Origin of the sequence: Bradyrhizobium sp. HKCCYLRH3097 (assembly GCF_051167875.1) — a bacterium.
GTDB lineage: Bacteria > Pseudomonadota > Alphaproteobacteria > Rhizobiales > Xanthobacteraceae > Bradyrhizobium.
Genome location: NZ_JBNPTX010000001.1, coordinates 111307 through 167248, shown reverse-complemented (window position 1 = coordinate 167248; position 55942 = coordinate 111307). Strand labels below are relative to the sequence as shown.

Genomic DNA, 55942 nt, shown 5'->3' with positions numbered 1-55942 from the left:
GTCGCTCTCGGATCGCCGCGCCGAGTCGGCCGCCACCTTGCTCACGCAGCAGTTCGGCGTGCCCGCCGAGAACCTGACCTCGCAGGGTTACGGCGCGCAGTACCTGAAGGAGCAGACGCAGGGGCCGAGCCGCATCAACCGCCGCGTCACGGTCCGCCGCATCACGCCGCTGCTCAATGGCGGCCAGGCCGCCCTGCCGCCGCCACCTCCGGGCGTCGCGCCGCCGCGGTGAGACGCGACTGAGCGAAAATGAAAATGGCCGGGAGCGATCCCGGCCATTTTTTGTTGGTGGCAATCTGTCGCGGCCAACTCGATCTCGTGCCCGCGAACGCGGGGACCCATACTCGCAGGATCGAGTTTTGCGCGAGCTGCAGGGACGACACCGGCGAATGCGGGTGCGCGTCTCGCCCAGAGACCTCGCTTCAGCCCTTGTCGTGGCCGAGCTGGAAGATCTGAGCGCCGTCCGCGCCCGACAGCAGCCCCGTGTCCGAATAGAGCTTCAGCTTGGAGCGGGTGTCGGTGATGTCGAGATTGCGCATCGTCAGCTGGCCGATGCGGTCGGCAGGCGTGAACGCGGCGTCCTCGACCTTCTCCATGCTCAGCCGCTCCGGCTGGTAGGTCAGATTGGGGCTCTCGGTGTTGAGGATCGAGTAGTCGTTGCCGCGGCGCAGCTCCAGGGTCACCTCACCGGTGACGGCGCGCGCCACCCAGCGCTGCGCGGTCTCGCGCAGCATCAGCGCCTGCGAATCGAACCACCGGCCCTGATAGAGCAGGCGACCGAGGCGCATGCCGCTGATGCGGTACTGCTCGATCGTATCCTCGTTGTGGATGCCAGTGACGAGCCGCTCATAGGCGATGTGCAGCAGCGCCATGCCCGGCGCCTCGTAGATGCCGCGGCTCTTGGCCTCGATGATGCGGTTCTCGATCTGGTCGCTCATGCCGAGACCATGACGGCCGCCGATCGCGTTGGCCTCCAGGAACAGCGCCACGGGATCGCTGAAGCTCTGGCCGTTCAGCGCGACCGGCTGACCCTCCTCGAAGCGGACCACGACGGTCTCCGGCTTCACGGAGCAATCCTCGCGCCAGAACGGCACGCCCATGATCGGATTGACGATGCGGATGCCGCTGCTCAGGCTCTCGAGATCCTTGGCCTCGTGGGTGGCGCCGAGCAGATTGCTGTCGGTCGAATACGCCTTCTCGGCGCTCATCTTGTAGTCGAAGCCGTTGGCCGTGAGGAAGGCCGACATCTCGGCGCGGCCGCCGAGCTCGTCGATGAACTGCTGGTCGAGCCAGGGCTTGTAGATCTTGAGGCTCGGATTGGTCAGCAGGCCGTAGCGGTAGAAGCGCTCGATGTCGTTGCCCTTGTAGGTCGAGCCGTCGCCCCAGATGTTGACGCCATCCTCCTTCATCGCGGCGACCAGCATGGTGCCGGTGACGGCGCGGCCGAGCGGGGTGGTGTTGAAATAGGTGATGCCGCCGGTCGAGATGTGGAAGGCGCCCGACTGAATCGCGGCGATGCCCTCATGCACCAGCTGAGTGCGGCAATCCACGAGGCGCGCCTTCTCGGCCCCGAAGCTCACCGCCTTGCGCGGGATCTCGTCGTAGTCGGACTCGTCAGGTTGCCCGAGATTTGCCGTGTAGGCAAAGCAACGCGCGCCCTTCTGCTTCATCCAAAGCAGCGCGGCGCTGGTGTCGAGACCGCCGGAAAAGGCGATGCCGACCTTCTCGCCCTTGGGCAGGCTTTTCAGGATCGTGGTCATGGGAGAGTCCAACCGTGTTTGTGGCTGCGCCGTTCAGAAATTCGGGCGCGAATAACAGATTTTGCGTTGCTGGGCACGCCTTTAATGGCGACTGAGGGTGACCGGCCCGCGCTCAGGCTGCGGGGCTGGTATCCGCGGTACGGCGGCCGAACAGCCGGCGCATCAGGCGGAAGCCCGGCCAGGCGAAGCGGGTCAGGGCGGCGTCGATGCCGGCGTCGGTGAGGCGGGTGGACGGCCAGCGGTAGATGTAGCCGTGCAGCAGCCAGATCACGATGAAGGTGACGAGGCCGGCCGCGGCGATGTCGGTGAAGAAATGTCCGCCAAACGCCATCCGCAACACCGAGGTGGCGATGCCGAACAGGACGGCGGCGCCGTAGGCGACGGGCCGGATCGCGGGCGGCGTCAGCGCGGCCGGCGCCAGGGTCCAGAATGCGGTGGCTCCCTCTCCGGAGAAGAACGAGCAGTTGCGGCCGCAGCCGCCGCGCGGATCCCACCACGGCACGAACTGCATGTCGCCGCCGAACTCGGCCACCACAACCGGGCGCGGCCGGCCCCAATAGGATTTGAAGGTGAAGTTGGTGAGCACGCCGGCCGAGAGCGACAAGGTCAGCAGCAGGAACGCCATGGTGCGGCCCTTCACCAGCAGCGGCCGGTCGGGACGGACGAGCTTCGAGACCAGCGCAACGATGGACGGCAGCGCGATGCCCCAGGCGACCCACATCGCGGCATCGCGCGCGAACGCAGCATAGCCGTCGAGCTTCACGGGGAAGCTGTGCGTGCGCGGATCGTAGAACAGCGCGGCCAGCTTGAGGTCGAGCTCGGGATAGACGCCGAACAGCACGCCGATGACGAGCGCGAGCGACAATGCGATGAAGAGGCCGGTCCGGTTCATGGCGCGCGGTTTAGCGAAAGCGGATGGCGATGGAAAGGCTGGCGGCTCAACGTGGCGATCCCAACGGCAATGGCGGTGGTGGCGGCAGGCGCGGCGACGGCTCGCGCCAGCAGCCGGCGTTGCGGCCGGCAATCAGCCAATAGACCAGTCCGCCGACGATGCCGGCCCCGGTCAGGATCTCGAGATGGCGACGCACGATGCCCTCGAACCGGAAGGTCTCGGGATCGAACGGGACCAGGCCGAGATAGCAGGCTGCGCCGACCACGCCGCCGCCGATCGCGTAGGCGAGCACGCTGCGGATCGAGAAAGCCTCGGTGATCAGTGCGATCAGCAGCGCCGGGATCAGCGCGAAGCCCGACACGAAGATGAAGCCGAAGCCGATGATGACCTCGAACGCGCCCTGATCGATCGGGCCGTTGCCGAGATCGGAGAACTCCGGAAACAGGACTGCGGTCACCACGATCAGCCCCGCGAGGAAGCACGCGGCAAGAAACGCGAACGCGATCACGACGAGACGGCCGATCAGCGCCATGGCTTTAGACCCGTATTACCCAAGCGAGGCCCCGCTTTCTTCGCTCGTCATGGCCCGGCATGAGCCGGCCATCCATCTCTCGGTCGATGAATCGATGGCTGCCCGGGTCAAGCCCGGGCATGACGATCTCGTTCGGAGATGCAGGCGCGATCAATCATCAATCCGTCATCGCCATCGCGCGCAGTGCCTGACGCTCCCGCGCGGACAGCTTCTCCGTCTCCGACTTCAACTGGCCGCAGGCGGCGAGGATGTCGCGGCCGCGCGGCGTGCGCACCGGCGACGAATAGCCCGCGTTGAAGACGTATTCCGAAAACTTCTCGATCTGCTCCCAGTCCGAGCACTCATACGCCGAGCCGGGCCAGGGATTGAACGGGATCAGGTTGATCTTGGCCGGAATGCCCTTCAGCAGCTTGACCAGCAGCCGGGCGTCGTCGAGCGAATCATTGACGCCCTTGAGCATCACATATTCGAAGGTGATGCGGCGCGCGTTGGATGCGCCGGGATAGTCGCGGCAGGCCTGCAGCAGCTCGGCGATCGGATATTTGCGGTTGAGCGGCACCAGCTCGTTGCGCAGTTCGTCGCGCACGGCGTGCAGTGAGATCGCCAGCATCACGCCGATCTCCTCGCCGGCGCGCTTGATGTTCGGCACCACGCCGGAGGTCGACAGCGTGATGCGGCGGCGGGAGATGCCGATGCCCTCGTTGTCCGAGACGATCAGCAGCGCGTCGCGCACCGCGTCGAAATTGTACAGCGGCTCGCCCATTCCCATCATGACGATGTTGGTGATGAGCCGGTTGCCGAGCGGGGTCTCGCGGTCGGCCCAGTCGTTCAGCCGGTCGCGCGCCACCATGACCTGGCCGACGATTTCGCCGGCCGTCAGGTTGCGCACCAGCCGCTGCGTGCCGGTGTGGCAGAACGAACAGTTGAGCGTGCAGCCGACCTGGGAGGAGACGCAGAGCGTGCCGCGATCGGTCTCGGGGATGTAGACGCACTCCACCTCGTGCGCCTTCTGCAGATTGTCGCCGCTCGGCAGCCGCAGCAGCCATTTGCGGGTGCCGTCGTTGGAGATCTGCTCGGCCACGACCTCGGGACGGTCGACCGTGAAATGTTCGGCCAGCGCGGTGCGTGTGTCCTTCGATACCGATGTCATCTCGTCGAACGACCTGGCGCCCCGGAAATAGATCCAGTGCCACAACTGCTGCACCCGCATCTTCTGCTGGCGCTCGGGCACTCCGACCTGGCCGAGCCTTGCTGCCAGCTCCGCGCGTGACAGGCCGATCAGCGAGGGCTTCGCCGGCGGGACGTAGGTTTCGAGCGGAGTCTTTTCGAGGGGCGCAGAGGAGTCGCGCAGCCCGGCAGTCGTTGCCATGTCGATGGGCCCAAAGTGCTGCCCGGCCGCGGCGGCCGAAGGCGTTCAGCGGCCTTATATAACGATCCGGCCGACAAATGCGACCCGCCTGACGAGCGGTACCGGCGGCCGCCGTCTACCGGCGGCAATCCTGCGCGATGCGGTCGAGCGCCTGGGCGAGGCCCTTCAGTGAGAACACGTCGGTGGTCTCCGTGCCCTTGGCCGAGACGCCCTTGACCACGGCCTCGGGCGCCTTGCGCATGGCATCGACCATCCGCTCTTCCTCGGCGGCGTTCTTGATCCAAAGTCCGTCGCCCTGGGTATACATGGCATAGGAGGCTCCGCCGACCTCTACCGTGGCGTCGGATCCCGGCTTCAGCGCATAGCCGATCATGATCGAGACCTCGTTGAAGACCTTCTCGGAGGGCCGGGTCGACACGAAGGCATAGGCGGGATCGCGCGGACGGTTGGGCGGATTGGTCTTGGAGGATGTCGGCTTGGCCAGCGCGAAGCAGACCTTCTTGCCGCCGGGCATCGCGGTATAGGCGCCCCAGCCGCCGAACTGTCCGATCAGCGTCGGTTCCGCGCCGCCGATGTTGGGAACGGCCGGCTTCGATTCCGATTTCGGTGCGGCCTTCGGATGCGGAGCTGCGGCCTTTGGCGCGGCGCTCTGTGCCGCTACGAGGCTCGGAGCTCCGAACAGCAGCACGCCGCCGACCAGCGTTGTCAACAATCGCCCGAACAACATGATACGTTGAGTTCCCCCGCGACTTCGTTCCACCAATATTGTGACTGGAAAATGGCCCGGAATCGCTGACCGTGGTCGCGATGGATAGCGGCTAAATGCACCGCTTGCAAAGGCCGCAGAGCTGGATTGTCCGGTGCTCCGCGTCCCTGGCCCGGCGCCGCGCAGCTGCCGCGGCCTGATGATGATTGTGGCGCGGCGGCAAATCCGGCATGACGTTCCCAAAGCCGGACCTCGATCCGGCGGCAACGACCAAGGAGCGCCCATGAAAGCCATTCTCTGCTCGCAATTCTGTCAGCCCGACGATCTCGTCCTCACCGAGGTGCCAGATCCGGTGGCCGGTCCCGGCGAGGCCGTGATTGCGATCAAGGCGGCGGCGCTGAACTTCTTCGACATCCTGATGATCCAAGGCAAGTACCAGATCAAGCCGCCGTTCCCGTTCTCACCGGGTGCGGAGGTCGCGGGTGTCATCGAGAGCGTCGGCGATGGTGTCACCGAACTGAAGGTCGGCGACCGTGTCGTTGCCTCCTGCGGCCACAACGGCGCGCGCGAAAAGATCGCGCTGCCGGCCGCGTCGATCGTCAAGATTCCGGACAATCTCGATTTCGATCGCGCCGCCGGCATCATCATCATCTACGGCACTGCGCTGCATGCGCTGGAGGATCGTGCCAGTCCGAAACCGGGCGAGACGCTGGCCGTGCTTGGCGCCGCCGGCGGCACCGGCCTGGCGGCTTGCGAGCTGGGCAAGCTGATGGGGTTGAAGGTCATCGCCTGCGCCTCTTCGGACGAGAAGCTCGAATTTGCCAGGCAGCACGGCGCGACGCTGACGTTGAACTACGCCAAGGAGGATCTCAAGGAGGGACTGCGGCGGCTCACCGACGGCAAGGGTGCCGACATCATCTTCGATCCGGTCGGAGGCGCCTACGCCGAGGCAGCGCTGCGCTCCATCGCATGGGAGGGCCGATTCCTGGTGATCGGCTTCGCCGCCGGCGACATCCCGAAGATGCCGCTGAACCTCGCGCTGCTGAAGGGCTGTGATATCCGCGGCGTGTTCTGGGGCGCCTGGACCCGACTCAACCCCGCCAAGAACCGCGCCAACCTCGAAAAGCTCGTGCAGTGGACCGCGGAGGGCAAGCTGTCGTCGCATGTCGACCGCACCTTCCCGCTGGCTCAGACCGCCGATGCCTTGAAGGTGCTGGCCGGCCGCCAGGCGATGGGCAAGGTGATCCTGCACCCCTGAGGACGTCGCGCATGAAGGCCCCGGGGGGCTGTACTCCCCGGGATAGCCTCGCCCTGATCCGCACAACCAAACCGAGCAGAGCCCTGGCTGTTCTGCCGACGGAATGCTCGAGCCGGCCCGGCGTCGCTGTGACATCCGCGCGCTGCACGGCGGTCGCAAATTTGTTCGGCGGGCTGCCGCGCCGGCGTCACGGATTCGCAACCGGAAGCAGAAAATCCGAAAACGAGCGTTTCTTGGTTAACACAACCACGCCACATTGTGGCATGGTTAATTTGAGGCTTGGCCGTTGTTATCACGACGTTTCTGGATTTGGTGCCGTGCGATGTCGCACGTGCGTTGCCACAATCAGATCAAAATGTTTCCAGAATCATGCCGGCTCTCGTCCACTTTTAGTCGGATTCAATTAGTCAATTAGTTGTCGGCAGTGGGGTGCCTCTGGCAATCGTGACGCGTCTCGAGCTTCTGACGGGCTTGGGACCAAAAGTATGTTGCGTGAAGTTGAGATGGGGATGAAGGCCATGGCTGAGCGGACGACGCGCGGGCGTTTCAACAACAGAACTCCTTCGGAGCCTGACTTCAGGCCTTTCGCCGACGAACTCCCTCAGGAGCGCCCACCGAGCTATCGTTTCGGCCGGTCGACCCAGGATAACTATCCAAACGACGAATCGATGCCGATGTTCCTCTCTGAGTATGAGAGCGGCAACCAGATCGACAGCACGCATTTCGAGGACCAGTGGCCGGAGCGGACCCGCCGCGTCTCGGTCTCGTCCCGGATTCTTCTCGCCGTGGTGGCTGCGGCCGGCGTCGCGGTGCTCTTCGCGCTTGTCACCTCGGATGCGACGCGCGACCTGATCGCCAGTGCCAAGGCTTCCATCATCGGCGCCACGCCGGACCCGACGGCCCCGCCGCAGGCCACCAACACGCAGCTCACCGCGCGCGACATGCAGCTGAACGAGCCGGCGCGACTGCCGCCCGCCGAGCCGCCGGCTGCGGCGGCGCCGGTGCAGACGGCAGCCGTGGCCCCGACGCGTGACGACATCGCCAACGCCTACCAGACAGCGCTGCAGAATCGCAGTGTGACGCAGCCCGCGCCGGTTGCAGCACCACCGAGCTTCGCCACGGCACCGTCCGCGCCGGCCCCGAGCGCGATGGAGCCATCCTCGATCAATTCGCCGGGCGCCGGATCGGCAATCGTCGCACCCGGCCTCGGCGCCGTGACCGCCGCTCCGCCGCCCGCGCAGGTCCGCCGGCTCGATCCCGACGAACTCGCGGGCATCATGAAACGCGCCAAGAGCCTGCTGGCCGCGGGCGACATCCCGCCGGCCCGACTGCTGCTGGAGCGCGCGGCCGAGGCGCAAGAACCGGCCGCGGCGCTGATGCTTGCCCAGACCTACGATCCCCACGTGCTGGGGACGAAGGACATCCGCAACATCAATGCCGATCCGGCTGCGGCTCGCAACTGGTACCGCCGCGCCGCCCAGCTCGGCTCGGCTGAAGCGCAGCGCAGGCTCGATCAACTGCAGAACTGAACGCTCGTGACGGCAGCGATGCCGCCTCGTTTCATTTTTTTGTTTCACGCGTGATTTTCGAGTCTGTTCATGGGCGATGCCAGGCGAGACCTGGTGCTGCCCGCGTTCCGGCTCGCAAACATGTGCCAGCCTTAGATCAAGGGGGACAGATGCGACGTCTTGTTGGAGCGGCCCTGGCCGCAATGATGATTGCGTGCGGTTTCGCTGCCCACGCCGAGGAAGGCGAGTTCGACCCCGCCAAGGTGAGCGACAGCCTCAAGGCGATCTTCCAGTTCGGCTCGGTGCAGACCAAGCAGGCGCTGAACGCCAACACGGTGACGCTCATCACCGGCACCATTGGCGGCACCTATGTGCAGTTCGGCGCCGATCTGGCCTCGCTGCTCGACGACGGCAACAATCTGCGCGTCCTGCCGATCGTCGGCCGCGGCTCGGTGCAGAGCGTGGCCGACATCCTGTTCCTGCAGGGCGTCGATCTCGGCGTCGTCCGCGCCGATACGCTCGACTACCTCGAGCGCAAGGGTTTCGCCAAGGACATCAAGCGGCAGTTCACCTACGTCACCAAGCTCTACAATGAAGAGATGCAGGTGATCGCGCCGCGCGCGGTGCGCAACCTGCGTGACCTCGAGGGCCGCCGGGTCAGCGTCGACCTGCCGAATGGCGGCACCTTCGTCACGGCGCTGACGGTGTTCGAGCGGCTTGGCCTGCGCGCCAACTTCGCCTACATCGAGCAGCGCATCGCGATGGAGAAGTTGAAGCGCGGCGAGCTCGATGCCGTCATCGTGGTCGGCGGCAAGCCCTACAAGTCGGTCTCGACCTTCGTGAACGACGGCCGCTTCCATCTCGTCAACGTCGACTACGATCGACCGCTGCAGACCGACTATCTGCCGGCGACCCTGACGGCGAAGGACTACCCGAACCTGATCGCCGAGGGCGAGAAGGTCGACACGATCGCGGTGCCGGCCGTGCTCGCCGCCTATAATTGGGCGCCGAACACCGACCGCTATCGCAAGCTCGCGACCTTCGTCGACGCCTTCTTCACCAAATTCCCGGCATTCCAGAATCCGCCGTTCCATCCGAAGTGGAAGGAGGTCTCGCTGTCGGCGCCGCTGGCCGGCTGGCAGCGGCTGCCGTCCGCGAGCAAATGGCTGGAGAGCCATGCGATGGAAGGCGCACAGCGCGACCGCTTCGATGACTTCCTGAAGCAGAGCAGCGCCGGCAGGGCGATGCCGAGCGAGGCCGACCGCGAGGCGCTGTTCAAGCAGTACCAGGCCTGGGAGGCCGAGAAGACCGGCAGCGCCCGCGCCCAGGCGCGGGGCCAGCGCTGAGCTCGTAGCGTTCGACGAAGTCCCATCAGGAGAAAAGCCCCGCGGATGCGGGGCTTTTTGCTGTTCTGCCCTTCCGAGGCGCTGACTGCGGGCGCCCGGCTTGCCGGCCGGAGCCGCCGTCAGCCGATATTCTCGCCGTCCTTCGCGACGTCAGCGTTCTTGTCTGCCGCCAGCCGCGCGAGTACGGCGCGGGCTGCCGCATGATGGTCGGGCGTGATGTTCGAGGCGACCATGCGGATGGCGGTGGCGAGCACCGCCGCGTCGTCGGTGAAGCCGAGGATGGGCAACACGTCAGGCATGAAGTCGAACGGCACGACGAAGTAGGCGATGGCGCCGAGCAGGGCGACCTGTACGTGCCGGGGTGTCTCCTTGTCGAAGGCGCAGTAATACGCTGCAAGCAGCTCCTCGGCGAATGGCAGCCGCGCGACAACCTTCTTGAACTTGATCCAGAAACGACGGCGAAGGGTCTCGCGATCCCGGGCCAGCCGCTCCGCGGGCTCGAAGCCAACGCTGTAGTCGGTCGCATCCGACATGATGTCCGATCTCCGGTTCCAGACGGCGCTGGGGGCGCGGTCCTCGCCCTCGGATGTGGTGATGGCGACGCCGGCCGCAAGGCGCGTGCCGTCGTCGCCAAGATCTCAGCCGCGCATCGTCGCGGCGATCGCATTCATCGCCTTGGCGAGCGCGATGTCGCGCATGGTCACGCCGCCTGCGTCATGGGTCGTGAGGACCACCTCGACGGTGCGGTAGACGTTGCGCCACTCGGGATGATGGTCAGCCTTTTCAGCGACCAGGGCGACGCGGGTCATGAAGCCGAAGGCTTCGTTGAAGTCTGTGAATGTGAACGTGCGGGCGATGGCCTCACGGCCCTGTGCCTCGGACCAGCCGGGAAGCTCCCGCAAGGCGGTGGCGCGTGCCTCCGTCGACAATGGTTGCGGCATCTCGATCTCCTCTCGTGGTGCAATCGACCGGACACGTGGCAGCATCCGGGCGACTGCGGGGCTACCTCCGGCTGGATCGCGCCGGTGTCCGGTTGCCAAGACTAACCGAAAACGCATCCCGATCAGAGCCTTGTCACAGGCGCGATGCCGGAGGCGCTTGGAACTGCCCCGATCCTCCGGCGACTGGTGCGATGGTAACCATGACGCAGATGTCACTCCGGGCGGACAAGAAATTTGCTACAGTTCGGCTCTATTGAAGGACGACGTGGCCAGACGAAGCCGCCTGTGGCATCGCCCGGGCCTGGACCACCGGAGGACGGGATCTGGTAGATACTCAGACCACGCCAGCGCAGCGCTCACGGATGCGCCCTGCCGTGTTCATCGTCATCGCCGGGATCCTCGCGGTCGTCGGCGCTTTGACGGGTGCCTACTATTTCGCGATGCGTCCCGTGGTGCTCAAGATCGCGGTCGGTCCGCCCAACAGCGACGACCTGAAGGTCGTCCAGGCCCTGACCCAGGCCTTTTCCCAGTCGCACGCCTCCGTCAGGCTGCGGCCGGTTCCGACGGAGGGCGCCGCACAGAGCGCGCAGGCGCTGGCCGCAGGCAAGGTTGATCTCGCGATCGTCCGGGGTGACCTCGAGGTCCCAAAGAACGCGCAGGCCGTGGCGACGCTGCGCAAGAACGTCGCCGTGCTCTGGGTGCCTCCGGGCGGCAAGGGCAAGGGTCGCAAGGGCGCCAAGATTACCAAGATCTCCCAGCTCGCGGGCCACAAGGTCGGCATCATCGGTCGGACCCCGGCGAACGCCAATTTGCTGAAGGTGATCCTGCATCAGTACGGCGTCGACGCCGGCAAGGTCGAGATCGTCCAAGTCCCGATCACCGAGGCCGCCGAAGCCGTGCGCAACCAGCGGGCGGACGTCTATCTTGCGGCCGGACCGATCAATAGCAAGATCACGGCGGATGCGATCGCCGCTGCCACCAAGGACGGCGGCACGCCGACCTTCCTGGCGATCGATTCGGCCGAAGCGATCGCGCAGAACCACCCCGAATATGAATCGACCGAAATTCCCGCCGGCGCGTTTGGCGGCTCGCCCGATCGTCCCGAGGACGAGGTGAAGACCATCAGCTTCAACCACCACATCGTGGCGCGCAAAGGCCTGTCGGATTCGACCGTGTCCGCGTTCACCCATCAGCTGTTTTCGGTGCGCCAGCAATTGCTGTCGGAGTTCCCGCTGGCTGCCAAGATCGAGACCCCCGACACCGACAAGGACGCCGCGATTCCGGCGCATCCCGGCGCGGCGGCGTTCATCAACGGCGAGGAGAAGACATTCCTCGACCGCTACAGCGACTACATCTGGTGGGGCCTGATGGCGCTTTCGGCGATGGGTTCGGCCGGTGCCTGGTTCGCCGGCTATCTCAAGCGCGACGAACGCACCATCAACACCTCGCTGCGCGATCGTCTGCTGGAGATGATCACGATCGCGCGCAAGAGCGATTCGACCGAGGAGCTCGACCAGCTGCAGAGCGAGGCCGACGAGATCCTGCGCAACACGCTGACCTGCTTCGAGGATGGTGCAATCGAGCACGGGGCGTTGACCGCGTTCAACATCGCGCTCGAGCAGTTCCACAACGCGGTGGCCGATCGCAAGCTCATCCTGATGAGCATGCCCGCCAATCTGCAGCGAACCGGCGCGCAGCTGCGTGCCGCCGGCACCTGAGGTCGGACCACGCTTGCCCTGCGGCCGTGTCACGCGCTGTCCACGGCGCGATTGTAATTCCAGCGTCATCAATCTTTTCTAGGTCTGCCGGGCCGTGGCTCGCGCCGGCTCCCGCGCGCGATCCGACCAGGAGATCCGCATGACGCTTCGCATTCCTCGACCGCACACCGCCCTGTCCCGCCGCCGCTTCCTGTCGACGGCCGCCGCAGCCGGCGTCACGACGCTGGCGATGCCCTATCTGAGCCGCGCCGCCGACCGGCCGCAGATCACGCATGGCGTGCAGTCCGGCGACGTCGGCATGGATGGTGGCGTGGTCTGGGCGCGCGCGGACCGGCCGTCGCAGATGCTGGTCGAGGTGGCGACCACCGAGTCGTTCAAGGACGCACGGGCGCTGCCACCGATCGCCGCGCTTCCGGAAAGCGACTTCACGGCCAAGATGCTGATCGACGGCCTTCCGAGCGGCCAGGACATCTTCTACCGTGTCAAGTTCCGGGACCTGTCGCATACCGCCGTCGAAAGCGAGGCCGTGGCCGGCCGCTTCCGCACCGCGCCAGGCAACAAGCGCGACGTCTCGTTCGTCTGGGGCGGCGACGTGGCGGGGCAGGGCTGGGGCATCAATCCCGATGATGGCGGCATGTTCACCTTCTCGACGATGAGGAAGCACCGCCCGGACTTCTTCCTGCACTCCGGCGACACCATCTACGCCGACGGTCCGATCAAGTCCGAGGTGAAGCTGCCGGACAACAAGGTGTGGAAGAACCTCACCGTGGAAGAGAAGGCCAAGGTCGCCGAGACGCTCGACGAATTCCGTGCCGCCCACAAATACAATTTCCTCGACGAGAACGTTCGCGCCTTCAATGCCGAGGTGCCGATCTTCGTGCAGTGGGACGATCACGAGGTCACCAACAACTGGTCGGCCTCCAAGGAGCTGCCCGCCGCCTACAAGGAGCGCAACATCCAGTTGCTCGCGGCCCGCGCGGCGCGCGCCTTCCACGAGATGTATCCGATGCGCGAGAGCATCATCGAGCCGGGCCGAGTCTATCGCACCATCAACTATGGCCCGCATCTCGACGTGTTCGTGCTCGACGAGCGCAGCTACCGCGGCGCCAACGGTCCCAATCTCGAGGACAAGTATGGTCCGGCGTCCTACTTCATCGGGCCGGAGCAGATGCGCTGGTTGAAGCAGGCGCTGCTCAATTCCCGCGCGACCTGGAAGGTGATCGCCTCCGACATGCCGCTCAGCATCATCGTCTATGACGACGCGGCCAACAAGAAGGGCTCGGAAGCCATCGCCCAGGGTGACGGCCCGGCGCGCGGCCGCGAGCTCGAGATTGCCGAGGTCCTGCGCTTCATCAAGACCGCGCCGATCCAGAACACGGTGTGGCTGACGGCGGACGTGCACTACGCGGCCGCGCATTATTACGATCCGAACAAGGCGCAGTTCCAGGACTTCGAGCCGTTCTGGGAGTTCGTCTCCGGTCCGCTGCATGCCGGCACGTTCGGTCCGAACGAGCTCGACAACACCTTCGGCCCCGAGGTGCGCTTCATCAAGGCGCCCGGCCTCGACAAGCAGAATCTGCCGCCGTCGGCCGGCATGCAGTTCTTCGGCCACGTCAAGATCGAAGGCGCCACGGGCCAGATGACCGTGACCCTGCGGGATCGCGCCGACGTCGCGCTGTGGTCGACCACGCTCGATCCGAAGCTGGGCTGAGCCTTCCGCGTCGGCGACCGCGTGCGGCGACCGCAACTAATCGCGTCGCCGCAGCACCGCCTCCAGCGCCTCGGTCGGGCAAGGCTTCGGCAGCCGCGGCCGGTCGGCGAACGAGGGTGGCACGCGGTCGGCGCCATAGCCGGTCGAGAATGCGAAGGGAATGCCGAGCGCCGTCAGCCGCTCGGCAATCGCAAAGCTCTTTTCGCGGACCAGGCCGACATCGAGCAGCGCGAATTGCGGGACGCGCTCGGCGATCATGGCGAGCGCGGTTGCGACGTCGGCTGCGATCCTGATGTCGGGAACGCCGAGGTCGGTGATGGTGTCTTCCAGTCCGAGCGCAATGATGGGGTCGTCTTCGACGACCAGCACATGCTGATAGAACTCGGGCACGCCTGATTGCGAGCTGGTCATGGGATCTGCGGGTTCCAGGATGAGGGATGGACCCCGCGGCCGGCGCCTCCTCTCGAGCGCGCTGGCGGGTTCCTGGAACCAAGGCAGCACATCAGAGTTCCTCTGTCGGTGCACTTGTGAACACAAGGTGCACGGATCACGCACATGCGTTGCGCACGGGGATGACGATGCTGAGCCAAGGTGTGGCCACGCTGAGCCGGGAGCGGCCCTACAACAACCTGCTGCGGCGGCTCAGTCCGGCCGACTACGCGCTGATCTCGCCTTATCTGGTGGAGGACGAGGCAACGCCGAACGAGCTGCTCTACAGTCCGGGTGACGACGTCCAGATCGTGCATTTTCCCTGCGGGCCGGCGCTTACGTCCTATCTCGTTCCCAATGAGGATGGCCGCGACGTCGAGACCATTCTGGTCGGCCGCGAGGGCGCCGTCGGCGGGATCGTCAGCGAGGGCTTCCTGCCGGCCTACACGCGGATCGTCGTCAAGTTCGGCGGCCCGTTCGCACGGCTGCCGCTGTCCCGCCTGGCGGCCGCCAAGCTGCAATCCAAGACGCTGCGCAACGTGTTCGCGCGCTACGCCGATTGCATGCTGGCACAGATGTTCCAGTCGACCGCCTGCAACGCGATCCATTCGATCGAGCAGCGGACGGCGAAGTGGATCGTGGCCGCGATGGACCGTACCGATGGCGAGCCGATCGTGCCGCTGACGCATGAGCAGTTGGCAACGCTGCTGGGCGTCGGCCGCAGCTACGTCAGCCGGGTTGTCCAGACCTTCAGGGCCGAGGGTATTCTCGAAACCCGCCGCGGCGCCTTCATGGTGCGGGACTTCGACGCGCTGAAGCGCCGCTCCTGCCTGTGCAACGAGGCCGTGAAGACCCATTTCGAGGAGGTCCTGCGCGGCGTCTATCCGACCGAGCAGGCCGCGGCGGGCTGAGCCTGCAGGCGCCATTGACTTTCCGCGCACAGACACCGGCCAACCGCGTTGGCTGTCAGCGCTGGTCCTCGTGGGATTGCCGGTCGGAGTGGTTGGTCTCGTCTTCTCCCGCGCTGCCCGGAAGCGTGCGGTCGCGGAGGCGTTAGCCAGCCGCTCGGAAACCGCTCCTCGTTCCTGAAAGCAGTCATTGTTTTTTGGCATTTTTTGCCTATATTGCGCCGCAACGCGTGAGGTCTGCCCGGTCGATTGGCCGGGCTTCCTATTTGGGGCTGCCGGCCCCTGCCGCCGAACGAGTTTCGCGAGCGCGCGTCGCAAAGCTAACAGCTTGATTCGACTATAACAAAGCGCGCGCCCCGCCGGGGACAGAGCACGAGCTCTTGAGAAAGCTTAGAAGACACCGACCATGAATCTTCGCAACATCGCCATCATCGCCCACGTCGACCACGGCAAGACCACCCTGGTTGATCGTCTCCTGCAGCAGTCGGGTACCTTCCGCGAGAACCAGAAGGTCGCCGAGCGCGCCATGGACTCCAACGATCTGGAGCGCGAGCGCGGCATCACCATCCTGGCCAAGGCCGCCTCGGTGCAGTGGAAGGACACCCGCATCAACATCGTCGACACTCCCGGCCACGCCGATTTCGGCGGCGAGGTCGAGCGCATCCTGAACATGGTGGACGGCGCCCTGGTGCTGGTCGACGCCGCCGAGGGTCCGCTGCCGCAGACCAAGTTCGTGGTCTCCAAGGCGCTCAAGGTCGGCCTCAAGCCGATCGTCGTCATCAACAAGGTCGACCGTCCCGACGCCCGTCCGACCGAGGTCATCAACGAGGTGTTCGACCTGTTCGCCGCGCTCGACGCGTCCGAGGAGCAGCTCGACTTCCCGATCCTGTACGGCTCGGCCAAGCAGGGCTGGATGGCCGAGAGCCCGGAAGGTCCGAAGGACGCCGGGATGCAGCCGCTGTTCGACCTGGTGCTGCGCCATGTGCCGGCGCCGTCGGTCGAAGAGGGACCGTTCCGCATGATCGGCACCATCCTGGAGGCCAACAACTTCCTGGGTCGCATCATCACCGGCCGCATCACCTCGGGCAGCATCAAGCCCAACCAGGCCGTGAAGGTGCTGAACGCCGAAGGCAAGGTCGTCGAGCAGGGCCGTATTTCCAAGATTCTCGCGTTCCGCGGCATCGAGCGCGTGCCGCTCGACGAGGCCGAGGCCGGTGACATCGTCGCCATCGCGGGCCTGACCAAGGGCACCGTCGCCGACACGTTCTGCGATCCCTCGGTCGAGACTCCGCTCCCGGCGCAGCCGATCGACCCGCCAACCGTGTCGATGTCCTTCATCGTCAACAACTCGCCGCTGGCGGGCACCGAAGGCGACAAGGTCACGAGCCGCATGATCCGCGACCGCCTGCTGCGCGAGGCCGAGGGCAATGTCGCGCTGCGCGTCGTCGAATCCGCCGACAAGGACGCCATGGAAGTGTCGGGCCGCGGCGAATTGCAGCTCGCGATCCTGATCGAGACCATGCGCCGCGAAGGCTTCGAGCTGTCGGTGTCGCGTCCGCGCGTGGTGCTGCAGAAGGACGAGGCCACCGGCGCGTGGCTGGAGCCGATCGAGGAGGTCGTGATCGACGTCGACGAGGAGCATTCCGGCGTCGTCGTGCAGAAGATGAGCGAGCGCAAGTCCGAGATGATCGAGATGCGCCCGTCCGGCGGCAACCGCCTGCGGCTGGTGTTCTACGCGCCGACCCGCGGCCTGATCGGCTATCAGGGCGAGCTGCTCACGGACACCCGCGGCACCGCGATCATGAACCGCCTGTTCCACGGCTATGCCCCGTTCAAGGGCGAGATCGCCGGCCGCCGCAACGGCGTCTTGATCTCCAACGACCAGGGCGAGGCGGTGGCCTACGCGATGTTCAAGCTGGAGGACCGCGGCCCGATGATGATCGAGCCGGGCTGGAAGGTCTATCGCGGCATGATCGTCGGCGAGCACACCCGCGACAACGATCTCGAGATCAACGTTCTGAAGGGCAAGCAGCTCACCAACATCCGCACCACGTCGAAGGACGAGGCAGTCCGCCTGACGCCGCCGATCAAGATGACGCTGGAAAAGGCGCTCGCCTATATCGAGGACGACGAGCTGGTCGAGGTCACGCCGAAGTCGATCCGGCTGCGCAAGAAGCATCTCGATCCGAACGAGCGCAAGCGCGCCGAGAAGCAGAAGGAAGCGGTGGCGTAATTTCCGCCCTCCATTCTCAAATGCGTCATGGCCGGGCTTGTCCCGGCCATCCACGTTTTGGGGCTTGCGAGGACGACGTGGATGCCCGGGACAAGGCCGGGCATGACGACGGAGTTGGATGAGCCAATGTCTTTCCCATCCTCCATCGACATCGCCATCATCGGGGCGGGTGCCGCGGGCCTCGGCGCCGCACATGCGCTGCAGGACAAGGGCGTCTCGTTCATCGTCCTGGAGGCCCGCGGCCGCATCGGCGGGCGTGCCCACACCATCATGGCTTCGCCTGATGTCACGTTCGATCTCGGCTGCGGCTGGCTGCATTCGGCCGATCGCAATTCGTTCGTCGCCATCGCCGGGAAGCTCGCTTTCGCCATCGACAAGTCACGTCCACCTTGGCGCGATCAGGCGTATGAGGCGGCATTCCCGCGCGAAGAGCGCGAAGAATTCATCCGCGCGCTGGAGGCGTTCTTCATGCGTACCGCGGAGGCTGCCAGGAGCGGCCGCGATGCGCCTGCGAGCATCTGCCTCGAGCCCGGCAATCGCTGGAACGGCATGATCGACGCGATCTGCACCTATCTCAACGGCTGCGAGCTGGCGCAGATGTCGCTGCTCGACTTCGATGCCTATGAGGACACCGAGCTGAACTGGCGGATCCGCCGCGGCTATGGCGCCCTCGTTGCAGCCTACGGTGCGGACCTGCCGATCGTGCTCGACTGCAACGTGACGCTGATCGACCGTGGCGACAGGCGCATCCGCCTGACGACGTCACAGGGCACGCTGACGGCCGACAAGGTCATCGTGACCGTGCCGACCAATCTCATCGCCGACGAAGCGCTCCGTTTCACGCCGGCGCTGCATGCCAAGGTCGAAGCCGCTACCGGCCTGCCACTCGGGCTGGACAACAAGGTGACGCTGGCGCTCGACGGCTGGGAGCACCTGCCGAGGGATTCGGGCATGCGCGGCCGCAGCCACACCGCGCGGGTCGGCAGCTTCCAGCTGCGCCCGTTCGGCCAGCCCTGCATCGAAGGCTTTTATGGCGGCAGCTTCGCCCGCGAGATCGAGGCGGCGGGCGAGGGGGCCTTGGCGGCGCAGGCGATCGACGACATCGCGGCCCTGCTCGGCAACGACATCCGCAACAGCCTCCGTCCGCTCGCCGAGTCCCGCTGGGGCGCCGACCCGTTCGCGCGCGGCGCCTATTCGCATGCACTGCCCGGACATGCCGACAAGCGCGCCGTGCTGGCCGCGCCGGTTGATGATCGGCTGTTCTTCGCCGGCGAGGCGACGCCCCCGGATTTCTTTTCGACCGCCCATGGCGCGCGTGACAGCGGCGAGCGCGCGGCGCGGGAAGCTCTGGCGTCATTAACCAGGCGCTAGTCCATCGATCGTCATTGCGAGCCCAGCGAAGCAGTCCAGACTGTCACCGCGGTGGGATTTCCGGATCGCTTTCGCTGCGCTCGCGATGACGTGCCGATCAATACGTCTCCTCCACCATCCGCAGAAACTCCCGCGCGGCCTGCGTCTGGTGATGCTCTTTGTGGCGCAGGCTGTAGAAGTGCCGCTTGGGCAGCTCGATGTTGGCGACGGCGAGCAGCCCGGCCTTGACGGCGCGCATGACCACGAGGCGCGACAGCACCGTGACGCCGGCGCCGGCTTCGACGGCGCCGCGCACGGCCTCGTTGGACGGCAGGTCGAACACCACATCGAGCTCGGCCGGGGTGATTCCGAAGCGGCCAAGCGCTGTTTCGAGCGCGGCGCGCGTGCCGGAGCCCTGCTCGCGCAACACCCAGCGCGCCGTCCTCAGGTCGCCGGTTGTCACTGACCTTCCGCGGCACAGCGGATGATCGATCGGACCGACCAGCACCATGTTGTCCTGCGCGACCGGCTGAACCGTGAGCACGGGATCGTCGACATCGCCCTCGATGAAGCCTAGATCGGCAGAGCCCTCGCGGACCTGGGTCGCGACCTGCTCGGTATTGCCGATCGACAGCTGCAGCTTGATCGCCGGATGCGCGGCACTGAAGCGGTGAATGAAGGCCGGCAGCCAATAGCCCGCGATGGTCTGGCTGGCCGCCAGCGCCAGCTGCCCGCGCTTCAGGCCGGCGAGATCGTTCAGCACGGTCTCGGCGGCGGCCGCGCGCGCCAGCACCGCCTTTGCTTCGACGAGAAACGCCTTCCCGGTCGCCGTGAGCACGATGCGGCGTCCGACGCGATCGAACAGCCTGGTCTCGTAGCGCGCTTCGAGCGCGGCCACAGCCGCCGATGTCGCCGACTGGGTCAAATTGAGGTCGCGCGCCGCCTGGGTGACGTGCTCGCGGGTCGCGACCGCAACGAAGATCCTGAGCTGTTCGAGCGTCACAAGCGTCCTATGTGGTGAGCTTCACCAGGGCCAGGCTGAAGCCTGCGATGAACAGGAAGGCGAGCAGGCCCAGCGCCAGCGGCCGCAGGCCCTTGGCCTTGAGCTTGGCGAAATCCGTTTCCAGTCCCATCGCGGCCAGCGCCATCGACAGCAGGAACGTGGTCGCCGTCACGATCACGGTCTTCATCTCGGCGGGAATGCTGATCACGCTGTTGAGGCCGACCAGCGCGATGAAGCCGAACACGAACCAGGGCAGTGGCGGCTGCGCATTGCCTCGGGTCTCGCCGCCATGGCGCGCACGCCGCGTTGCCAGCAGGCCGAGCGTGAGCACGACCGGCGCCAGCAGCATCACGCGGGCGAGCTTGGCGATGGTGCCGAACTCGCCGGCCTGCTGGCCCTGCTGAAACGCGGCCGCGACCACCTGGGCGATCTCGTGAATGGAGGCGCCGCTCCACAGGCCGAAGGCGTGCGCGTCGAGATGCAGCAGCGCCGGAAGCAGCGGATAGATGAACATTGCGATCGAGCCGAACACCGTGACGCAGGCCACCGCATAGGCGACGTCCTCGTCATGGGCGCGCGTGACCGTGTTGGTCGCGATCACGGCGGACGCACCGCAGATCGAGGTGCCCGCGGCGATCAGCTCCGCCAGCTTGCGATTGACGCCGAGCAGCTGTCCCATCCACACCGTGAACAGGAAGGTGCCGGTGAGGCTCAGCGCGATCACGGCGAGACCACGCGCGCCGACCTCGACGATCTGCGTCGCCGTCAGTTGCAGGCCCAGCAGGATGATCGCCAGCCGCAGTACGCGACGCATCGAGAAGGCGACGCCGGGCTTGGCCCGCGCCGGTGTGCCGACCACGTTGTGCAGCGCCATCCCTGCCACGATCGCCAGGATCATCGGGCTGAACAGGCCGAGGCCCGGCAGCAGGCGCAGCCCGAAGGCGCCGGCCGCGAGCGCCGCGGACAGCGCGAGCCCGGGCAGCAGCGTCGGTGCCGCCGGCGTCGCAGGCGCGTGCATAGGTCGATGATGAATGGCAACGGGCGCATCGGCGATCAGATCGTGCGAGGGGGCAGCCATGGAAATCTCTCCCAAACCAAGTGCGAGGAAGAGAATTTCATGCTGTGAACAATCGATCCAACAGATTATATCGCACGTATCATTCGGTTCAATCGATTAATCGGTGCTCGTGGCCGCATCTCACCGCCGACCGGATCACGACTCCAGCACCCGCTTGCGCAGCTCGGCATCCGGCACGAAGCAGGATTCGTATTTGCCGAAGATATGGTAGCGGTTGCGTGCGACCATGCCATAGACCGCATCGCGCAGCGGCTTCGGAATGGCGCGCAGTGCGCGCGTCCAGCTCCAGCCCGGCAGGTTCGACAATACGGTCAGCGCAGCATCGGATTTCAGATGCGCCTTGCCGCCATGCACGACCGCATTGGTGTCGGGGTCCTGGGGATCGATGCCGAAGGCCTGCGCCAGCCGGGTGCCGTAGGGCGACTGGATCGGCGTGAAGCGGAAGCGCTTGGCGGTGTCGCGCGCGATCACGAACTGCACCCAGCGGGAGCAGAACACGCAGACGCCGTCGTAGAGGATCACGTCATCGTCGGGCCAGTTGGTCATCAGCGATTGTCCATCATGAGCAGCGCGACCAGCATCAGCACGATCGCAGGTCCCGTCTTCACCAGGGCGCCGAGCGGCTCGAGCCAGAGATCGGGGGTGAGGATCGCGCAGCCGAGCATGTAGCCGAGCGAGACGAGGATGCCGGCGGCGAGCCCGAATGCTGCGGTCTTGCGGAACGCGATCAATAGACCGACCGAAATGTCCATCATGCTGGTGATCGCCGCGAACGGAATCGCAAAGCCTTCCGGCCAGCCGTGCGTGGTCAGGACCGCCGTGGTCGCCGGGAACGAGACGAACAGTGCAATCGACCCCGATGCGACCCAGAACAGCACGAGGCTCGCGATGATCAGTGCCTTGATCAGGAACAGCCGCGCGAACCATTTGTCCTGAATGGTGGCGCCACGCGTGCCGAGGGCGTCCAGCGGTGTGGGGGTGATGCCGGTTGCCGCGATCCATGGTGCGGGATCGCCGTGCACCCCGCGACGAAGCTCGGCGATCGCGGTGGTGCGCATCGGCGGCATCCAGCCGAGCCGGCTGCAGAGGTCACCGGCGAAAGCGCCGAGATTGATCAGTAGTGCGGGCACGGCAACGCGTGGCCAATCCGTCGTGCCGAAACTGCGCCGAAATGCATCGACGACGTCGCCAAGCGTCACCGCCTCGGGCTGCATCAGGTCCCAGCTCACCGCGCGTGTCGCCTCGTCATCGATCGGCCGCATCGCGAGCCAGGCGATGGTCGCGGCGATGTCCGCCACCGCCACCGGCTGGAACGGCGTCGCCGCATCCCTCGCCGGCAGGTCGACCGGAAGCGCCGCGAGCGCGCGGACCATCGCGCTGCCGCCATAGGCCGATGGCGCGATCACGAAGCCCGGGCGCAGGATGGCGTAGGGAATGTCTGAGGATGCAATCAACTGCTCCGCCTCGCGCTTGGTGGTCGCGAAGGCGGTGCGATCCTGATCGGCCGTGCCGGGGATCGAGATGTGAATGAAGCGTACGCGACGGCCGCAGGCCGTGATCGCTGCGAGCACGCGCGCGACGAACTCACGATGCACGGCAGCGGTATCGCTGCCCGGACCATCCTGCAGGACGCCGAGGCAGTTGACGACGACGTCGATCTCGTGGGCGCGGATCAGACTCGCCAAAGCCGGCGCATCGAGCGCCATGATAGGCAGCTCGATGTCGAACGGTGACGTGCGTTGTGATGGCGAGAACGCGCGCGCCACACCGACCGTCGCACAGCCGCGCTGGCGCAGATCGTCGGTGATGAAGCGTCCGATCAGGCCGGAGGCGCCAAGCACGAGGATGCGGGGGTTGGTTGACGTGATCATGCGCGTCTCGTCAGAACGGCTTTGCGATCATCAGCCAGAGAGTGGCCATGACCGCGCCGAAACCGGGGATGCCGCACAGGAACCAGCGGCGGAAGACGATGAAGTAGCGCGGCGGCAGCGCCTGGGCGCTGATATCAGCAGCACGGGCGAGGTCGCGCAGTTCGATCTGCATGAAGATCACGGGGACCCAGAACAGGCCGGCGACGGCGTAGAGTGCGAGCGAGGTGAGCAGCCAGCGCTCGGTCATCGCTGTCGACGACAGCCACATCAGCGTGCCGCCGGTGACTGGTTGCAGCAGCACCGCCGAGAGCGTGAACAGCATGTCGGCAATGACGACGACGCCTGCGGTGCGCGCGATGAACGCGGCCTCGCCGCTCAGATGCGCCATCAGCATGAAGAATGCGATCCCCGTGCCGGTGCCGAGAATGACGATGGCGCCGAGCACGTGGAGATATTTGACAAGGAAATACAGCGTCATCGTGTCCTGCTAGTTCGGCGGCATCGGATGCGTCGATCGACGTGTCGTTGTCAGCGCCCGCGACAGCAAATCCGCCGCCAGTGCCACGCCGTCGTCGTGCTCGATCATCCAATGCCCCTCCTCGCCGGACGCCGGCAACAGATTGAAGTCCGCCCGGCCTCCGGCCAAGCCGAAGGCCTCCGCAAGCCGACGCGAAAGCGGCGGTGGAAAGTAGCTGTCATTGGCCGCGACCAGCCACGTGACCGGCACGCGCGCGCCGCGTCCAAATGCGCGGGCCGTATCAAGCAGGCGCGCCTCTGCACAGACGCGCCCTGGCACGTCGTCGGCATGGCCGCCACGGCCGGGCGCGAACACGACGATTGTCGAGACGATCTGCGGCGGTTGATCGGCGAGTGCCAGCGCGCCCCAGCCGCCGGCCGAATGGCCGACGACGACGGCGCCGCCATTCGCCGTGAACGGCTGCTCGCGCATGTAGGCAAGCGCGCGCGAAATCTGCGCCGCCGTCGCGCGTCCTGCTTTCTCGTAGTCCGCGTCGGCGCAGCCGCCCTGGTCTTCGACATAGGGACCGCCGGTGCGGCCGTGCCCGAGCCGCTCCGGGACCAGCACGGCATAGCCCCGCCGACCAGGAGACGCGCCAGCGCCGTGTAGGTGGGCTGCGGCAGCTGTGCCCGCCACAGCGGATTCTGCGTCGAGGCATGCGCGATCACGGCCAGCGGAAACGGTCCACCGCCAGCAGGCCGATAGAGGATCGCATGCGCGGGAATTTCGGTCTCGATCGACGGAATCAGCCATTGCTGCCGGCGCGCAGGCTCGGCTTCGGGCGACGCGGGACCGAACGGCTGTGCCGTTGCGCCGGCTGCGACCGACAGGACGACCAGCGCGAGCAACCATGAGACGCAGCGAAGCAGCACCATTCAGCCGAACGGGAGGATGTTGAGCCTGCGCCACACTAGCCGAGGCCGCGGCCCGTCCGATGCGATTTTTCCTACGCGGCGTGAGGCTGCGGTGACAGGGCACCGTCGACCCTCAACAATGTTGCGAATTTGTCCCTTTTCGGCACAGCTTTCCGCCACGGTGATGCCGAAAGTCCACAGGTTAACCGATCTTTAACGTGGCACCTTGAAGGCGGACCGCCGACTTGCTTTGATCCACTCATGAGCACAACCCTGATCGAAGTCCGTCCGGCCAAGGCTGCAGATGCGGCTGCGGTGGCGTCAGCCCATGATGAAGCCTGGCGTTCCGCCTACCAGGGAATCATCCCTGGCGCAGAGCTGGAGAAGCTGATCAACCGGCGCGGCCCGCAATGGTGGGACAGCGCGATCCGCAAAGGCAGCCGCGTCAGCGTGCTGGTGTTCAACGACAAGGTCGCAGGCTATGCGAATTACGGCCGCAATCGCGCCCGCAGCCTGCACTTCGACGGTGAAGTCTACGAGCTTTATCTGCGACCGGAATTTCAGGGGCTGGGGTTCGGTCGCCGGCTCTTCCAGTCCGCCAAGCGCGACCTCGCGCAGAGCGGCCTGAAGAGCATGGTGGTGTGGGCGTTGTCCGACAACGATCCCGCCACCGAGTTCTACCGCGCCTTGGGTGGCCGGATGGTCGCGCGGTCGTCGGAGCGCTTCGGGCCGAAGTCGCTCGACAAGGTTGCCTTTGCCTGGACCAACTGAGCCTGGGCCGGCCGTGCTCCGGGCGCGTTAAACGTTAACGCGCCAGCGAATTGAACTGGAATTGAACTGAAAGTGTTGGCTTGAGGTAGCTGTTGCGCAGCCGCGTTTTTTTTGCGACTGCGAATGTCAGCGCTCGCCTGTCGAGCGTCCGACCCTCAACGTTCAAGTTCTCAAACGTTCAAGTTCTACGGAGCATCCATGCGCATCGACGCCATCCCGATCGGGAAAGATCCGCCGCGCGAGGTCAACGTCGTCATCGAAGTGCCGGTCGGCGGCGAGCCGATCAAGTACGAGCTCGACAAGGAAGCCGGCACTCTGTTCGTCGACCGCTTCCTCTATACGGCGATGCGCTACCCCGGCAATTACGGCTTCATCCCGCACACGCTGTCCAATGACGGCGACCCCTGCGACGTGCTGGTCGCCAACACGCGCGCGATCGTGCCCGGCGCGGTCATGAGCGTGCGCCCAGTCGGCGTGCTGCTGATGGAGGACGAGGCTGGCGGCGATGAGAAGATCATCGCGGTGCCGTCCTCGAAGCTGACCCAGCGCTACGACAAGGTCCGCACCTATTCGGACCTGCCGGACATCACGCTGCAGCAGATCCGGCACTTCTACGAGCACTACAAGGATCTCGAGCCCGGCAAATGGGTGAAGGTGCTGCGTTGGGGCAATGCCGACGACGCCCACCAGTTGATTGCCGAGGGCATCGCCCGCGCCAAGGCGGCGAAGAAGTAGGGCGCGCGGAAGCTCCAAACGCAGCGCTTCGCGGCTCCAGGCGATGGACTTTCGAGTCCGCTCCGAGCAGTTTCACGGCGTCGCAGATAGGATCTGCGGCGCCGTCTTGTCTTGGAGCGTTCTGCAATGCGCCGCCTGCTCAGGTCCCTTCGATACCTTGGTCTTCTCATCCTGGCGGCAGGCGCGGCGCTCGTCGCGGTCGTGCTGGTCAACATGTTTCGCCATGGCTCCCGGCAGCTCGATGTCGCGGCGCTGCCGAAGATCAGCATCGATGCCGAGGCCGCGGCGCAGCGGCTTGCGGCGGCGGTTCGTTTTCGCACGATTTCGAGCTCCGACGATCCCGAGCTGAATGCCGATGCCTTCGCGGCGCTCAAGGCCCATATCGAGGCGAGCTTCCCGGCCTTTCATGCGGCCGCGACACAGGAGGTCGTGGCCGGGCACAGCCTGCTGTACCTGTGGAAGGGCTCGGATGCGGTAGCCAGGCCGATTGCGCTGCTGGCCCATCAGGATGTGGTGCCGGTCGCGCCGGGCACCGAGCCCGACTGGGCCGTGCCGCCGTTTGCCGGCGTCGTCAAAGACGGCTTCGTCTGGGGCCGCGGCGCCTGGGACGACAAGGGCAATCTGTATGCGATGCTGGAGGCGGCCGAGGCGCTGATCAAGGCCGGCTTCAAGCCGAAGCGCACGATCTATTTCGCCTTCGGTCACGACGAGGAGGTCGGCGGCACCCGGGGCGCCAAGGCCATCTCGGCCGTCCTCGCCGCCCGCAACGTCCGGCTGGACTTCGTCATCGATGAGGGCCTGCTGATCTCGGAGGGCGGCATCAAGGGCCTCGACAAGCCGGCGGCACTGGTCGGTGTTGCCGAGAAGGGCTATGCGAGCCTGGTGCTGACGGCCAAGGCCACCCCGGGGCATTCCTCGATGCCGCCGCGGGACACCGCGATCGGCATGATGAGTGCGGCGCTGGCGAAGCTCGAGGCCAACCGGCTGCCGATGCGCATCGACGGCACGGTCGGCGAGATGTTCGATACGCTGGCGCCGGAAATGAGCGGCATCAACCGCGCCGTGCTGTCCAATCTCTGGCTGACCAAACCGCTGCTGTTCGGCGAGTTCGCCAAGAGCGGTCCGGCCGAAGCGATGGTCCGTACGACGACCGCGCTGACCATCTTCAACGCGGGCGACAAGGACAACGTGCTGCCGGGCAACGCCTCCGCCACCGTGAATTTCCGGCTGCTGCCGGGGGACACCGAGGCGGGCATCATCGACCACGTCAGGCAGACCGTGGCCAACGACCGCATCTCGATCACGTCCTTGCGCGGCAACCGCGAGCCCCCGCCGGTCACCTCGACCGCCGGACCGTCCTATCAGCTCGTGAACCGGACCATTCGCGAGATCTTCAGCGACGCGGTGGTGGCGCCCGGCCTGATGGTCGCCGGCACCGATTCGAGCCACTATGCGGGCATTGCCGACAGCATCTTCCGCTTCTCGCCGCTGCGCGCGACGACGGAGGATCTCAAGCGCTTCCACGGCACCAATGAGCGGCTGTCGGTCGAGGGCTATGCCGACATGATCCGCTTCTATCGGCGGCTGCTGGAAGCCGCCGCGGGCTAAGGCCTAGACGGCCGGCTTGGGCAGCCCGGCGATCGCGCAGGCGGCGCGCAGCGTGTTCACCAGAAGGCAGGCCACCGTCATCTGGCCGACGCCGCCGGGCACCGGCGTGATCGCGCCGGCGACCTCCGCCACCTCGGCATAGGCGACGTCGCCGACCAGCTTCGTCTTGCCGTCAGCCGTTGGGATACGGTTGATGCCGACGTCGATCACGGTCGCGCCCGGCTTGATCCAGTCGCGCTTCACCATCTCCGCGCGGCCCACGGCGGCGTAGACCAGATCGGCGCGCGCGGTCAGCGCCGGCAGGTCGCGCGAGCGCGAATGCGCGATCGTCACCGTGGCGTTCTCGTTCAGCAGGAGCTGGACCAGCGGACGGCCGACCAGGTTCGAGCGGCCGATCACGATCGCGTTCATGCCCTCCAGCGAGCCATGCACGGTCTTGCTGAGGATGATGCAGCCGAGCGGCGTGCACGGCGCCAGCGCCTGCTGGCCGCCGGCGAGGCGGCCGGCATTGTGCGGATGCAGCCCGTCGACGTCCTTGGCCGGATCGATCGCATTGATCACGACTTCGGTCTCCAGCCCCTTCGGCAGCGGCAGCTGCACCAGAATGCCGTGTACGGCGGGATCGCGGTTGAGCTTGCCGATCAAGGCCAGCAGCTTGTCCTGCGACACGTCAGCCGGCAGCTTGTGCTCGAACGAGGCCATGCCGGCCGCCTGGGTCTGGGTATGCTTGCTGCGGACATAGACCTCGGACGCCGGATCGTTGCCGACCAGCACCACGGCCAGGCCTGGTGTCAGGCCATGATCGCGCTTGACCCGCTCGACCTCACGGGCGACCTGCGCGCGCAGGTCGGCTGCAATGATCTTTCCGTCGATGATGCGCGCGGTCATTTTGCTCTATCCTCGGTTCAAAGGCTGTTCATCGAGCAAGACGCTGGCCGCGTGCTCCCACCCTCCCCTGGAGGGGGAGGGTCGATCGCACGCGAAGCGGGCGAGCGGGGTGGGGTGAAGCCACGGATGCCGGTACCGGTGGAGAGATCACCCCACCCCGCCTCACGCTCGCTTCGCTCACCGTGAGGCGACCCTCCCCCTCCAGGGGAGGGTGAAGATCGCCGCTTGCGAAGCCGAAAGGCCTCGGCTCGCGCTTCTTGCGTCTATTGTCGTTGTTTCCCGGTCGGCTTATGGGCTGCAAGGAGGTCGCGCAAGGCCTGATCGAGCGCGGACGGATCGCCGTCGATGGCGACCTGTTTTAGCCGTGAGGTGGTGCCAGAGGTGATTCGCACCGAGGCCTTGGTGACGCCGATCGCCTTGGCGAGCAGCTCTGTCACGGCGCGATTCGCCTCGCCGCCATCGGCGATCGCGCGCACCCGGACCTTCAGCACATCGCGGCCGTCGGACAGCGTCTCGACGCCATCGAAGGCGTCCCGGCCGCCGCGTGGGGTCACCCGCAATGCGAGGGTGACGCCGCCCTTCGAACATCGCCAAGGGACCATCGATAGGGACCCTCGATCCGAATCAGCAGCAGACCTGAGTTGACGCAAGCAGCACCCTTGAATCCCGCGCGTCTACGTCAGTGCGCGCAGGCGCTAGACAAACAGACCCTGAAGCGCCGGGATGATCACGAACCGGATGAACTGGATGAGGATGAAGAGAACGAGAAACGAAAGGTCCAGCGCTCCGGCAGGAGGCACGAAGCGCCGAATCTGTCGGAGCGCGGGCTCTGTCAGAGCATCAAGCGTGTAAAGCACCTGTCGGACCAAGTCGTTCCGGACGTTGATGACGCTGAACGCGACCAGCCAGGACATGATTGCCGCAACGACCAGGATGAACACGTACAGGCCGAGAAGCCAGTCAACGAAGTCTAAGAGGCGTATCATCCGGGGTTCCTGGAACGAGATATCACCCGGTTAGATATCTGTTCCCTCCCGCGCAAACAAGGGACGGTGCCCGTCAAGGCTAACGGGCGATGTGACCGTTCTTGACTTGACCTCGGCACCCACTGTAAATGGCGCCCGATCTGCCGGCTGCCTTTTCCCAACATCGAGGCGGTCGTGTTACGGGGCCATAGCTCAGCTGGGAGAGCGCGTCGTTCGCAATGACGAGGTCGGCGGTTCGATCCCGCCTGGCTCCACCAACCTTCGCTCGCTTCGCGAGCTTCGGCTCGGCAAGCCGCTTCAGCAAATGAATAGCGAAGCGTGCGAAGGTTGCCGCGCCAGAGCCCGAAGGGCGACGGCGGGCTGAATGACAAAGATTCCCAACAATCGACTGACCAGGACGCCCGTCCTACTCCGCCGCCTCGGCCATCGCCGCCACCGGCTCGCGCATCAGCCAGCCATCCAGAAACTGCGCCAGCCACGCCCGCTCGGCCGCATCGTGCACGGCGCGGCCCTCGAAATGATGGTGGCGCAGACGGGCGCCGGGCGTGTCCAGCCGGGCATGACCGCGCGTGGTCCAGCGGCACATCATCGCGTAGGTCACGTCGGGGTGGAACTGTAGCCCGGTCGCGTTCTGGTATTGATAGGCCTGCACCGGAAAGTCGCCGCCCTCGGCGAGCAGCTCGGCGCCATCGGGCAGATCGAAGCCCTCGCGGTGCCAGTGATAGACGTGATCGGGCCAATGCGGGCACAGCTTGCGCCCGGCCCGGGTCGGGCGGATCGGATAATAGCCGATCTCGGCGCGCCCCTCTGGATGCGGCGCAACCGGGGCGCCGAGCTGGATCGCCAGCATCTGCGCGCCCAGGCAGATCCCGAGAAACGGACGCTGCTCCCGCAGCGGCACCTCGATCCAGTCGATCTCGCGGCGGACGAAGTCGTCCGGATCGTTCGCGCTCATCGGACCGCCGAAAATTACGGCACCCGCATGCCCATCGAGCGTCTCCGGCAGCGGATCGCCGAACCGCGGCCGGCGGATGTCGAGCGGATAGCCGCGGGCGCGCAGCGCATTGCCGACCCGGCCGGGGCTCGACGTTTCCTGGTGCAGGATGATGAGGACGGGCCGCTGCGGCGCAGCCGCCATGGCCGGCTTCGGATGGAGCTGCCGAACGTCGGCCTGGGGCCCGTTCGGATGGAGCGAAGGGTCTTGCCTGAGCATCACCTGGCAATCATAGCTAAGCAAAGGTTAACGGCGCGTGAGCGAGCGCACATTCCAAAGCAAGCGCCGGGCCAGCGCGATCAGGTCCGCTTCAGCTGCAGCCGGCCGACCGCGGCGAGGATGAAGCCACGCGGGAACCAGCGCAGCATGAACGGCACGATCTTGATGCCGAGCCCGGGCAGCACCACGCGCTTGTCGGCCATCAAGCCGCGATAGCCCGCTTCCGCCACCGCCTTGGGCGAGACGTTGAGGATCACCGAATCCACGCCCGGCTTGAAGCCGGCGCGGTCCTGGAATTCCGACGGCACCGGACCGGGACATAGCACCGTGACCCGGACGCCATGCGGCGCCAGCTCCTTGCGCAGCGCCTCGGTGAACGAGATCACATACGCCTTGGAGGCGTAATAGACGGCCATGCCGGGACCCGGCAGGAACCCGGCCACAGAGCCCAGATTGAGGATGCCGCCCTTGTTGCGGATCAGCTGCTCGGAAAAGCGCAGCGACAGCTCGGTCAGGGCGCGAACGTTCACGGAAATCATGTCGAGCTGCTCGGCGCGGTCGAGCTGTACCGCCTTGCCGAACAGGCCGAAGCCGGCGTTGTTGACGAGATATTCCAGCTCCAGGCCGGCAGCCGACAGCGCAGCCTCGATGGTCGCGCCGGCGTCGGAGGAGGTGAGGTCACAGGGGATCACCAGCGGCGCCGGGCCGCCCTTGGCGGCGATCTCCTGGGCCAGCGCCGCGAGCCGGTCTTCGCGCCGGGCCGTCAATGCGAGCCGGTGCCCGTTCGCGGCAAATACGCGCGCCAACTCGCTGCCGATCCCGGCCGAGGCACCTGTTACGAGCGTGACACGTTCACCCACGATCCTGCTCTTCGATCACAATCCGCACATCATCCAATCGCGGCGGACGAGAGCATAGCGGGACGGGAACATGCAAGACACCGTGCTCCATGGCCTTGCGCGGGATTGCGGCAATAGCCTCAGATTCACATGGGTTTACATGAACGGGGGGTTTCGGAAACAAAATTAAAGTTTGTTCATCTCCGCATGAAGTCGGTTCCGCCCGGAGCCAGGCGGTTCAAGCAGGGGCGCCGGACTTCCGCGACGCCACCCGGTGCTTGAGGTCGACGCGGTCATGCGTGGAGATGCCGAGCAGCTCGGAGGCGCGCCAGACCACATTGTCCTCGAACTCCGTCACCTTGCCGTCGGCAAAGACCAGCTCCCACATCATCTCCACGATGCGCAGGCGGCCGGCTTCATCGACCTCGCGCATGATCACGCTGGTGAAGCGATAGAGATCGACAGCGTCGCCCTCCGCCAGCATGGCCTGGGCGATCAGCCGGTCGGCGCTGCCGGGGTCGAGCCCGAAGCGCAGCTCGATCAGGCCGTGCAGCTTGCGCCGTTCGATCTCGCTCGGCTCGCCGTCCAGCGAGATGACGTGGATCAGCAGCGCCGTCGCCGCGAGCTGATAGCCATTGTCGTCGAACGCCGGGGTCTCGTGCGGCGAAACGACGTCGGCGATGAATTGGCGCAATCCTTCGAGCATGGCGTCCTTTCGTTGTCAGATCCGTAGTGGACCGCAAACCGGCCGGCGACTGCTCATTATATGCGAATGCCACGCTGCGCCGGCAATCCGCTGCGACCTTCGGGCTGCATGACATTTCGGTAAGGCTCAGGGGATTTCGTACACCATCATGCGGTCGGCGATGCCGCGCAGCGCCGCGTGCTTCTGAATTGGCGCGATCTTCGCGCCCCGCAGGATGTCGGCGACGCCGGGGCTCTCGATCACGGGCGCGGTGAGATGGATCTCCTGCGCGGTCGACAGGCTCTGCACGCGGGCGGCGATGTTGACGGTCTGGCCGAAATAGTCCTGGCGGTCGTTCAGCATCACCGCGAGACACGGCCCCTCGTGGATGCCGATCTTGACCACGAGGTCCTCGGTGCCGCGCTCGGCATTGAGCCGCTGCATCGCCGCGCGCATGCGCAGGCCGGCGGCGAGCGCATGCTCGGGCTTGACGAAGGTCGCCATCACGGCGTCGCCGATCGTCTTCACCACCGCGCCCTTCTCGGCGTTGATGATCTCCAGCAGCGCGCGGAAATGGGCGCGCACCAGGTCGAAGGCCGCGAGATCGCCGACGCGCTCATACAGCGCGGTCGAGCTCTTGAGGTCGGTGAACAGGAAGGTCAGCGAGGTGATCTTCAGCCGCTGGTCGATGTTGAGATTGTCCGCCTTGAACACGTCGCGAAAGGTCTGGTTGGATAATATGCGCTTGGCGGTCAGGAAAGGCCGGCGCTTGCCAAGGAGATGGTGGAGCGCATCGCCGGCAACGAAGACGGTCGGCAGCGTCCGTACGCCGGCCTGATTGTCGAGCGCCAGTCGCAGCGGGCCTGGACGCAACGTGATCGATCCGGTCGGAGGATGTGCCCTGTTGAATAGGAGTCCGAGCTGCTGGCGCTCCCTGGTGGGCTCGCCCTGAACGTCGATGAAATGCGCAGAATGCGTCACCGGTTCGAAGATGATGATGAAATCGGATGGGAGCTGCAGCGAGAGCACGGCCTTTTCACCGGCTGGCAGCTCGAGCGCATCGAGCGTCACTTCTTCGCTGAGCGAGGCAAAAGTCTCCCGGTCGAGGTCGATCCCGGAACTCCAGAAGACCTGCTTGTAATACTCCCAGAGCGGCAGCGTGTTCGGATCGTGAGCCGCGATGCTCCTGACCTTGGAGCTCACGGTGAAAGCAACTTCGACCTGCTCGTCGATGGAAGGCTCGTAGCCGCAAGCGCATAGTCCGCAATGGTAATCGTCATGGCGGAGAGATTTCAGCGTGGCGTGCGCATCCAGCACGCCGCTGCAGCCAGGACAGAGCACGTTCCAGGTCAGATCGAACAAGCCGATCCGTGCAGCATGCAGGAACCCGGAAATAACCCGTTCTTCATCGAGACCGGCGCGCGCCGAGAACTCCAGGGCATTGATACGGTTGAGTTCGTGATCTTCACCCGCCTCAATCAACCGTGTGATCGCGTCCGCAACGGCCGGATCGGCGGTCTGCTTCAGAACCGAAAGCTGGGCCTGGATGTCGCTCATGGCGTGCTAAGATGGTGCCTAGCAAACCCACAAGCAAGAGACGAAGCGATGGCCCGGCCGCCGCCGGGATCAGACGCCCGCCCTGGGCGTGAGCTTGAACAGCGGCGAGCGATCCGGCTGGGTCGTGACCACGCCGACCGGCATCACGGGTGCGGCGTCGAGCATTTCGATGTCGAAGGCCGCCACCAGCCGTGCCAGCGCCAGCACCGCCTCGGTCAGGGCGAAATGAGCCCCGATGCAGACCCGCGCGCCCGCTCCGAACGGCAGATAGGCGAAGCGCTCCGGCGGCGGCGCACCCGGCATGAATCGTTCGGGCTTGAAGGCGTTGGGCGCATCCCACAGCTTTTCGTGCCGGTGCAGCAGCCACGGCGAGATCAGCACGACGTCGCCGCGCCTCACCTGGAACGCGGCGATCCGGTCGGGGCCGCTGGCTGCGCGCGCGATCAGGAACGCGGGCGGATAGAGCCGCAATGTCTCGTCCAGCACGGCGCGCGTGAACGGCAGTTGATCCGGATCGCTGAGATCGGTTGCGGCGCGGGCCTCCTGCGCGAGCTTGTCCTGATTGGCCGGGTCGAGCGCGATCAGATACAGCGCCCAGAACAGCGCCGTTGCCGTGGTCTCGTGGCCGGCGAGGATCATGGTCGCGACCTCGTCGGCGAGTTGTGCATCGGTGAACGCCGCGCCGGTCTCGGGATCGCGTGCCGCGCCCATCAGGTCGAACAGGTCGCGCGGCGGTGCGTCCTCCAGCTTGCCGGCGGCGCGGCGCTCGGCCATCAGCATGGCGACGAAACCGGTCCAGCGCTTGCGGAACCGCCGGCGCGCGAAGTCGCGCGGCGTCGGCCAGGACAGCGGCAGCACGATGTCCAGCAGATGCGGGCTGGCCAGCCGCGCGCCATACTCGTAGACGAAATCGCGCAGGGTGGCACCATGGCGGCCCATCTCGAACGAGAACATCGTGCGGCCGGCGATGTCGAGCGTCATGCGCTGCATGATCTCGCGCAGGTCCAGCGGCTGCCCGCATTGCTGCTTCAGCCTGGCGACGGTCTCGTCGCTCACCGCGACCATGTGCGGGATGAGGCCGGAAACGGCGCGTGGCGTGAACGCCGGCGCGAGCGTCCGGCGCTGGTGCTTCCACGCCTTGCCTTCCGCGATCAGCAGCCCCTCGCCGAGCACCGGACGCAGCACGCGGATGGCGCCGACGGTGCGGGCGTAGTTCTCCCAATTGTCGACCAGCACGTGCTTGATCGTGTCGGGCGTATTGAGAATGTAGCTGGAGCTGCCGAAGAAGCGGCCGCGAATGATGTCGTCCTCATAGGCGCGCTGGCTCCATGTCGCGATCGCGTTGTCGCCCATCATCAGCACGCGGCGCAGCGCGCCCATGCTGTCCGGCGCCCGCGGCGGTGTCGGCGGTATCAGCGGCAATCGTGCCTGCGGCAGATAATGGACGTCGGCGGTACTCATTCACGGCCTCTCGACGCTGTCACGAGCCTGGAACCACCGATCGGCTGCATCGCGAGCAACCGAGCCTCGGTTGCGGGGCCGCAACGGGCCGTCGCGCAACGACGGCCTTCTGCCAGAGGTAACTCTGTCGTCCCGCTCACAAGCGAGAGGGGCGCGCTTCCGCCCTCTCCGAGGCTATGATGTATCATCATACTCCAGCAACTAATTAGTCAGCTCGATCACCGCAATCCTGCTCTCCGATGCTGGCCAAAGACGGGCGGTGATGCGTTCCTCGTTGAACAGTCCGATGACGCTGCGTCCGACGTCGCCCGCAGGCAGCCGCAATGTCGTTGCCGCATCGGTCGGTATTCCCTTCTGTACGTCGGTTGGTTCCTTGCCGTCGAGCAGCACGATGTCGCGGGGCAGGCCGAAATAGCCGCGCGGCCTGATCATGATGAGAATCGCTCCGGCGCCGGCATCGGCCTGGCCGAGCGGCCGCGCCGCGCGCAGATGCACGACGTCGGACGAGCGCGGGAACGGCGAGCGGTAGAAGTGCGTGACCGGCGCGCCCGGCGAGGTCAGGACGATCTCGAGATGGGACGTCGGATCGACCTCCGCGGGACCCCAGCGCCCGTCGGCGCCGGTCTGGCCGCGATAGACAGGCTCGCCATTGCGTGCGCCGGTCTCGCTCGAGACGCGATAGACCTCCACGCTTGCGCCCGCGACCGGGCGATTGGTCGGCGCGCCGCCCGGCGTTCCCGTCACCAGACCGCTCAGCCGCACCTGCTGCTCGGGCTGGATCGCGATCTGCGTCGGCTCACGGCCGGCGATGAATTTGTAGATCTCGCGGAACGCGCGCGGGTGGAACGCGACCTCGCGATGGTCGAGCGCGCCGATCACGAGATTGGTTGCGCCCTTCAGCGCCGGCCCTTCGGACGTGATCCCGGTCGGCACGCCGGGCTTGCCGACCAGGCGGCCGTCGGCCTGGGCGTATTTGTCGAGCCCGTCGCTGCGCAGCGTCAGGAAGGCGGTGCCCTCGGTCACCTCGGTGTCGCCGGCATTCAGTCCGCGCAGGAACGGGCCACGGCCGTTGAACTCGCTGCCGGGACTGTCCTCCCAGTCGAACACGCCATGATTGGGCGTTCCGCACAGCACGGCGTGGCTGACATCGGCGCCGCCGCCGTTCTTCACGACGTTGCGGATCGCATTGCCGCCACGCGAACTGCCGACCAGCGCGACGCGCGCAGCGCCCGTGCGCTCCTTCAGTGCCTTGATGGCCTCGGCGAGTTCGCGGCGCTGATCGTCGGTCGACGAGCGGTTCGGCTGCGCCACGGCGTCGTCGTTGCGCGCCAGCGGGTCGGTGAAGTTGAGCGCAGCGAGACGCGTGCGCGGCACGCCGTTGGATTCCATCCGCCACAGCGTGGTCATCCACAATGCCGCGTGGTCGCCATTGCCGTGCACGAACAGGACCGGAGGGATGTCGCCCACCGTCGTTGCCGCCGCGCTCTGGGCGCGTGCCGGTAAGGACAGACCGCTGGTGAGCAAGGGAAGGGTTCCCATTCCCTGCAGAATGTTGCGGCGCGTCAGCTTCATCGGCGGTCTCCCTTTGGTCTCATTCATTTGTGTTCGTTGGCCGCGATCCCCGATGCCGGCCTTTGCAGGCAGCACTGGACAGCGGCGGACATTCGCAGGCATCACATAGGTCCAGCTGGAATCAAGCGATAGTTCGATGCGAGCTTCAAGGCGAACTGGCGACGTGGACGGACCCGCATGAATGCGCCGCAGAAACGTGAGCTGTTCGCCGCCGAAGGCATCGCCGCGCCGCTGCGGCACGCGGTGTTCCGCCGCATCTGGCTGGCGAGCCTGCTGTCGAACCTGGGCCTGCTGATCCAGGCGGTCGGCGCCGCCTGGGCGATGACGCAGATGACGTCGTCGGCCGACAAGGTTGCGCTGGTGCAGACCGCCTTGATGCTGCCGGTGATGTTCATCTCGATGCCGGCCGGCGCCATCGCCGACATGTATGACCGGCGCATCGTCGCGCTGGTCGCGCTCGCCGTGGCGCTCGGCGGCGCCACCACGTTGACGGTGCTGGCATGGTACGGCCTGGTGACGCCGGAGCGCCTGCTCGCGCTGTGCTTCGTCATCGGCAGCGGCATGGCGCTGATGGGGCCGGCCTGGCAATCCTCCGTCAGCGAGCAGGTGCCGCCGGAGACGCTGCCGGCCGCGGTCGCGCTGAACGGCATCAGCTACAACATCGCGCGCAGCTTCGGTCCGGCGATCGGCGGCGTCGTGGTCGCGGCCGCCGGCGCGGTCGCCGCGTTCGCGGCCAATGCGCTGCTGTATCTGCCGCTGCTCGCGGCGCTGTTCCTGTGGCGGCGCGTGGTCGAGCCGAGCCGGCTGCCGCGCGAGCCGCTCAACCGGGCCATCGTCTCCGGCGTCCGCTACATCGTCCATTCGCCGTCGATCCGGATCGTGCTGATCCGCACGCTGGTCACCGGCATCATCGGCGGCTCGATCTCGGCGCTGATGCCGCTGGTCGCGCGCGACCTGCTGCATGGCGGCGCGCAGACCTACGGCATCATGCTCGGCGCCTTCGGCATGGGCGCGGTGGTCGGCGCGCTCAACATCGGCGAGATCAGGAAGCGGCTGTCTGGTGAGGCCGCGATCCGCACCTGCGCGCTCACCTTGGGCGCGGCCACCGCGGCCGTTGCACTCAGCACCGCGCCGGTCCTGACGGCGGCGGCGCTCGTCATCGCCGGTGCGGTGTGGATGCTGGCGGTGGCGCTGTTCAACATCGGCGTGCAGCTTTCGGCACCCCGCTGGGTCGCGGGCCGCGCACTGGCGGCATTTCAGGCCGCGATCTCCGGCGGCATCGCGATCGGCAGTTGGGGCTGGGGGCGTCTCACCGACGCCGCCGGCGTCGAGGTCGCGCTGCTGGCGTCGGGAGCGCTGATGATGGTGTCGCCGCTGCTCGGCCTGTGGCTGCGGATGCCGCCGATCGGGGCCCGCAACGAGGACGGCGAGACGCTGGCCGATCCCGAGGTGCAGCTCGAGCTGACGCCGCGCTCGGGGCCGCTGGTGGTCGAGATCGAGTACCGCGTCGCTGAAGACAACGCCCGCGCGTTTCACGACCTGATGCAGGACGTGCAGCTCAGCCGCCAGCGCAACGGCGCCTATGGCTGGTCGATCGCACGCGACATCGCCGACCCCGAATTATGGACCGAGCGCTATCACTGCCCGACCTGGATCGACTATCTGCGTCAGCGCAACCGCTCGACCCGCGCCGAGCGCGAGCTGCACAAGCGCGCGATCGACTTCCACATCGGCACCGACCCGGTGCGCATCCGCCGCATGCTGGAGCGGCCGTTCGGCTCGGTCCGCGCCAAGGAGGATATCGACCGCACCGCCGAGCAGGCGCCGGCTGTCGCCTCGGCGGCTCGCAGCGGGCCGTAGCTCCGGAGCATCTGCACTGAGCAGGCGCTTACTGCCCGTGCTCGGTCAGCACCTTCTCGCAAGCCTTCGACAGCTTGGCCCGATGCTCCTTGAGACAGGCCAGCACCGCCTGATCGCCGTTGTTCATCACGGCGCGGCAATACCGCGACACGTCGCGCGCGCACGCATCCTGGCCGGGCTGCTGCTGGGCTGAGGCGCTCGACGCCATCAGGACCAGAGGGATAATCAGAGAGAGTTTGTTCATGACTGGCGCCTCGCTCCCGGGACTGAACGTTTGGCGGCGCTTTTAGTGGTCGCAACCGGCCGTCGCAAGCGCCTCGGTCGCAGCCGGGGTGCGCAGGCGGGAGCCGGAAGCGCTCTCAATTGGCCTCGTTGGCATCCGCGACCTTGCCGCTGCGCTTGGACATCTCGCGGTCGAGCACGACGCGGCAGCCGGAGCTGAGCGACGACCGGTTCTTGATCATGCAGGCGGTGATCGCCGGGATGTTGGGGATCTCGCTGCTGCACAGCCGGAAGGCGTCGCCGGTGCACATCTGCTGCGCCTCGGCGCTGAAGGCGAAGCTTGCCGTCGAGGAGAAGGTCGAGAGGGCGGCAAGGCTGGCGGCCGTCAGAACGGCCCTGCGCAGAATGTCGGTCGACTTCGTCATGGCTGGCTCCCATTGGCGCCGCATGTTGGCGGGGCCGCGTGTTTCAATGCGTCCATCATGGCGGGATGCCCTTTTGGCAACCGTGATGCGGGTCACGCCAGATCCAAACCTGGTCGGCAGTTTCGGCAGGCCGATGGCCGCGGCGCCATGTCGCTCCGGTGAACGGCCGCTTCGGTGCGGGCATCATCCTGGAAATCTTGTCCGATCCTGGTCGTGTTGGCACCGCGTTAAGGAATCGTTGGCACTAATGGAAGCTAATTGAAGGAGGCGGACAGCGTTGCGTCCGCCATCGAGTGTCTCGCGTTTTCGGGAAGAGTAACCATGCGTAATGCGTTAGGCTTGCTGCTGGCCACCGTCGTCGCGGCGTTGGCGATCACCGGTGTCTGGTACTACGTATCGAAGCCCAGCGCCGCCAAGGCCGCCGCGCAGAGCGCAGCGGCGAAGCCGTCCGAGCCGGCGCCGCCTCCGGCGCGCGTCGCCGCCAAGGCCAGCTCGAAGGACGATGTCGAGACGACCGGTACCGTCTCCACGCGCATGGCGGCAAGCGCGCCGGCGCCCGTGCAGCCCAAATCGACCTGCGCCAATCCGGACGCGCTCGGCATCTCCCGCACCGTCATGGTCGACACCACCGGCGGCCCCGGTTTCGGCCTCGACCATTTCAAGCAGTTCGACTTCCTCGCCGACCACGAGGTGGTGCTGACCTTCGACGACGGCCCGTGGCCGGTCAACACGCCGGCGGTGCTGAAGGCGCTGGCCGACGAATGCACCACCGGCATCTTCTTCACGATCGGCAAGCATGCGACCTATCATCCGGAGATCCTGCGCCAGGTGCTGGCCGCCGGGCATGTCGTCGGCGTTCATACCTGGTCGCACGCCAATCTGAACGGCAAGAAGATGACCGACGAGACGGCCAAGGAGGAGCTCGAGAAGGGTTTCAGCGCGGTCAAGTTCGCGCTCGGCACCAACCCGGCGCCGTTCTTCCGCTTCCCGCAACTGCAGCACCGGTCCTCTGCCGTGGCCTATCTCGGCAGCCGCAATGTCGCGATGTTCTCCTGCGACGTCGACAGCTTCGACTTCCGCTCCAAGGATGCCGACCAGGTCGTCAACACCGTGATGACCGGGCTCGACAAGAAGGGCAAGGGCATCATCCTGATGCACGACTTCCAGAAGAACACCGCGCTGGCGCTGCCGACCCTGCTGCGGCGGCTCAAGGCCGGCGGCTACAAGGTGGTCGCGATGAAGCCGAAGGGCACGCTCGATACGCTGCCGGAATATGACGCGATGATCGGCCAGGACCCGAAGCTGCCGACGACGATGACCAATGCGCGGCCGATCTCGAGCGTGATCCAGACCATCTCGCAGTGATGCCCCGCTGCAGGGTCTCCTCGCGCGAAAGGCCGGGCATTTGCCCGGCCTTCTTCGTTTGTCGCCGATTGGCGGATGCTCACCAATAGATGCCGTGGCGATGCAGCTCGCGGACGATGCGGGCTTCGGTCCAGCTCTTGCGGTGCGTCCGGTCGGAGCGCGCCGATTTCGACCGCCGCGACGATCGCTGCACAGAGCCCGGCTGCGGTGCCGGCGCCGCAGCGGCGGCGGGCTGCGGCGGCGGCGGTGCGGCGGCCGGGGCCGCTGGCGCAACCGTTTGCGCAGCGGGCTGGACCTCGGCCGCGACGGCCGGCACCGGCGCCGGGGTGACGGTGACCTCGCCGGCTTGCTGGACGTAGGTCGGACGCGGCGCCCGCGCGGCGGCGTCGTTCGACGACAGCGACAGGCTGCGTGTGCCCTCGGCCTGCGCGACTGTGGCGGATGCGAGCACCATGGCTCCGATCAGGATCATCTTGCGCATCGAGTAAGCTCCCCTTTGTTGGCTGCGGGAAGGTTTAGGCGCCGGCGCGACCGTCCGATGTGACCCCCGTCACGCTCCGCATGGCAAGCGCGAATGAAGCCGGATGCCGGCACACGGCACTGCGGATCGGTGCGCCATCTTTCTCGAAACCTTTCCGGCGCCGCGGGGACGTCCGCTCAGGACGAGGGGAGTTCTGGACGAGCCCATCCGGAAATCCACCGGCGGCAGCACGTGGGCGGTGGGCGACGCGATCCGGCACACCCGACTGTTGCTACCAAATTACCGTCAAGGCGCGGTGTTCCATGCTGCCGGTGAGATCCGGGGTTGAGGTATGATCGTATGTACGTGTACTGTTCGTTGGTGCTGTTCAGAAGCTTCGCCGAATCCGATAGGGAAACCGATCGATTCGGGGGAAGGATACGCGCATGCGCCGGGTGATCGTTGCAGTGTTCTTGGCGGCCGTGACGCTGCTGGCCGCCAGTGGGCCGGGCCCGGCGCAGTCCGGCGACGACAACGTCGAAGAGATCTACATTGCGCGGAGCGTGCGCCAGGGCCGCGTCGTGCCGTCGGATTTCTGCGCGCCGACCAAGACCGGCTTCGCGCCGGCGCTGGAGGATCAGCTCTCGATCCACTCCGTCGGGGTCCGGCCGGCTGACGGCCGCATGACCGAGACCGGCGACAAGAGCATCGGCGAGATGCGGGTCTGCATCGGCCAGGCGATGGATCCGACCCTGCTCGGCACCTACACCGAGGGCCAGCTCAACGGCATCGCATTCACCGGCATCGGCGATTGCCGGTTGGTGCGCGGCAATCTGCCGGAGGACGGCCTGCTCACGCACCGCTGCTTCCTGGCGCTGTCGGGTCTGCCTGAGCCGTATGTCGGCGGCTTCCTGGTCTCGAGCTCGCTGTATTCGAAGACGCCGTTCGGCACTGAAAGTTCGCCGCCGGGCTACGCCCAGGCCGGCATCCTGGTCATCCGCCTCTGGAAGAAGCGGCTGCCCTGAGGCAGCCGTTCGCGCGCTCAGGCCGGCGAGAAGGTCTGCACGAAGGCGCGCACCGTCGCGGACACCTTGTCCTCCGAGACGTGCCAGGCGGCGCCGTCATCGGCGGCGAAGAAGCTGGAGGCGTTGGAGCCGGCCCAGCGGAACACCTCGAACGACGGCCAGTACCAGATGTCCTCGAGGTTCGAATTGTTGACGACCTCGTGCGCGACCAGCCGCATCGTGCTCTTCGACAGGCAGTCGGCCTGCACCACCGATTCATATTCGAACGAGGTGAGCAGCGGCACCGGCGACACGGTGACGATCACCTTGATGCCAGGCCGGATGCTGCGGATGAACTCGATCAGATAGAGCACGTTGTCGACGTTCTCCTGCACGCTGGCGGTGCGGAACTTGTACTTCTCGGCCAGCGCCCGCGAGTTCAGCGCGGTCGGCCGGGGCAGCACGAAGGCGCCGGTCTCGCGGTCGAAGAACGCCGCGGCGACGCCGAGCGTCAGGATGAAGACGTCGGCCTGCTTGATGACGGCGAGCGTGTTCTCCTTGCTCGATCCCGGCGGCAGCAGCTCGACGATGCGCTCGCGGATCTCCGGATCGATCTGGGCGTCGCGCAGCCAGTCGACGAACACGCGGTTGGCGAAGGTCGTGTTGATGTACTCCGAGATCTCCATGTGGTGGCTGGCATAGCCGCTGTCGGTGAGGCTCTTGGAGAGGTTGCGCGCGAAGCACGAGCCCATGGTGAAGAAGCGGGTGCTCTTGTCGAGGAATTTCGGCGCCGCCGCGAGGTTCACCGCGATATGGCTGGTGATCAGCGTCTGCAGGTCGCCGAGGAAGTCCTTGGTCTCCGGATAGCGTCCGACCTTGGCGCGGCCCTTGGCTTCCTTGGCCTTGCCCTTCTTGGCGTTCGACCGCGCGAGCTCCAGCGTCTCGCGGTTGATCGGGTTGTCATAGGCCGGGTTGAGCTTGATCGCCTTTTCCAGCGCCGCGACCGCTTCCTCGAATTCGTTGCCCTGGGTCAGGATCTCGCTGAGCGAGAAATAGTCGGCGGCCTGGTTGGAGGCGCGGGCGAGCTTGCGGAACAGCTCCATCGAGCGCGTGAACGGCCCGACATGGCTGCAGCGCACGGCCGCGCTGCGGATCAGGTGCAGATTGCCTTCGGTGGCCTGCTCGAAGATCTCAGGGTTCTCGTCGAGGATCGCCAGCATCATGTCGCGCGCCTCGGCGCGCTTCTTGTGCGAGCCGTCGTCGATCAGCTGCGCATAGATGAAGCGCGCGTTGATGTCCTTGGGGTCGAGCTCGAGCAGCTTCTGGAACGCGAGCTGGGCGCTGACGAAGTCCTTGTCCTCGATGTATTTGTAGGCGAGCGTCCGGATCTGGCCGACGATGGATTGAAACTGGGTGTGGCTGTCGAGGGCAGTCGTGCTCATGTCGCGGGTTCGCCTTTGTCTCGCGTTGCGTCTTCGGCCGTTGGTCCGGCGCCGCTGCCGGCAGCCGGTGCATCGCCAGTGCCGGTCGAATCGTCACGCGCACAGGCGCCATGCCCTCGCGAGAGACGTCCCACCCTGACCTCTGGATACTGATCGCCACCGGCTTGGCCGCTGGCGTACGCCCGAGCGCAACCGGCACCTGCGGGATTCGAACGCGACGGACGCGCTCGTCCGGATCGCCGCCAGCCGCCAGTGCGGGCATTCATCCCGCCGCTCGCGCCGAACGATGGCGCGATTTGGGTTAAGCAATTCTTAACCGGCAAATCGAGCGCGGCGAGCGGAGGCGACGAGAGAGATAGGAAGGCGGAGCAACGGAGAGAGGCTGGTGCCGCAGCGCTCGAAGCCTTCATAAACGGTGCGAAAGGAAGTTCTCCACCCAGCCCGCCAAATTGCAGACGAAGCGACCGGCCTCTATCTTGAGAATTTGAAACACTCAGGCGCCAGACCAGTCTTTAACCGAAGACTTGTCGCTTTGGTCAAAGGCAGCTGCTTTATATCCGGCGCTAGAGCTTTGACGCTGGCCGGAGGATACGATGGGCGGAGTCTTGACCGCTAGACTGTGTATCGGATTTGATCGAGAGTGTGATTTCACAACCTAAAGCGGCGGCAACTCGGCAGAACTGCTTCCAGCTTGCGCCGGGCCCAAGCCGCTCAACTTTGCTGAGAGCTGACTGGTCTAGATCGGCCTGAGCGGCGAGATCTTCCTGGGTGAGGCCCCTCGCGAGGCGTATCGCCTTCAAAGCTCGGCCAGCCTCCGCGTCACGTTCCTCCTGCCTCATCGACGGCCACCAGCTAAAATCAATGGGGTTGGGATGCCATGAGGCCACCCGAACCGGTTCTGCTAAAGTGCTCACCACGGGTGAGTGAGGCTGTCAACAAAAAAGCAGGGGGGATGTTGAATCGTTTATTCGTGAGCCGCCCAAGCTTGTTACCTGTTGATACCGTTATGGTTTTGGTGATCGTAAGCTAGCGAATCATGCTCCTATCCGGGGTTGAGAGAACTCGGAGAAGAAGGCCAACTCAGGTACAATCTATAGACGGCAAGCTGTAGCCGGTGCCACAGCCGCTTGTTCTAAATTGTACGACCTACCCTGCGGCGTTTCTCAGATTGAACAATCCTCGTATCGAAGTCAGTTTCGAGTGGGGCAAGTCTTGCAAGGTGACATCCAAGTGGACGAAAGCAAGAAAGTAATCGCAGACGTCCGTGCAAAAATCGGCGAGCGACTTCTAACGGAAGCCGAGGCCTCACGGGCGATTGGTGTGACGACAGCCTCCCTCAATCGGCACCTAAATGGAGCCTACGTTCGCAGCGACTCGCTTGTCAAATATCGACGTTGGCTAGCAGAGGGTGCGGTGGAAATTAAACCGACGCGGGGAAACTTAACCTCAAGAGACGTCGTTTCAGCTACTACTACCGTGTCGATCGAACACGAAAGGGCAGAGCCTGTCGTAGGTCCTACAATCCGCCCCGGTCAGCCGTTGCGAGTTGTGGATTTGTTTGCAGGCTGCGGCGGCCTGTCGTTAGGATTCGAGCTTGCGGGAGGAGGCAGTCTATTTAAGACGGTATTGGCGATCGACATAGAGGAGGCGATGGTTCGCGTGTTCAACGCCAATCATGAATCCCTGAATCCCGGGCGCCCGATCGGACAACGAGCGGATTTGTCGGAGTTTTTGAACGAAGCCGAGGTATTAGCATATTATCTGGACCATCTCGCTTCATCGGAATCGGATGGAGATCTGAGGCACGAACTCGACAAAATTGCTCCGTCTGGGCTGGGTGATTTCATACGAAACATACAAGCGCTCGACGATGCATTTATTGAGTCACTCATGGCGATTCGTCAGCAGAAAGGCTATCTCCAAGAATACTCTGAAATTGATAAAGGCTCTTTGTCCCAAACTTCAGTTTTGGCTTTTCACCAAGCCTTGAAACTTCCGCAGCCCGGAACTGGAGTTCCTTCACTTCAAGCAACTCTTTGGGGTCGGACGTCCTCAGTCGTGGCCGCGACTGACAGTGCGTCCGTGCATTTCGCCGACCGGATAACTAAGGAAGCTGCATCGGAGGCCAAAGCCCTTTGGGAAGCGGAGCTGGAGAAGCTGCGTGAGCGGTCGGCAGGATCTGGATCGGGTCAACTGGCGTCAGCCGCGAAAAAAATCAGAAATGCGCTCAGGCTTATCGAGGGCAAGTCATACGCGGACATACGCAGAGCTTGGCTGGCGTGGCGGGCAGCTAGGGACGCCGCTCGACGGGCGATGTTCGAGGACGAAGAGGTTTTGTCGCAGCTACGCAGGATTTACCGAGCCGGACGCGAAGTACATATCCTGTTAGGCGGACCGCCGTGTCAGGGCTTCAGTCGCATAGGACGCGGAAAGATTCGCAGTCTAAGAGAGCAGAGTGTCCACGTGCAATCTGACACGAAAGTGGGAGATAAACGTAATGAGCTGATGCTCCAGTATGTTCTATTCGTGGCGGCGCTGGCCCCAGCGGCATTCCTATTTGAGAACGTCAGGCATTTCCAGGCGGAGGTGAAAACGGCAGAGGGGGCGTTCAACGCAACCGACGTTCTGGCAGAAGCGATATCCGACATTTCTCGAGACGGGTTATCCTACGAAGTCGAGTCAAGGGTTCTGTATGCGTCCAATCATTTGGTGCCTCAGACTCGCGAACGCTTCTTCATGGTCGGAATTCGGCAAGACGTTGCAGAGACCGCTAATTTGAAATCCCCAGCAGCATGGTGTCTTTCGCTGCCCGTTCGGCAATCTGTCCGGCTCAAGACTGCTTTAGCGGGCCTCCCGGAGCCTGTGTATTCCTCAGCGTTTTCGGAGAGGTCCGGGGGAACCGATACGTTGTTGTCCGTCGAAGATCTCCATGTCCACGGTAGTGGCGAAGTGGGTGAATACTTGGAGTGGATAAGGCAGCCGCCACCAACCAGTCGGCCCGAGCATGATCACAAGAAGGTTGATGCCCATTGCGCACGGGATTCTCGACCAGACGATCGAGAGTTCTTCGAGATGTTTGGACCGGGAAAGCGATGGATGGATTATCGTTGTGACGGTAATCCGCTTATCGATGAGCTAGCTCACTTGGTCCGTTGGATTCTTGAAAACGATAGGCGGACCGAGATCGCTGGGCTCCAGAGGGGACGCATTAAGAGCCATTTGGAAGCCTTAGACGGCTCTCTTTCGATTCGTTTATTGCTGGATCGTATCCAGCTTGGGCCGGGAGAGAAAGAACACCATCTCCGTGCCCCCAATTACCTAAAAAAGAAGGAGGGAAACCATGGCGACTGGCTCGCTCGTCTTGATGCAGAAGCGCCCTGCAAGACGATGACTTCTCATATGGGCAAGGATACCTACGCTTATATTCACCCATCAGCTCCTCGGACAATTTCGGTGCGTGAGGCTGCACGTGTGCAAACGTTCCCAGATTGGTTCCGTTTCGGAAGCGTGGGTCTTGTGGATGGCTATCGTGTTATTGGAAATGCTGTGCCGCCGCTGCTTAGTTCGCAGCTGGCGTTGAAGCTTGGGGTTGTGCTTGAGGCTGGTGGCGTCATCAAGCGGGCATCCAAGGAACCCGCTACACGGACTCAAGCTTTGGAGCGATCTTCTCAAGCCCAACTTGTACTTGGCTTGCGAGCTTGAGTCCTTCCGCTCGACGTACTCCGGGATCGGAACTCACTAGATCAGGGACATTTATCGCCACAACTGTGAGCCATTCTTGCTCAGTGGGTGAAACAAGATACTTGTTCTCCCATCCTGAATGCATCCACTCTGTCCTAGGAAAGAACAGAAATCCCGAGTGTACTTGAAACAAACGCATGTACGTCAGTAGCTGGAATACGTCGCTTGGTAGGACGCCAAACCGGGGAGGGCTTTCCGTCAGCCTTTTCCATTTGGCATCGCCAGCGGCTATGACTCTCTTATTGGAAGTAATGAGAAGGTCCGGTCTGACTGCGAGAGCGGTAGTCGAGATGGTCGATGAGCCGAGCGAGAGGAGCTGATGTTCACCCGCAGACTTGAGACAGGAGAGTGGGTTCGAAAGGTGGTCTGCCAGGGACTCGCGGACAGCCGACTCGAACAACCGGCTTAACGGAAACAGGAGCGTCGGCTGTTCAGTGGCCCCCAAAGACGTGGGTATCGGGCTTTTGCCGAGAGCAATCAATCCTGCAAGGTCAACAAGGCCCAACCAACCAGCCTCCAATCGGCTTAGACGAACACGTCTTACCAGTTCAGGTGACAGCGGGCACGCTTTAACCTCGATGAGCAGATCCAAGCAGCGATCGAGGTCTCTGCGGGCTGCATAGGACGTCGCGCGGTTTCGAAGTGTAGTTGCAAGGGCTTTAAGTAGCCTTCCTAGGTCATTATCTGCGAGGAACGGGAAGTGTCTTAGCGGGAGTAGGTGCATATCTGAGGGGAGTTGGCGCGAGTAGTTGGACATCTGAATGCGGCCACGGAGCGTCGAAGTCCTTTCATTTACCTCGTGATACCTGCGTGGTGCGCCTAGCTCCAGCCGCTGCAGCAGCTCGGCCGCGGTGCGACGCTCCACAATCTCTAGAAGGGGCGTCTCAGAGGCTGAGCTTCCTCGCGACAACCAAAGTGGTCGGGCATCATCTCCTGCCCAACGCAGCAGGTTGAACATAAATTTTCGAGCGTCATCGACCGTTTCAACGCCAAATGGCTTCGGAAGAACCTCAATCTTCAGGTCGCCAAGGTCCACTGCACCGACCAAGTCCGTCGCGTAAACAGAGCCCCGCCGAAGCGAGAATGCCTGTCGGTCTCCCACGGTGATACTTAGAAGGCGTTCCTTTATTTTGACGCGAGTTACGCCCGCTGGCAGTTCCAGCCTACCCTGTTCGAAAACAGTAAGCGTGCGCGCCATAGATTTACGCCATGCTGCCTGCTGCTGCAGCAAAGGCTGCGCTATCAAATCCAGTAGTCTCTGGATCCCACCATGCAGCTGGGGTCCCGAGAATCAGTCCGGCCACATCAAATGAATCTCCAAAAAGCTCTTGCTCAGCAGCGGACAGGTGCTGGGCCTCGAAAAGGGACAGTCCTTTGGTTCCGAAGCGCTTGCTGCGCGTTCCAAGTGCTATCTCAACCTTTCGCAAATCCTCATGGAAGTACTCTTCCAACAGTGGGATCACGCGGCTACGTAATGTGTATGCCAGTGATTTGAGGCGTCCTTCGTCATTGTTAGGCCACCCAAACCGATCGCGAGTGTCGTTGAGCTTGTCGTCCATGAATGTGGAATGACCCAACCGATAGTCGGGACCTCGCAGCACTTCGATCCGTCTATTGATTCCAGCTACTACGGCAGCAACGTTGACTCCACCATAGGCGTCGGGACATAGGGCTGGATTGGGTGCCACCTCCACGAACACAAATCTACGGCGCATCGCAAAATCCACGGCCGAGATAGAGCGATCCGCAGTATTCATGGTGCCGATTACAGACAGAGTCCCGGGGACACCGAAGCGTTCTTCGCCGGAATACGGGAGATGTACACGCCGCTCCTCCGAGGCGCCGAGCCTCTTATCTGGCTCCAGGAGGGTGATCAACTCTCCGAAGACGCGAGAAAGGTCTGCTCTGTTGATCTCGTCGATAACGAGGCAGCAAGGGGTGGGCTTGGGCGCTGTCGCAGATTGATCCTTAATAAAAGCGGCAACAGCTCCGAAATGAGCGCTGTTTGCAAGGTCACTGGAGGATATGCCAAGGAAGGTTCCAACCTGTCTACGTAGTTCGGATCCAACTACCGGATCGTCTCCCTCTAAGCCGTAATCGGAAGGTGTTACGTCTCCTTTTCCCGGGATAGAGAAAACCTTGGGTTGGAATCCGAGGTCCGCCGCCTTCTCGATGACGCGCCGAGTAACGAATTTCTCTTGTTCTTCACCTACCTGATCGGTACGACCCGGTCGGACCCGCAAAAACCATCCTTGGTCGTTGGCGCCGATTACTTCATATGTCTTGGTTCCGCCGATAGCATTGATCGTCGTCCCGACAGGTGGGCCGAACGAGCTTGGTTGGCCCGAAGCAGTCTCGCAAATTTCACGAAACGGGCCCTTGCGTACTTCGAATGAGATCGTGGCCCCGGTTGGTGCTCGAACCGGGCGAAATCCCTCGACGAAGTCTTCATAGGAATAGCTAGGGTGAAAAGTCACCCACTTGATGCGCCCGCTAAGCACGTACTGATGGTGCAGGTCGAGTAGCTCCTTGTCGCTGATAGTAGCGGCGCGCCAGCGGGCGTAGGCTGTGGGGTCTATCGCGCCAACCGCTTCGCGGGCGGCTAGCCACGTCTTTCCGGTGCCCGGGGGGCCATAAAGGATTTTCATAACAGGTCGGGTAGACATCAGCTCTCCGGGTCCAATGCTCTCGCCGCAAGTAATTCCACGTCTACGTTCAGAGCCTTCGCTAAGCGGGCCATTGTTCGCAGTGTCAAGTTGACTTGGCCCGCTTCGATCTTCTGGAGATGTCTTGTTGCGAGGCCCGCAGTAAAGGCGAGGTAATCCTGAGTGAGGCTGCGGCGCTCGCGCAGAGCGCGAACGTTTGATCCGACTCGCCTGAGCAAATTGTTGGCGGACGAGTCTCGCGAATTGAGAGGCGGGCCGGGCATCGGTAACCGAAGCACGAACAGGCCATATGAGCCACGCCATACATGGCGTGTGGAAATCTGCGGTTCGGAAGCGCTATGCTCGTCTAACCAAGCGGCGCCGAAGTTGAGATTTGAAATTTCCGCTCTGGCGAAGGTCTATAAAATTCCAGAGTTCAACGTTGGTGGCCTCGACCGGGCGTACCTCAATGACGCGCAAGGCGCGACTCGGATTCCAAGAGGAGGCGTAAAGCGCAGAATTGATTATGTCGACGATCGATGGAGCGCCTTCGAGCACTTGATGCTCCCAGATACGAACCACGCGCCAACCTGACAGCTCAAGGGCCGCAGTTTGACGCCGATCGCGTTCAACGTTTTCGCGTAACTTGGCTGCCCAAAATTCGTCTCGACTCCGCGGACGAACATAATGGTCGGGACAACCGTGCCAAAAGCATCCGTCAACGAAGACTGCTACCTTCCTGCCGGGAAAGACAATGTCAGGCCTTCCAAAGGGCGTTTTGAAGTGTAGCCGGTATCTTAGGCCAGCGGCCCAGAGTGCAGAGCGTAGAAGCTTTTCGGGCTTTGTGTGTTTGGCGCGGATGCGCGACATCTGTTCTGATCGCGTCAGCATAGGTGCGGCGCACACTGTCGTTGTCGACATGGGCGAGCTGTTGCTCGGATCGAGTCTGCGTTCCATACGCCACGTTCGTTTAGCATTGATGAGGCAGCCGATCGAAAACCATGCGCCGTCATTTGTTCCTTCGTGACCCCAAGCCACGTAGGGCCTCGTTGATGGTGTTCTCGCTCATGCTACGTTCGCGCGTATCGGCTGGATGAGTTACGGTGCTACGGCCCGTATGGCAACAGTGCCTGGATGGGTTCTGAATACCAGAAAATTGGTTGACGCCGAGCCCAAATCAGTGGTCTTATGCGTCATCCTGCTTCGCCGAGAGGGGCGTATCGCGATCGTCACGGCACGTGAGGCGGGGATGCGGTGGCCGCTACTTCGTCAGGCGCTTTTGCGCGACGACTGACGAGGTGCGGACGGCGAAGTCGCGTGGTCCTGGCGCCCCGATGCTGGCGTCAAGGTCGCGGCGTTCATGACGAGCGCAGCGGGCGACGGGGGCAAGACAGCCGGTCCCCGGGGAGATCGCGTATAAGCCGTAAAGCCATCGCGCGGGGAAGGCCGGATGTTCGGCCGTACCTGTGGTTCTGCCGCGTGCTTTTTTGCTGCACGCGGACCGCGGGTGCGACCAGCACCCGGCCTTCCCTGCGCCCTCTCACCCGATGAGGACGCCGACTGCAGCAGAGCTCGGGCCGACACGGCCGCGGGATCGCGGTGGCATGGGCAGGGCTGCGACGAGCGGCAGGCTGTTTGACAGGGTTGATCGGATCAGAACGCGAGGCTTAGCGAGACTTTGGGCTCAAACGCCCCGCTTCGCCAAGAGGCTTCGCCGGACACGCCTCGCCCTTCGGGCACCTGCGCCACGCGTAGCCCGAAGGGCGAAGCGTGGTGCCGCAAGAGGGACTCGAACCCCCGACCCCGTCATTACGAATGACGTGCTCTACCAGCTGAGCTATTGCGGCGAACCATAGCGGCGAGCGCCCGGCACGAGGCCGGACGACGCGGACGCGCTCCTGATATCGGGCGGACGGCCCGTTGGCAAGGACAACGCGCGCGGCCGCGGCTCCGAAACGAACCGGTGTGACCGGGACGGCGGGAGGGCCTGACGGTCCTCAGCCGCCGAACCGCGACCAGAACCCGCGCCAGCCGCCGGCCTGGGCCTTGGGTGCGATCTGCTCGGCGAACTCGTCGCGGGGCTGGTCGTCGTCATCGACACCGGGATCGTCCGGCGGCCGCATGATCGGCACGATCGCCTGGATCGGCGTCTCCGCCGGCCGGGCGAGATCGTTGCGGGTGCGGAACAGCGGCGTCGGCGCGGCTGCCGCCGTCTCGGCCGGCTTGGCGGCGACCGCGTTCGGCTCGGCCTCCGTCTCCGGCTCCGATTCGGCCTCGACGGGACCCGCGGCCTGCAACGGCGGCGCCGGCTCGGCGGCGACGGCCTCGATCAACCGGCTATCCTCAGCCATGTCCACAGGGATATCCACCGGCTTGTCGACAGGCTTGTCCACGGCCTCGGCCGGTTGTTCGGCCTGCTCGGGATCGGCCGCGACCACCGGCCGCGGCGGCTCGTTGTCCTGCAGCGCCGGAGTGATCACCACGGCCTCGCGCGGCGGCTCGACCGCGGCTTCGGCCACGGTGGGCCGGGCCGGCGGCGCCAGCACGGCTTCGGCGAAGGCCGAGCTTTCGATCACGCTGCTGCGCTCCGAGGGCAGGCTCGCCACCGGCGTCTGCCATTGGAAGGTGTCGAGCCGGCCGGTGACCGGCGAGATCGGCTGCCAGCGATCGCTGACATAGCCGTCCGCGGTCCAGGCCGGGTCGTGGCGGGCGCGCACCGCGCGCAGCGCCCATTCGCGCGCCTTGCCGGCGTCGCCATGCTCGGTGCGCTCCAGCTCGGCCATCAGCATCGCCACGCGCTGGGTCGGATCCTCCGTGAACGGCGCCAGCGCCTCGCGGGCGCGGCCGAATTCGGCGGCGTCGATCGCCGCGCGCGCCACCGCCAGCGCGCCTTCGACATGGCCGGGCGTCCGCGCGGCCAGGTTCTCCACCCGCGCCAGCCGCTGCGTGGCCGAATCGCCGAGCCGCACATGGGCGTAGGCATCGGCGAGATCCGGATGCGGACACGCCGCCCAGGCCGCCTCGATGATCTTCATCGCGCGCCGCACCTGGTGCGCCTCGCTCTCGAACTTCGCCGCCAGCACCGCGGCCGGCACCAGTGTCGGCGCCAGCTTCACCGCCTCCATCGCGCTCGAGCGCGACAGGTCGCGATCCCCGGTCTCCAGCGCCAGCGCGCGCGCCGTCAGCAGCACGCCGCGCTGACGGCGGTAGGTCGGCTTGTCGATCATGCCGGCGGTGTAGTTGCCGTCGAGGATCGAAAGCGCACCGTCCCAGTCGGCCTCGGCGCAGCGGAAGCCGAGCACGGCATGCGAGGCCCAGGTGGCGTTGGGCGCCAGCCTGAGCGCTTCGTCGGCGATCATCACCGCGGCATAGGCGTCGTCGGCGCGCTGCGCCTCGATGAACAGGCCGCGCAAGCCGAGCAGGCGGGTGTCGTGGCGCTCGGCCATGGCGCGGAAGGCGCGCCGGGCGCCGTCGCGGTCGCCCTCGAGCTGCGCCGCCTGGGCGTGCAGGAGCAGCGTCAGCGGATCATCGCCGGCCAGCCGCTTGGCGGTGTCGGCGTGCTGCCGCGCCGCGGTCGAATCGCCCTGGCCGATCGCCAGCAGGCCGTGGGTGATGGCGTGGCGGCCGCGCTGATGCCGGCGGGCGCGATGCGCCTTGCGGATGTGGCCGGGCGCCCGCAGCAGCGCGCTGATCAGGTTCCAGACCAGCACGCAGGCCGCGATGGTCAGGCCGAGCGCGAGCACGAACACCGGCAAGGTCATGGCGATCCGCCACGGGCCCCAATTCAAGACGACGTCGCCGGTCTGCTCGGCGACCCAGGCCGAGCCCGCAGCGGCGAGCCCGACCAGGATGAGGAAAATGACGATCCGGAACATGGGCGTCCTATTGCGCGGGTTTGGCGAGCGCGGTCATCGCGTCGTCGGCGAATTTGCGGGCGGTCGACAGCGCGGCGTCGCGGGCATCGGCGCGTGCGAGCCAGTCATTGGCGGGGGCGCGATCCTCCGGCGAGAGACCCTTCAGCTCGCGGCGGGCCTCGGCGAAATCGTTGCGCAGCGCCGCCGCGGTGATCCGTGCCACGACCGCGCCGCGATCGGTGCCGGCGCCGTCGGTACGCTCGACCTTGACCAGGCTCGAGGCGCCGGCCGAGAGCTTGCCGAGGATCGAAGTCCCCGTGGTGCTCTCGGGCGCCGGCGGCGAGAGCTTCGGCACGATGGTGAGCAGCTCGCGGCTCAGTGCCGCGGGGCTCGGCACGCCGGTCGTGGCGAATGCCTCCAGCGGCTTCAGCGCGGACGCGTCGGGCGCCAGCGATCTGGCGGTGGTCAGCGCCGCTCCATAGGGATCGCCGTGACGCACGGCGACGTCGAGCAGGGTCGCGGCGACCACGCGGCGCAACGGCGCGTCGTCGGCCGGCTTGGCCGCCTCTGCCGCCGCGGAGAGCTTGGCGCGCTCCTGTGCCAGCGCCGCGCTCTGGCTCTTGCTCGCCCGCTCCAGCGCGTCGATGCGCGCCGTCAGGCCGGAGAGATCGACCGGCTCGGGTGCGGGCGCCGGCGCGGAGCCGTCGCGCGGCTGCGCCCGGACATCGTTGAGGGCCGCCACGGTCTTGTCGGCCTGCGCGCGCAGGCCGGCGACGTCGTTGCGCAGCGCTGCGATCGCCTTGTCGGCGGCATCGAGCCGGCCGGTCACGGCGCCGTCCGGCTTGCCGACGCGCTGCTCCAGCCCGGCGACGCGGGAGGTGAGCTCGTCGATAGCGGCGGACTGCGGCGAGATCGCCGAGGGCGGCTGCACAGGCGGCCAGCCCAGCATCCAGCCGACGCCGATCACCAGCGCGGCCGCGGCCGCGCCGGAGAACGGTGCGATGATCCAGGGCGACACCGGACGCGGCGGCGGGGGTGGAGGAAGCTCGGCGTGCGGCGGCTCGGCCGCGGCGACCGTCTCCTCGGGCGTCTCGCTGGCGGCCGATTCCGGTTCGGCGTCACCGGCGCCATGCGGATGCGACTGGCTCGCCGCGCCCGACGACCCCTCGGCCAAGGCTTCGGCCGGGGCCGACCAGGGCGACGTGGTCGGCCGCTCGGCCGCGCTCTCGCTGGCCGACGGGCGCTCCTCGCGCGAGGTCGGCTCCAAATCGATGGTCGGCGGTGGCCGTTTCGGCCGCCCGGTGTCGGAGGCCGGTGCAGCGGTGTCGGGTTCATCGACCATGGTGGAAGTTCCCTGGCTGAGGCAAGATTGAGCAGGCCCTCTTACGCCATTCACGACCGTAGCGCACGGGTCAGGCCCTCCAGCATGTCGTTTTCATCCGGATGCGCCGCGATTGTGACCTGGGTGGCGCCGGCCTCGCGCAGCACCTCGGCGACATTGGCCGACAGGCAGCCATGCGGCACCGCCAGCGCCGAGATTTCGACGCCGTCGGCGCGGATGGCCGCCACGAACGCAACCGCGCTCCGCCGCGAATAATGCAGCACCGCCTCGATCCGGTTGGCTGCGAAGGCGTCGCAGACTTCGCGCGGCAGGGTGGTCACCTGCGCCATGCGATAGACGGTCTGGGTGATCACATCGAAGCCGCGCTCGGCGAGCTCGGAGGCGAGGTCGCGCGAGATGTCGGCGCCGGCGAGATAGAGCAGGGTGGCCCCGGCCTCGATGACGCCGCTGTCTGCGATCAGGTCGCGCAACGCGGTCGCATCGGCCGCGGCCGAGATCACCTGCATGAAGCCGGCCTCGCGTGCGGCTGCGGCCGTCCGGTCGCCGACCGCGAACAGCGGCAGGCGCAGCAAGGCGGACGCCCTGAGCTGCGGCGCCGCCGCGCGCAGCGCGTTCGATGACGTCACGATGAGTCCGGCGGCATCGCCGCCGACGTCCGGCGGCAGCGCGACCGGCTCGAAGCGCAGCATCGGCGCCAGCAGCACCTCGAAGCTGCGTGCGCGCAGGGCGCTCGCGGTGCGTTCATTGTCAGGGGCGGGACGGGTCACCAGCACGGCCATGTGCTATGCTCCCGTCGAACACGGATCGGCCGGGCTGCAACGGACGGACGATTGCACCTGGCGACCTCGTGGTGTTAGGCGGTTCTGCGCACTCATAATGACCAAAAGGGTTGAGATTGGGTAACGAATCGCAAACGCTCGTGCTGGGCATCGAAACCACCTGCGACGAGACCGCCGCGGCGGTGGTGGCGCGTGATTCGGACGGCAAGGGGCAGATCCTTTCCAATGTCGTGCGCTCGCAGACCGACGAGCATGCCATCTATGGCGGCGTGGTTCCCGAGATCGCCGCGCGCGCCCATGTCGACATGCTCGACCATCTCATCGACGCGGCGATGCGCGAGGCCGGCATCGACTATGCCGCGCTCGGCGGCGTCGCGGCGGCGGCCGGGCCGGGCCTGATCGGCGGCGTCATCGTCGGCCTCACCACCGCCAAGGCGATCGCGATGGTGCACGACACGCCGCTGATCGCGGTCAACCATCTCGAGGCGCATGCGCTGACGCCGC

The 55942-nt window shown here is 65.4% G+C and carries 51 protein-coding genes, 2 tRNA genes and 1 pseudogene (2 of these 54 running past the window's edge); 18 read left to right on the top strand and 36 right to left on the bottom strand.

Translation table 11 applies throughout. The features are described from left to right. Positions 1-232, top strand: partial view of an OmpA family protein gene (locus ACQR0U_RS00795; RefSeq protein ID WP_434872097.1) — the end only. The gene continues 1880 nt to the left of window position 1, outside the view; only the last 232 of its 2112 coding nucleotides appear in the window; its start codon lies beyond the left edge, outside the window; it ends in the stop codon at positions 230-232. Between the two features lie 190 nt (positions 233-422). Here the strand turns inward: ACQR0U_RS00795 and argG are convergent, their stop codons facing one another. From argG to ACQR0U_RS00770, 5 genes are all read right to left on the bottom strand, one after another. Further along, positions 423-1760 carry an argininosuccinate synthase gene (gene argG, locus ACQR0U_RS00790; protein WP_315716760.1) on the bottom strand — a complete coding sequence of 446 codons (1338 nt, stop codon included), beginning with the start codon at positions 1758-1760 and terminating at the stop codon, positions 423-425. Positions 1761-1872: 112 nt separating this feature from the next. Then, positions 1873-2652: a phosphatase PAP2 family protein gene (locus ACQR0U_RS00785; RefSeq protein WP_434872066.1), complete on the bottom strand. Its 780-nt coding sequence runs from the start codon at positions 2650-2652 to the stop codon at positions 1873-1875. A 46-nt stretch (positions 2653-2698) separates the two neighbouring features. Then, positions 2699-3184: a hypothetical protein gene (locus ACQR0U_RS00780; protein WP_434872065.1), complete on the bottom strand. Its 486-nt coding sequence runs from the start codon at positions 3182-3184 to the stop codon at positions 2699-2701. 157 nt (positions 3185-3341) lie between these two features. Continuing rightward, a complete protein-coding gene (gene rlmN, locus ACQR0U_RS00775) occupies positions 3342-4553 on the bottom strand; it encodes a 23S rRNA (adenine(2503)-C(2))-methyltransferase RlmN (RefSeq protein WP_315750541.1) in 1212 nt (403 codons plus the stop codon). 115 nt (positions 4554-4668) lie between these two features. Beyond that, positions 4669-5280: an invasion associated locus B family protein gene (locus ACQR0U_RS00770; RefSeq protein WP_315716756.1), complete on the bottom strand. Its 612-nt coding sequence runs from the start codon at positions 5278-5280 to the stop codon at positions 4669-4671. A 262-nt stretch (positions 5281-5542) separates the two neighbouring features. Between ACQR0U_RS00770 and ACQR0U_RS00765 the strand changes: the two genes are divergently transcribed. The 3 genes from ACQR0U_RS00765 (at position 5543) to ACQR0U_RS00755 (ending at position 9371) form a co-directional block, all read left to right on the top strand. Continuing rightward, the gene (locus ACQR0U_RS00765) at positions 5543-6517 is read left to right on the top strand and encodes an NADPH:quinone oxidoreductase family protein (RefSeq protein WP_315750543.1); all 975 of its coding nucleotides are present in this window, start codon (positions 5543-5545) and stop codon (positions 6515-6517) included. A gap of 518 nt (positions 6518-7035) precedes the next feature. Beyond that, on the top strand, positions 7036-8046 hold the full coding sequence (locus tag ACQR0U_RS00760) for a hypothetical protein (RefSeq protein WP_434842457.1): 1011 nt from the start codon (positions 7036-7038) through the stop codon (positions 8044-8046). A 149-nt stretch (positions 8047-8195) separates the two neighbouring features. After that, complete coding sequence (locus tag ACQR0U_RS00755; RefSeq protein ID WP_315716753.1) at positions 8196-9371, top strand: TAXI family TRAP transporter solute-binding subunit; 1176 nt, start codon at positions 8196-8198, stop codon at positions 9369-9371. A 119-nt stretch (positions 9372-9490) separates the two neighbouring features. On the opposite strand, the gene ACQR0U_RS00750 is transcribed toward ACQR0U_RS00755, so the two are convergent. Both ACQR0U_RS00750 and ACQR0U_RS00745 read right to left on the bottom strand, forming a co-directional pair. After that, positions 9491-9904: a YkvA family protein gene (locus tag ACQR0U_RS00750; protein ID WP_434842456.1), complete on the bottom strand. Its 414-nt coding sequence runs from the start codon at positions 9902-9904 to the stop codon at positions 9491-9493. Between the two features lie 105 nt (positions 9905-10009). Then, positions 10010-10312 (bottom strand): 4a-hydroxytetrahydrobiopterin dehydratase, encoded by a 303-nt coding sequence (locus ACQR0U_RS00745; protein ID WP_434842455.1) that lies wholly within the window; start codon positions 10310-10312, stop codon positions 10010-10012. Positions 10313-10686: 374 nt separating this feature from the next. Between ACQR0U_RS00745 and ACQR0U_RS00740 the strand changes: the two genes are divergently transcribed. Continuing rightward, entirely contained in the window at positions 10687-12030 is a 1344-nt protein-coding gene (locus ACQR0U_RS00740; RefSeq protein ID WP_316183624.1) for a TAXI family TRAP transporter solute-binding subunit, read from the top strand. A gap of 139 nt (positions 12031-12169) precedes the next feature. After that, positions 12170-13741, top strand: a complete 1572-nt coding sequence (locus ACQR0U_RS00735) for an alkaline phosphatase D family protein (RefSeq protein ID WP_434842454.1) — start codon at positions 12170-12172, stop codon at positions 13739-13741. Positions 13742-13777: 36 nt separating this feature from the next. Here the strand turns inward: ACQR0U_RS00735 and ACQR0U_RS00730 are convergent, their stop codons facing one another. Then, entirely contained in the window at positions 13778-14152 is a 375-nt protein-coding gene (locus tag ACQR0U_RS00730; RefSeq protein ID WP_434842453.1) for a response regulator, read from the bottom strand. Positions 14153-14319: 167 nt separating this feature from the next. Between ACQR0U_RS00730 and ACQR0U_RS00725 the strand changes: the two genes are divergently transcribed. The 3 genes from ACQR0U_RS00725 to ACQR0U_RS00715 all read left to right on the top strand — a co-directional run bounded on the left by ACQR0U_RS00725 (position 14320) and on the right by ACQR0U_RS00715 (position 18682). Then, positions 14320-15081 carry a Crp/Fnr family transcriptional regulator gene (locus ACQR0U_RS00725; protein WP_316191532.1) on the top strand — a complete coding sequence of 254 codons (762 nt, stop codon included), beginning with the start codon at positions 14320-14322 and terminating at the stop codon, positions 15079-15081. A gap of 403 nt (positions 15082-15484) precedes the next feature. After that, entirely contained in the window at positions 15485-17311 is a 1827-nt protein-coding gene (typA, locus tag ACQR0U_RS00720; RefSeq protein ID WP_315716745.1) for a translational GTPase TypA, read from the top strand. A 126-nt stretch (positions 17312-17437) separates the two neighbouring features. Then, positions 17438-18682: a flavin monoamine oxidase family protein gene (locus tag ACQR0U_RS00715; RefSeq protein ID WP_434842452.1), complete on the top strand. Its 1245-nt coding sequence runs from the start codon at positions 17438-17440 to the stop codon at positions 18680-18682. A 97-nt stretch (positions 18683-18779) separates the two neighbouring features. Here ACQR0U_RS00715 and ACQR0U_RS00710 read toward each other — a convergent pair whose 3' ends face one another. The 6 genes and pseudogenes from ACQR0U_RS00710 to ACQR0U_RS00685 all read right to left on the bottom strand — a co-directional run bounded on the left by ACQR0U_RS00710 (position 18780) and on the right by ACQR0U_RS00685 (position 24005). After that, the gene (locus ACQR0U_RS00710) at positions 18780-19664 is read right to left on the bottom strand and encodes a LysR family transcriptional regulator (RefSeq protein WP_434842451.1); all 885 of its coding nucleotides are present in this window, start codon (positions 19662-19664) and stop codon (positions 18780-18782) included. A 7-nt stretch (positions 19665-19671) separates the two neighbouring features. After that, a complete protein-coding gene (locus tag ACQR0U_RS00705; RefSeq protein ID WP_434842450.1) occupies positions 19672-20742 on the bottom strand; it encodes a YeiH family protein in 1071 nt (356 codons plus the stop codon). A 135-nt stretch (positions 20743-20877) separates the two neighbouring features. After that, entirely contained in the window at positions 20878-21288 is a 411-nt protein-coding gene (locus tag ACQR0U_RS00700; protein WP_434842449.1) for a thiol-disulfide oxidoreductase DCC family protein, read from the bottom strand. Further along, positions 21288-22613, bottom strand: coding sequence for an SDR family oxidoreductase (locus tag ACQR0U_RS00695; protein WP_434842448.1), 1326 nt, complete (start codon positions 22611-22613; stop codon positions 21288-21290). The genes ACQR0U_RS00700 and ACQR0U_RS00695 overlap by 1 nt, the downstream gene beginning before the upstream one ends. A 10-nt stretch (positions 22614-22623) precedes the next feature. Next, positions 22624-23091: a DUF2269 family protein gene (locus tag ACQR0U_RS00690; RefSeq protein WP_316193773.1), complete on the bottom strand. Its 468-nt coding sequence runs from the start codon at positions 23089-23091 to the stop codon at positions 22624-22626. Between the two features lie 9 nt (positions 23092-23100). Next, a pseudogene (locus tag ACQR0U_RS00685) lies at positions 23101-24005 on the bottom strand (dienelactone hydrolase family protein). Between the two features lie 240 nt (positions 24006-24245). On the opposite strand from ACQR0U_RS00685, the gene ACQR0U_RS00680 reads away from it, so the two are divergent. The 3 genes from ACQR0U_RS00680 (at position 24246) to ACQR0U_RS00670 (ending at position 27098) form a co-directional block, all read left to right on the top strand. After that, positions 24246-24755 carry a GNAT family N-acetyltransferase gene (locus ACQR0U_RS00680; RefSeq protein ID WP_006611902.1) on the top strand — a complete coding sequence of 170 codons (510 nt, stop codon included), beginning with the start codon at positions 24246-24248 and terminating at the stop codon, positions 24753-24755. A 198-nt stretch (positions 24756-24953) separates the two neighbouring features. Further along, positions 24954-25490 (top strand): inorganic diphosphatase, encoded by a 537-nt coding sequence (gene ppa, locus ACQR0U_RS00675; protein WP_315716738.1) that lies wholly within the window; start codon positions 24954-24956, stop codon positions 25488-25490. Between the two features lie 126 nt (positions 25491-25616). After that, positions 25617-27098: a M20 family peptidase gene (locus ACQR0U_RS00670; RefSeq protein ID WP_434842447.1), complete on the top strand. Its 1482-nt coding sequence runs from the start codon at positions 25617-25619 to the stop codon at positions 27096-27098. 3 nt (positions 27099-27101) lie between these two features. On the opposite strand, the gene folD is transcribed toward ACQR0U_RS00670, so the two are convergent. The 3 genes from folD to ACQR0U_RS00655 form a co-directional block, all read right to left on the bottom strand. After that, positions 27102-27986 (bottom strand): bifunctional methylenetetrahydrofolate dehydrogenase/methenyltetrahydrofolate cyclohydrolase FolD, encoded by an 885-nt coding sequence (folD, locus tag ACQR0U_RS00665; RefSeq protein ID WP_315716736.1) that lies wholly within the window; start codon positions 27984-27986, stop codon positions 27102-27104. Positions 27987-28249: 263 nt separating this feature from the next. Continuing rightward, positions 28250-28588, bottom strand: a complete 339-nt coding sequence (locus tag ACQR0U_RS00660; protein ID WP_434842446.1) for a DUF167 domain-containing protein — start codon at positions 28586-28588, stop codon at positions 28250-28252. Positions 28589-28681: 93 nt separating this feature from the next. After that, positions 28682-28972 (bottom strand): YggT family protein, encoded by a 291-nt coding sequence (locus ACQR0U_RS00655; RefSeq protein ID WP_315740475.1) that lies wholly within the window; start codon positions 28970-28972, stop codon positions 28682-28684. Between the two features lie 181 nt (positions 28973-29153). Between ACQR0U_RS00655 and ACQR0U_RS00650 the strand changes: the two genes are divergently transcribed. Next, positions 29154-29229 (top strand) — tRNA-Ala (locus ACQR0U_RS00650). Between the two features lie 149 nt (positions 29230-29378). Here the strand turns inward: ACQR0U_RS00650 and ACQR0U_RS00645 are convergent. The 6 genes from ACQR0U_RS00645 to ACQR0U_RS00620 form a co-directional block, all read right to left on the bottom strand. Next, on the bottom strand, positions 29379-30185 hold the full coding sequence (locus tag ACQR0U_RS00645; protein ID WP_315750557.1) for a glutamine amidotransferase: 807 nt from the start codon (positions 30183-30185) through the stop codon (positions 29379-29381). An 80-nt stretch (positions 30186-30265) separates the two neighbouring features. After that, a complete protein-coding gene (locus ACQR0U_RS00640; RefSeq protein ID WP_315750558.1) occupies positions 30266-31045 on the bottom strand; it encodes an SDR family NAD(P)-dependent oxidoreductase in 780 nt (259 codons plus the stop codon). Between the two features lie 217 nt (positions 31046-31262). Beyond that, complete coding sequence (locus ACQR0U_RS00635; RefSeq protein ID WP_315716731.1) at positions 31263-31730, bottom strand: TerB family tellurite resistance protein; 468 nt, start codon at positions 31728-31730, stop codon at positions 31263-31265. A gap of 126 nt (positions 31731-31856) precedes the next feature. Continuing rightward, entirely contained in the window at positions 31857-33266 is a 1410-nt protein-coding gene (locus tag ACQR0U_RS00630; protein WP_316166436.1) for an adenylate/guanylate cyclase domain-containing protein, read from the bottom strand. A gap of 69 nt (positions 33267-33335) precedes the next feature. Next, positions 33336-34727, bottom strand: coding sequence for a cytochrome P450 (locus ACQR0U_RS00625; RefSeq protein WP_315716729.1), 1392 nt, complete (start codon positions 34725-34727; stop codon positions 33336-33338). A 201-nt stretch (positions 34728-34928) separates the two neighbouring features. Continuing rightward, on the bottom strand, positions 34929-36299 hold the full coding sequence (locus tag ACQR0U_RS00620; protein ID WP_316225971.1) for a hydrolase: 1371 nt from the start codon (positions 36297-36299) through the stop codon (positions 34929-34931). Between the two features lie 177 nt (positions 36300-36476). Here ACQR0U_RS00620 and ACQR0U_RS00615 point away from each other — a divergent pair, with 177 nt between their 5' ends. Next, a complete protein-coding gene (locus ACQR0U_RS00615; RefSeq protein WP_434842445.1) occupies positions 36477-38159 on the top strand; it encodes an MFS transporter in 1683 nt (560 codons plus the stop codon). A gap of 28 nt (positions 38160-38187) precedes the next feature. On the opposite strand, the gene ACQR0U_RS00610 is transcribed toward ACQR0U_RS00615, so the two are convergent. Both ACQR0U_RS00610 and ACQR0U_RS00605 read right to left on the bottom strand, forming a co-directional pair. After that, positions 38188-38403, bottom strand: a complete 216-nt coding sequence (locus ACQR0U_RS00610; protein ID WP_434842444.1) for a hypothetical protein — start codon at positions 38401-38403, stop codon at positions 38188-38190. A gap of 115 nt (positions 38404-38518) precedes the next feature. Beyond that, positions 38519-38806 carry a hypothetical protein gene (locus ACQR0U_RS00605; protein WP_434842443.1) on the bottom strand — a complete coding sequence of 96 codons (288 nt, stop codon included), beginning with the start codon at positions 38804-38806 and terminating at the stop codon, positions 38519-38521. A gap of 321 nt (positions 38807-39127) precedes the next feature. Between ACQR0U_RS00605 and ACQR0U_RS00600 the strand changes: the two genes are divergently transcribed. Continuing rightward, positions 39128-40171 carry a polysaccharide deacetylase family protein gene (locus ACQR0U_RS00600; protein ID WP_315716724.1) on the top strand — a complete coding sequence of 348 codons (1044 nt, stop codon included), beginning with the start codon at positions 39128-39130 and terminating at the stop codon, positions 40169-40171. A 79-nt stretch (positions 40172-40250) separates the two neighbouring features. Here ACQR0U_RS00600 and ACQR0U_RS00595 read toward each other — a convergent pair whose 3' ends face one another. Beyond that, positions 40251-40652 (bottom strand): hypothetical protein, encoded by a 402-nt coding sequence (locus ACQR0U_RS00595; RefSeq protein WP_434842442.1) that lies wholly within the window; start codon positions 40650-40652, stop codon positions 40251-40253. A 425-nt stretch (positions 40653-41077) separates the two neighbouring features. Here ACQR0U_RS00595 and ACQR0U_RS00590 point away from each other — a divergent pair, with 425 nt between their 5' ends. Further along, entirely contained in the window at positions 41078-41656 is a 579-nt protein-coding gene (locus ACQR0U_RS00590; protein ID WP_434842441.1) for a hypothetical protein, read from the top strand. A gap of 17 nt (positions 41657-41673) precedes the next feature. On the opposite strand, the gene ACQR0U_RS00585 is transcribed toward ACQR0U_RS00590, so the two are convergent. Both ACQR0U_RS00585 and ACQR0U_RS00580 read right to left on the bottom strand, forming a co-directional pair. Next, positions 41674-43077: a GSCFA domain-containing protein gene (locus tag ACQR0U_RS00585; protein ID WP_434842440.1), complete on the bottom strand. Its 1404-nt coding sequence runs from the start codon at positions 43075-43077 to the stop codon at positions 41674-41676. A gap of 563 nt (positions 43078-43640) precedes the next feature. Continuing rightward, positions 43641-43916 (bottom strand): helix-turn-helix domain-containing protein, encoded by a 276-nt coding sequence (locus ACQR0U_RS00580; protein ID WP_434842439.1) that lies wholly within the window; start codon positions 43914-43916, stop codon positions 43641-43643. A gap of 391 nt (positions 43917-44307) precedes the next feature. On the opposite strand from ACQR0U_RS00580, the gene ACQR0U_RS00575 reads away from it, so the two are divergent. Further along, positions 44308-46779 (top strand): DNA cytosine methyltransferase, encoded by a 2472-nt coding sequence (locus tag ACQR0U_RS00575; RefSeq protein WP_434842438.1) that lies wholly within the window; start codon positions 44308-44310, stop codon positions 46777-46779. Here ACQR0U_RS00575 and ACQR0U_RS00570 read toward each other — a convergent pair. The 8 genes from ACQR0U_RS00570 to ACQR0U_RS00535 all read right to left on the bottom strand — a co-directional run bounded on the left by ACQR0U_RS00570 (position 46715) and on the right by ACQR0U_RS00535 (position 55438). Continuing rightward, entirely contained in the window at positions 46715-48016 is a 1302-nt protein-coding gene (locus ACQR0U_RS00570) for an McrC family protein (protein WP_434842437.1), read from the bottom strand. The two genes, ACQR0U_RS00575 and ACQR0U_RS00570, sit on opposite strands and share 65 nt — an antisense overlap. Positions 48017-48020: 4 nt before the next feature. Next, positions 48021-49484: an McrB family protein gene (locus ACQR0U_RS00565; protein ID WP_434842436.1), complete on the bottom strand. Its 1464-nt coding sequence runs from the start codon at positions 49482-49484 to the stop codon at positions 48021-48023. Then, positions 49484-49747 carry a helix-turn-helix domain-containing protein gene (locus tag ACQR0U_RS00560; RefSeq protein WP_434842435.1) on the bottom strand — a complete coding sequence of 88 codons (264 nt, stop codon included), beginning with the start codon at positions 49745-49747 and terminating at the stop codon, positions 49484-49486. Before ACQR0U_RS00560 ends, ACQR0U_RS00565 begins: the two co-directional genes overlap by 1 nt. A gap of 73 nt (positions 49748-49820) precedes the next feature. Further along, complete coding sequence (locus ACQR0U_RS00555) at positions 49821-50333, bottom strand: very short patch repair endonuclease (protein WP_434842700.1); 513 nt, start codon at positions 50331-50333, stop codon at positions 49821-49823. A gap of 901 nt (positions 50334-51234) precedes the next feature. Then, positions 51235-51310 (bottom strand) — tRNA-Thr (locus ACQR0U_RS00550). A gap of 150 nt (positions 51311-51460) precedes the next feature. Continuing rightward, positions 51461-53338, bottom strand: a complete 1878-nt coding sequence (locus ACQR0U_RS00545) for a heme biosynthesis HemY N-terminal domain-containing protein (protein ID WP_434842434.1) — start codon at positions 53336-53338, stop codon at positions 51461-51463. Between the two features lie 7 nt (positions 53339-53345). Continuing rightward, a complete protein-coding gene (locus ACQR0U_RS00540) occupies positions 53346-54659 on the bottom strand; it encodes a COG4223 family protein (RefSeq protein ID WP_316193749.1) in 1314 nt (437 codons plus the stop codon). Between the two features lie 50 nt (positions 54660-54709). Continuing rightward, positions 54710-55438, bottom strand: a complete 729-nt coding sequence (locus ACQR0U_RS00535; RefSeq protein WP_316193748.1) for a uroporphyrinogen-III synthase — start codon at positions 55436-55438, stop codon at positions 54710-54712. Positions 55439-55578: 140 nt separating this feature from the next. Between ACQR0U_RS00535 and tsaD the strand changes: the two genes are divergently transcribed. Next, positions 55579-55942: the beginning of a tRNA (adenosine(37)-N6)-threonylcarbamoyltransferase complex transferase subunit TsaD gene (gene tsaD / locus ACQR0U_RS00530; protein ID WP_315715842.1), read on the top strand. The gene runs 704 nt beyond the window's last position; only the first 364 of its 1068 coding nucleotides appear in the window; the start codon lies at positions 55579-55581; the stop codon falls past the right edge of the window.

Coding starts and splice junctions, on each gene's coding strand:
- ACQR0U_RS00570 (WP_434842437.1), bottom strand. CDS start 48,016: ATGGCGCGCACGCTTACTGTTTTCGAACAGGGTAGGCTGGAACTGCCA.
- ACQR0U_RS00595 (WP_434842442.1), bottom strand. CDS start 40,652: ATGCGCAAGATGATCCTGATCGGAGCCATGGTGCTCGCATCCGCCACA.
- typA (WP_315716745.1), top strand. CDS start 15,485: ATGAATCTTCGCAACATCGCCATCATCGCCCACGTCGACCACGGCAAG.
- ACQR0U_RS00555 (WP_434842700.1), bottom strand. CDS start 50,333: ATGTCGCGCATCCGCGCCAAACACACAAAGCCCGAAAAGCTTCTACGC.
- ACQR0U_RS00600 (WP_315716724.1), top strand. CDS start 39,128: ATGCGTAATGCGTTAGGCTTGCTGCTGGCCACCGTCGTCGCGGCGTTG.
- ACQR0U_RS00750 (WP_434842456.1), bottom strand. CDS start 9,904: ATGTCGGATGCGACCGACTACAGCGTTGGCTTCGAGCCCGCGGAGCGG.
- ACQR0U_RS00700 (WP_434842449.1), bottom strand. CDS start 21,288: ATGACCAACTGGCCCGACGATGACGTGATCCTCTACGACGGCGTCTGC.
- ACQR0U_RS00690 (WP_316193773.1), bottom strand. CDS start 23,091: ATGACGCTGTATTTCCTTGTCAAATATCTCCACGTGCTCGGCGCCATC.
- ACQR0U_RS00605 (WP_434842443.1), bottom strand. CDS start 38,806: ATGACGAAGTCGACCGACATTCTGCGCAGGGCCGTTCTGACGGCCGCC.
- ACQR0U_RS00770 (WP_315716756.1), bottom strand. CDS start 5,280: ATGTTGTTCGGGCGATTGTTGACAACGCTGGTCGGCGGCGTGCTGCTG.
- ACQR0U_RS00745 (WP_434842455.1), bottom strand. CDS start 10,312: ATGCCGCAACCATTGTCGACGGAGGCACGCGCCACCGCCTTGCGGGAG.
- ACQR0U_RS00725 (WP_316191532.1), top strand. CDS start 14,320: ATGCTGAGCCAAGGTGTGGCCACGCTGAGCCGGGAGCGGCCCTACAAC.
- ACQR0U_RS00780 (WP_434872065.1), bottom strand. CDS start 3,184: ATGGCGCTGATCGGCCGTCTCGTCGTGATCGCGTTCGCGTTTCTTGCC.
- ACQR0U_RS00610 (WP_434842444.1), bottom strand. CDS start 38,403: ATGAACAAACTCTCTCTGATTATCCCTCTGGTCCTGATGGCGTCGAGC.
- ACQR0U_RS00680 (WP_006611902.1), top strand. CDS start 24,246: ATGAGCACAACCCTGATCGAAGTCCGTCCGGCCAAGGCTGCAGATGCG.
- ACQR0U_RS00580 (WP_434842439.1), bottom strand. CDS start 43,916: ATGAGGCAGGAGGAACGTGACGCGGAGGCTGGCCGAGCTTTGAAGGCG.
- ACQR0U_RS00560 (WP_434842435.1), bottom strand. CDS start 49,747: ATGCCCGGCCCGCCTCTCAATTCGCGAGACTCGTCCGCCAACAATTTG.
- ACQR0U_RS00785 (WP_434872066.1), bottom strand. CDS start 2,652: ATGAACCGGACCGGCCTCTTCATCGCATTGTCGCTCGCGCTCGTCATC.
- ACQR0U_RS00760 (WP_434842457.1), top strand. CDS start 7,036: ATGGCTGAGCGGACGACGCGCGGGCGTTTCAACAACAGAACTCCTTCG.
- ACQR0U_RS00715 (WP_434842452.1), top strand. CDS start 17,438: ATGTCTTTCCCATCCTCCATCGACATCGCCATCATCGGGGCGGGTGCC.
- ACQR0U_RS00540 (WP_316193749.1), bottom strand. CDS start 54,659: ATGGTCGATGAACCCGACACCGCTGCACCGGCCTCCGACACCGGGCGG.
- ACQR0U_RS00590 (WP_434842441.1), top strand. CDS start 41,078: ATGCGCCGGGTGATCGTTGCAGTGTTCTTGGCGGCCGTGACGCTGCTG.
- ACQR0U_RS00535 (WP_316193748.1), bottom strand. CDS start 55,438: ATGGCCGTGCTGGTGACCCGTCCCGCCCCTGACAATGAACGCACCGCG.
- folD (WP_315716736.1), bottom strand. CDS start 27,986: ATGACCGCGCGCATCATCGACGGAAAGATCATTGCAGCCGACCTGCGC.
- ACQR0U_RS00645 (WP_315750557.1), bottom strand. CDS start 30,185: ATGCTCAGGCAAGACCCTTCGCTCCATCCGAACGGGCCCCAGGCCGAC.
- ppa (WP_315716738.1), top strand. CDS start 24,954: ATGCGCATCGACGCCATCCCGATCGGGAAAGATCCGCCGCGCGAGGTC.
- ACQR0U_RS00755 (WP_315716753.1), top strand. CDS start 8,196: ATGCGACGTCTTGTTGGAGCGGCCCTGGCCGCAATGATGATTGCGTGC.
- rlmN (WP_315750541.1), bottom strand. CDS start 4,553: ATGGCAACGACTGCCGGGCTGCGCGACTCCTCTGCGCCCCTCGAAAAG.
- ACQR0U_RS00735 (WP_434842454.1), top strand. CDS start 12,170: ATGACGCTTCGCATTCCTCGACCGCACACCGCCCTGTCCCGCCGCCGC.
- ACQR0U_RS00660 (WP_434842446.1), bottom strand. CDS start 28,588: ATGGTCCCTTGGCGATGTTCGAAGGGCGGCGTCACCCTCGCATTGCGG.
- ACQR0U_RS00730 (WP_434842453.1), bottom strand. CDS start 14,152: ATGACCAGCTCGCAATCAGGCGTGCCCGAGTTCTATCAGCATGTGCTG.
- ACQR0U_RS00620 (WP_316225971.1), bottom strand. CDS start 36,299: ATGAAGCTGACGCGCCGCAACATTCTGCAGGGAATGGGAACCCTTCCC.
- ACQR0U_RS00615 (WP_434842445.1), top strand. CDS start 36,477: ATGAATGCGCCGCAGAAACGTGAGCTGTTCGCCGCCGAAGGCATCGCC.
- ACQR0U_RS00545 (WP_434842434.1), bottom strand. CDS start 53,338: ATGTTCCGGATCGTCATTTTCCTCATCCTGGTCGGGCTCGCCGCTGCG.
- ACQR0U_RS00585 (WP_434842440.1), bottom strand. CDS start 43,077: ATGAGCACGACTGCCCTCGACAGCCACACCCAGTTTCAATCCATCGTC.
- ACQR0U_RS00630 (WP_316166436.1), bottom strand. CDS start 33,266: ATGAGCGACATCCAGGCCCAGCTTTCGGTTCTGAAGCAGACCGCCGAT.
- ACQR0U_RS00565 (WP_434842436.1), bottom strand. CDS start 49,484: ATGTCTACCCGACCTGTTATGAAAATCCTTTATGGCCCCCCGGGCACC.
- argG (WP_315716760.1), bottom strand. CDS start 1,760: ATGACCACGATCCTGAAAAGCCTGCCCAAGGGCGAGAAGGTCGGCATC.
- ACQR0U_RS00695 (WP_434842448.1), bottom strand. CDS start 22,613: ATGATCACGTCAACCAACCCCCGCATCCTCGTGCTTGGCGCCTCCGGC.
- ACQR0U_RS00705 (WP_434842450.1), bottom strand. CDS start 20,742: ATGGCTGCCCCCTCGCACGATCTGATCGCCGATGCGCCCGTTGCCATT.
- ACQR0U_RS00625 (WP_315716729.1), bottom strand. CDS start 34,727: ATGAGTACCGCCGACGTCCATTATCTGCCGCAGGCACGATTGCCGCTG.
- ACQR0U_RS00670 (WP_434842447.1), top strand. CDS start 25,617: ATGCGCCGCCTGCTCAGGTCCCTTCGATACCTTGGTCTTCTCATCCTG.
- ACQR0U_RS00765 (WP_315750543.1), top strand. CDS start 5,543: ATGAAAGCCATTCTCTGCTCGCAATTCTGTCAGCCCGACGATCTCGTC.
- ACQR0U_RS00635 (WP_315716731.1), bottom strand. CDS start 31,730: ATGCTCGAAGGATTGCGCCAATTCATCGCCGACGTCGTTTCGCCGCAC.
- ACQR0U_RS00655 (WP_315740475.1), bottom strand. CDS start 28,972: ATGATACGCCTCTTAGACTTCGTTGACTGGCTTCTCGGCCTGTACGTG.